General features: G+C 69.0%; 56 protein-coding genes and 1 pseudogene (2 of these 57 cut by a window edge). 22 read left to right on the forward strand and 35 right to left on the reverse strand.

The window, feature by feature from the left end; genetic code table 11:
- Both MFF24_RS06950 and MFF24_RS06955 read left to right on the forward strand, forming a co-directional pair.
- A protein-coding gene (locus MFF24_RS06950; RefSeq protein WP_108938552.1) for a protein phosphatase CheZ crosses the window boundary here: on the forward strand, positions 1–205 show its end. It extends 332 nt beyond the left edge of the window; the window shows 205 of its 537 coding nt (coding positions 333–537); its start codon lies beyond the left edge, outside the window; its stop codon occupies positions 203–205.
- Positions 206–402: 197 nt separating this feature from the next.
- The gene (locus tag MFF24_RS06955; RefSeq protein ID WP_108938551.1) at positions 403–627 is read left to right on the forward strand and encodes a hypothetical protein; all 225 of its coding nucleotides are present in this window, start codon (positions 403–405) and stop codon (positions 625–627) included.
- A gap of 28 nt (positions 628–655) precedes the next feature.
- On the opposite strand, the gene MFF24_RS06960 is transcribed toward MFF24_RS06955, so the two are convergent.
- Positions 656–2,122: an EAL domain-containing protein gene (locus tag MFF24_RS06960; RefSeq protein WP_238223484.1), complete on the reverse strand. Its 1,467-nt coding sequence runs from the start codon at positions 2,120–2,122 to the stop codon at positions 656–658.
- A gap of 286 nt (positions 2,123–2,408) precedes the next feature.
- On the opposite strand from MFF24_RS06960, the gene MFF24_RS06965 reads away from it, so the two are divergent.
- Complete coding sequence (locus MFF24_RS06965) at positions 2,409–2,630, forward strand: heavy-metal-associated domain-containing protein (protein WP_108938549.1); 222 nt, start codon at positions 2,409–2,411, stop codon at positions 2,628–2,630.
- A gap of 213 nt (positions 2,631–2,843) precedes the next feature.
- Positions 2,844–4,517 (forward strand): formate--tetrahydrofolate ligase, encoded by a 1,674-nt coding sequence (locus MFF24_RS06970; protein WP_108938548.1) that lies wholly within the window; start codon positions 2,844–2,846, stop codon positions 4,515–4,517.
- 129 nt (positions 4,518–4,646) lie between these two features.
- Here MFF24_RS06970 and MFF24_RS06975 read toward each other — a convergent pair whose 3' ends face one another.
- Both MFF24_RS06975 and MFF24_RS06980 read right to left on the reverse strand, forming a co-directional pair.
- A complete protein-coding gene (locus MFF24_RS06975) occupies positions 4,647–6,746 on the reverse strand; it encodes a M3 family metallopeptidase (RefSeq protein WP_238223486.1) in 2,100 nt (699 codons plus the stop codon).
- Positions 6,743–6,958: a hypothetical protein gene (locus tag MFF24_RS06980; RefSeq protein WP_238223488.1), complete on the reverse strand. Its 216-nt coding sequence runs from the start codon at positions 6,956–6,958 to the stop codon at positions 6,743–6,745. Before MFF24_RS06980 ends, MFF24_RS06975 begins: the two co-directional genes overlap by 4 nt.
- Here MFF24_RS06980 and MFF24_RS06985 point away from each other — a divergent pair.
- Together MFF24_RS06985 and MFF24_RS06990 are read left to right on the forward strand one after the other, a co-directional pair.
- A complete protein-coding gene (locus MFF24_RS06985) occupies positions 6,945–7,877 on the forward strand; it encodes an extensin-like domain-containing protein (protein WP_238223490.1) in 933 nt (310 codons plus the stop codon). The genes MFF24_RS06980 and MFF24_RS06985 overlap by 14 nt on opposite strands.
- A 105-nt stretch (positions 7,878–7,982) precedes the next feature.
- Positions 7,983–9,053, forward strand: coding sequence for a L,D-transpeptidase family protein (locus MFF24_RS06990; protein WP_238223492.1), 1,071 nt, complete (start codon positions 7,983–7,985; stop codon positions 9,051–9,053).
- A gap of 6 nt (positions 9,054–9,059) precedes the next feature.
- Here the strand turns inward: MFF24_RS06990 and MFF24_RS06995 are convergent, their stop codons facing one another.
- The 3 genes from MFF24_RS06995 to MFF24_RS07005 are packed head-to-tail and all read right to left on the reverse strand — an operon-like array spanning position 9,060 to position 11,841.
- Entirely contained in the window at positions 9,060–9,794 is a 735-nt protein-coding gene (locus MFF24_RS06995) for an ABC transporter permease (protein ID WP_238223494.1), read from the reverse strand.
- Positions 9,791–10,933 carry an ABC transporter permease subunit gene (locus tag MFF24_RS07000; protein WP_238223495.1) on the reverse strand — a complete coding sequence of 381 codons (1,143 nt, stop codon included), beginning with the start codon at positions 10,931–10,933 and terminating at the stop codon, positions 9,791–9,793. The genes MFF24_RS06995 and MFF24_RS07000 overlap by 4 nt, the downstream gene beginning before the upstream one ends.
- Positions 10,930–11,841 (reverse strand): glycine betaine ABC transporter substrate-binding protein, encoded by a 912-nt coding sequence (locus tag MFF24_RS07005; protein WP_238223496.1) that lies wholly within the window; start codon positions 11,839–11,841, stop codon positions 10,930–10,932. The genes MFF24_RS07000 and MFF24_RS07005 overlap by 4 nt, the downstream gene beginning before the upstream one ends.
- Positions 11,842–12,131: 290 nt before the next feature.
- On the opposite strand from MFF24_RS07005, the gene MFF24_RS07010 reads away from it, so the two are divergent.
- The gene (locus MFF24_RS07010; protein ID WP_108938542.1) at positions 12,132–12,521 is read left to right on the forward strand and encodes a response regulator; all 390 of its coding nucleotides are present in this window, start codon (positions 12,132–12,134) and stop codon (positions 12,519–12,521) included.
- 14 nt (positions 12,522–12,535) lie between these two features.
- Here MFF24_RS07010 and MFF24_RS07015 read toward each other — a convergent pair whose 3' ends face one another.
- Together MFF24_RS07015 and rsmI are read right to left on the reverse strand one after the other, a co-directional pair.
- Positions 12,536–12,922, reverse strand: coding sequence for a YraN family protein (locus MFF24_RS07015; RefSeq protein WP_238223498.1), 387 nt, complete (start codon positions 12,920–12,922; stop codon positions 12,536–12,538).
- Positions 12,906–13,856, reverse strand: a complete 951-nt coding sequence (gene rsmI / locus MFF24_RS07020) for a 16S rRNA (cytidine(1402)-2'-O)-methyltransferase (RefSeq protein ID WP_238223500.1) — start codon at positions 13,854–13,856, stop codon at positions 12,906–12,908. Before rsmI ends, MFF24_RS07015 begins: the two co-directional genes overlap by 17 nt.
- A 121-nt stretch (positions 13,857–13,977) precedes the next feature.
- Between rsmI and MFF24_RS07025 the strand changes: the two genes are divergently transcribed.
- Complete coding sequence (locus MFF24_RS07025) at positions 13,978–15,180, forward strand: penicillin-binding protein activator (RefSeq protein ID WP_238223501.1); 1,203 nt, start codon at positions 13,978–13,980, stop codon at positions 15,178–15,180.
- A gap of 5 nt (positions 15,181–15,185) precedes the next feature.
- On the opposite strand, the gene hemW is transcribed toward MFF24_RS07025, so the two are convergent.
- The 4 genes from hemW to MFF24_RS07045 all read right to left on the reverse strand — a co-directional run bounded on the left by hemW (position 15,186) and on the right by MFF24_RS07045 (position 18,336).
- Complete coding sequence (gene hemW, locus MFF24_RS07030; protein ID WP_238223510.1) at positions 15,186–16,364, reverse strand: radical SAM family heme chaperone HemW; 1,179 nt, start codon at positions 16,362–16,364, stop codon at positions 15,186–15,188.
- A gap of 216 nt (positions 16,365–16,580) precedes the next feature.
- Positions 16,581–17,216, reverse strand: coding sequence for an RdgB/HAM1 family non-canonical purine NTP pyrophosphatase (rdgB, locus tag MFF24_RS07035; RefSeq protein WP_238223512.1), 636 nt, complete (start codon positions 17,214–17,216; stop codon positions 16,581–16,583).
- Positions 17,213–17,926, reverse strand: coding sequence for a ribonuclease PH (gene rph, locus MFF24_RS07040; protein ID WP_238223514.1), 714 nt, complete (start codon positions 17,924–17,926; stop codon positions 17,213–17,215). Before rph ends, rdgB begins: the two co-directional genes overlap by 4 nt.
- Before the next feature lie 149 nt (positions 17,927–18,075).
- Positions 18,076–18,336, reverse strand: coding sequence for a hypothetical protein (locus tag MFF24_RS07045; RefSeq protein WP_166058299.1), 261 nt, complete (start codon positions 18,334–18,336; stop codon positions 18,076–18,078).
- A 325-nt stretch (positions 18,337–18,661) separates the two neighbouring features.
- Between MFF24_RS07045 and hrcA the strand changes: the two genes are divergently transcribed.
- Positions 18,662–19,753, forward strand: a complete 1,092-nt coding sequence (hrcA, locus tag MFF24_RS07050) for a heat-inducible transcriptional repressor HrcA (protein WP_108942741.1) — start codon at positions 18,662–18,664, stop codon at positions 19,751–19,753.
- Between the two features lie 108 nt (positions 19,754–19,861).
- Positions 19,862–20,821, forward strand: a pseudogene (locus MFF24_RS07055) (DMT family transporter).
- A gap of 316 nt (positions 20,822–21,137) precedes the next feature.
- Here MFF24_RS07055 and MFF24_RS07060 read toward each other — a convergent pair.
- From MFF24_RS07060 to MFF24_RS07075, 4 genes are read right to left on the reverse strand one after another with little or no spacing between them, the layout of a single operon-like run.
- On the reverse strand, positions 21,138–24,236 hold the full coding sequence (locus MFF24_RS07060; RefSeq protein ID WP_238223521.1) for an efflux RND transporter permease subunit: 3,099 nt from the start codon (positions 24,234–24,236) through the stop codon (positions 21,138–21,140).
- A 49-nt stretch (positions 24,237–24,285) separates the two neighbouring features.
- Entirely contained in the window at positions 24,286–25,527 is a 1,242-nt protein-coding gene (locus tag MFF24_RS07065; protein WP_238223522.1) for an efflux RND transporter periplasmic adaptor subunit, read from the reverse strand.
- A complete protein-coding gene (locus tag MFF24_RS07070; protein WP_166058296.1) occupies positions 25,524–26,159 on the reverse strand; it encodes a TetR/AcrR family transcriptional regulator in 636 nt (211 codons plus the stop codon). Before MFF24_RS07070 ends, MFF24_RS07065 begins: the two co-directional genes overlap by 4 nt.
- Positions 26,156–26,464 carry a hypothetical protein gene (locus MFF24_RS07075; protein WP_133090825.1) on the reverse strand — a complete coding sequence of 103 codons (309 nt, stop codon included), beginning with the start codon at positions 26,462–26,464 and terminating at the stop codon, positions 26,156–26,158. Before MFF24_RS07075 ends, MFF24_RS07070 begins: the two co-directional genes overlap by 4 nt.
- A 317-nt stretch (positions 26,465–26,781) precedes the next feature.
- Between MFF24_RS07075 and MFF24_RS07080 the strand changes: the two genes are divergently transcribed.
- Entirely contained in the window at positions 26,782–27,372 is a 591-nt protein-coding gene (locus MFF24_RS07080) for a YgjV family protein (protein ID WP_238223524.1), read from the forward strand.
- A gap of 36 nt (positions 27,373–27,408) precedes the next feature.
- Here MFF24_RS07080 and MFF24_RS07085 read toward each other — a convergent pair whose 3' ends face one another.
- The 12 genes from MFF24_RS07085 to MFF24_RS07140 all read right to left on the reverse strand — a co-directional run bounded on the left by MFF24_RS07085 (position 27,409) and on the right by MFF24_RS07140 (position 37,695).
- Positions 27,409–28,017: a hypothetical protein gene (locus MFF24_RS07085; RefSeq protein WP_238223527.1), complete on the reverse strand. Its 609-nt coding sequence runs from the start codon at positions 28,015–28,017 to the stop codon at positions 27,409–27,411.
- Between the two features lie 43 nt (positions 28,018–28,060).
- Positions 28,061–28,306 carry a hypothetical protein gene (locus tag MFF24_RS07090; RefSeq protein ID WP_166058292.1) on the reverse strand — a complete coding sequence of 82 codons (246 nt, stop codon included), beginning with the start codon at positions 28,304–28,306 and terminating at the stop codon, positions 28,061–28,063.
- A 94-nt stretch (positions 28,307–28,400) separates the two neighbouring features.
- Positions 28,401–29,438, reverse strand: a complete 1,038-nt coding sequence (locus tag MFF24_RS07095) for a formate dehydrogenase subunit gamma (RefSeq protein ID WP_108938526.1) — start codon at positions 29,436–29,438, stop codon at positions 28,401–28,403.
- Between the two features lie 68 nt (positions 29,439–29,506).
- Entirely contained in the window at positions 29,507–30,103 is a 597-nt protein-coding gene (fdh3B, locus tag MFF24_RS07100; protein WP_108938525.1) for a formate dehydrogenase FDH3 subunit beta, read from the reverse strand.
- Between the two features lie 17 nt (positions 30,104–30,120).
- On the reverse strand, positions 30,121–33,063 hold the full coding sequence (locus tag MFF24_RS07105) for a formate dehydrogenase subunit alpha (RefSeq protein WP_238223529.1): 2,943 nt from the start codon (positions 33,061–33,063) through the stop codon (positions 30,121–30,123).
- A gap of 7 nt (positions 33,064–33,070) precedes the next feature.
- Positions 33,071–33,316 carry a formate dehydrogenase gene (locus MFF24_RS07110; protein ID WP_238223531.1) on the reverse strand — a complete coding sequence of 82 codons (246 nt, stop codon included), beginning with the start codon at positions 33,314–33,316 and terminating at the stop codon, positions 33,071–33,073.
- Positions 33,317–33,393: 77 nt separating this feature from the next.
- Positions 33,394–34,029: a TorD/DmsD family molecular chaperone gene (locus MFF24_RS07115; RefSeq protein ID WP_238223737.1), complete on the reverse strand. Its 636-nt coding sequence runs from the start codon at positions 34,027–34,029 to the stop codon at positions 33,394–33,396.
- A gap of 88 nt (positions 34,030–34,117) precedes the next feature.
- Positions 34,118–34,825 (reverse strand): DUF3306 domain-containing protein, encoded by a 708-nt coding sequence (locus tag MFF24_RS07120; protein WP_238223533.1) that lies wholly within the window; start codon positions 34,823–34,825, stop codon positions 34,118–34,120.
- Positions 34,822–35,352, reverse strand: coding sequence for a DUF3305 domain-containing protein (locus MFF24_RS07125; RefSeq protein WP_166058288.1), 531 nt, complete (start codon positions 35,350–35,352; stop codon positions 34,822–34,824). Before MFF24_RS07125 ends, MFF24_RS07120 begins: the two co-directional genes overlap by 4 nt.
- A gap of 8 nt (positions 35,353–35,360) precedes the next feature.
- A complete protein-coding gene (locus tag MFF24_RS07130) occupies positions 35,361–36,371 on the reverse strand; it encodes a DUF6352 family protein (RefSeq protein ID WP_238223535.1) in 1,011 nt (336 codons plus the stop codon).
- On the reverse strand, positions 36,368–36,934 hold the full coding sequence (locus MFF24_RS07135; RefSeq protein WP_238223537.1) for a DUF6505 family protein: 567 nt from the start codon (positions 36,932–36,934) through the stop codon (positions 36,368–36,370). Before MFF24_RS07135 ends, MFF24_RS07130 begins: the two co-directional genes overlap by 4 nt.
- On the reverse strand, positions 36,931–37,695 hold the full coding sequence (locus tag MFF24_RS07140; protein WP_238223539.1) for a biotin/lipoate--protein ligase family protein: 765 nt from the start codon (positions 37,693–37,695) through the stop codon (positions 36,931–36,933). Before MFF24_RS07140 ends, MFF24_RS07135 begins: the two co-directional genes overlap by 4 nt.
- Positions 37,696–37,864: 169 nt before the next feature.
- Between MFF24_RS07140 and MFF24_RS07145 the strand changes: the two genes are divergently transcribed.
- The 4 genes from MFF24_RS07145 (at position 37,865) to MFF24_RS07160 (ending at position 42,812) form a co-directional block, all read left to right on the forward strand.
- The gene (locus MFF24_RS07145) at positions 37,865–39,862 is read left to right on the forward strand and encodes a 4Fe-4S binding protein (protein WP_238223739.1); all 1,998 of its coding nucleotides are present in this window, start codon (positions 37,865–37,867) and stop codon (positions 39,860–39,862) included.
- A gap of 217 nt (positions 39,863–40,079) precedes the next feature.
- The gene (locus MFF24_RS07150; protein WP_133090835.1) at positions 40,080–41,006 is read left to right on the forward strand and encodes an ABC transporter ATP-binding protein; all 927 of its coding nucleotides are present in this window, start codon (positions 40,080–40,082) and stop codon (positions 41,004–41,006) included.
- On the forward strand, positions 41,003–41,782 hold the full coding sequence (locus MFF24_RS07155) for an ABC transporter permease (protein WP_133090836.1): 780 nt from the start codon (positions 41,003–41,005) through the stop codon (positions 41,780–41,782). Before MFF24_RS07150 ends, MFF24_RS07155 begins: the two co-directional genes overlap by 4 nt.
- A 19-nt stretch (positions 41,783–41,801) precedes the next feature.
- Complete coding sequence (locus MFF24_RS07160) at positions 41,802–42,812, forward strand: hypothetical protein (protein ID WP_238223540.1); 1,011 nt, start codon at positions 41,802–41,804, stop codon at positions 42,810–42,812.
- An 18-nt stretch (positions 42,813–42,830) separates the two neighbouring features.
- Here MFF24_RS07160 and MFF24_RS07165 read toward each other — a convergent pair whose 3' ends face one another.
- Together MFF24_RS07165 and MFF24_RS07170 are read right to left on the reverse strand one after the other, a co-directional pair.
- Positions 42,831–43,295, reverse strand: coding sequence for a hypothetical protein (locus MFF24_RS07165; protein WP_238223541.1), 465 nt, complete (start codon positions 43,293–43,295; stop codon positions 42,831–42,833).
- 224 nt (positions 43,296–43,519) lie between these two features.
- Positions 43,520–44,293: an alpha/beta fold hydrolase gene (locus tag MFF24_RS07170; RefSeq protein WP_238223542.1), complete on the reverse strand. Its 774-nt coding sequence runs from the start codon at positions 44,291–44,293 to the stop codon at positions 43,520–43,522.
- Positions 44,294–44,443: 150 nt separating this feature from the next.
- On the opposite strand from MFF24_RS07170, the gene MFF24_RS07175 reads away from it, so the two are divergent.
- Entirely contained in the window at positions 44,444–45,289 is an 846-nt protein-coding gene (locus tag MFF24_RS07175; RefSeq protein ID WP_238223544.1) for an FkbM family methyltransferase, read from the forward strand.
- Here MFF24_RS07175 and sfsA read toward each other — a convergent pair.
- Positions 45,252–45,992 (reverse strand): DNA/RNA nuclease SfsA, encoded by a 741-nt coding sequence (gene sfsA / locus MFF24_RS07180; RefSeq protein ID WP_238223546.1) that lies wholly within the window; start codon positions 45,990–45,992, stop codon positions 45,252–45,254. The two genes, MFF24_RS07175 and sfsA, sit on opposite strands and share 38 nt — an antisense overlap.
- Before the next feature lie 83 nt (positions 45,993–46,075).
- Here sfsA and MFF24_RS07185 point away from each other — a divergent pair, with 83 nt between their 5' ends.
- On the forward strand, positions 46,076–46,843 hold the full coding sequence (locus tag MFF24_RS07185; protein WP_238223548.1) for a competence/damage-inducible protein A: 768 nt from the start codon (positions 46,076–46,078) through the stop codon (positions 46,841–46,843).
- Between the two features lie 111 nt (positions 46,844–46,954).
- A complete protein-coding gene (locus MFF24_RS07190) occupies positions 46,955–47,824 on the forward strand; it encodes a formate/nitrite transporter family protein (RefSeq protein ID WP_238223550.1) in 870 nt (289 codons plus the stop codon).
- Between the two features lie 168 nt (positions 47,825–47,992).
- Here MFF24_RS07190 and MFF24_RS07195 read toward each other — a convergent pair whose 3' ends face one another.
- From MFF24_RS07195 to apaG, 3 genes are read right to left on the reverse strand one after another with little or no spacing between them, the layout of a single operon-like run.
- Positions 47,993–48,913: a bestrophin family protein gene (locus MFF24_RS07195; RefSeq protein WP_238223552.1), complete on the reverse strand. Its 921-nt coding sequence runs from the start codon at positions 48,911–48,913 to the stop codon at positions 47,993–47,995.
- 10 nt (positions 48,914–48,923) lie between these two features.
- Positions 48,924–50,099, reverse strand: coding sequence for an acetylornithine deacetylase (argE, locus tag MFF24_RS07200; RefSeq protein ID WP_238223553.1), 1,176 nt, complete (start codon positions 50,097–50,099; stop codon positions 48,924–48,926).
- Positions 50,096–50,488: a Co2+/Mg2+ efflux facilitator ApaG/CorD gene (apaG, locus tag MFF24_RS07205; protein WP_108938506.1), complete on the reverse strand. Its 393-nt coding sequence runs from the start codon at positions 50,486–50,488 to the stop codon at positions 50,096–50,098. The genes argE and apaG overlap by 4 nt, the downstream gene beginning before the upstream one ends.
- Before the next feature lie 164 nt (positions 50,489–50,652).
- Between apaG and MFF24_RS07210 the strand changes: the two genes are divergently transcribed.
- The 3 genes from MFF24_RS07210 (at position 50,653) to hemN (ending at position 53,702) form a co-directional block, all read left to right on the forward strand.
- Positions 50,653–51,105, forward strand: a complete 453-nt coding sequence (locus MFF24_RS07210) for a hypothetical protein (RefSeq protein WP_238223554.1) — start codon at positions 50,653–50,655, stop codon at positions 51,103–51,105.
- A complete protein-coding gene (locus tag MFF24_RS07215; RefSeq protein WP_238223555.1) occupies positions 51,102–52,223 on the forward strand; it encodes a 2'-deoxycytidine 5'-triphosphate deaminase in 1,122 nt (373 codons plus the stop codon). The genes MFF24_RS07210 and MFF24_RS07215 overlap by 4 nt, the downstream gene beginning before the upstream one ends.
- Positions 52,224–52,349: 126 nt before the next feature.
- Positions 52,350–53,702: an oxygen-independent coproporphyrinogen III oxidase gene (hemN, locus tag MFF24_RS07220; RefSeq protein ID WP_238223556.1), complete on the forward strand. Its 1,353-nt coding sequence runs from the start codon at positions 52,350–52,352 to the stop codon at positions 53,700–53,702.
- A 230-nt stretch (positions 53,703–53,932) separates the two neighbouring features.
- Here hemN and MFF24_RS07225 read toward each other — a convergent pair whose 3' ends face one another.
- Complete coding sequence (locus MFF24_RS07225) at positions 53,933–54,142, reverse strand: hypothetical protein (RefSeq protein ID WP_108938502.1); 210 nt, start codon at positions 54,140–54,142, stop codon at positions 53,933–53,935.
- 372 nt (positions 54,143–54,514) lie between these two features.
- Between MFF24_RS07225 and MFF24_RS07230 the strand changes: the two genes are divergently transcribed.
- On the forward strand, positions 54,515–54,590 hold the 5' portion of the coding sequence (locus MFF24_RS07230) for a hypothetical protein (RefSeq protein ID WP_238223557.1). Its footprint extends 71 nt past the window's final position; 76 of the gene's 147 nt are visible here — the first part of the coding sequence; the start codon lies at positions 54,515–54,517; its stop codon lies off the right edge, out of view.

Genomic DNA, 54,590 nt, shown 5'->3' on the forward strand with positions numbered 1-54,590 from the left:
GCGCATCGCCAAGGTGGCGGAGGCGATGAGCCAGCTCGAGGGCCGGCTCGCCCGCTTCACCGCCGCCGTGAAGGCGCGCGATGCCGCCGGCATCGACGAGACGGAAGCCGACCGCCGCAAGCGCAATGAATCGCTGCTGCTGAACGGTCCGCAGATGGGTGGTCCGGCAACGGCGCAGGACGCGATCGACGCGCTGTTCGCCTGAACCGGTCCGTCTTTGGGGATAGCGTGGATCGGCGCCTTCCGGCGACGTCTGAATTCGGACGCCCGGCCGGCACCCAAATCAGCTTGCGCTTACGGCCAAGCTGCCTTGATCCGACCATCTCGCCTACGAAAAGCTGTCAAGGTCATCCCCGAAGAAGGACGCGGAATCCGCACTCGGGATTCTGCAGGGGCTGGACCATGGCGAACTTCGATCTGCGGCCGGATCGCGCATCCGGTGACGCCCTCGACCGCGCCCGCGCACAGGGGCAGTTGCATCACTCCATCGCGACGACGCTGCTCGTTATCGCCGCCGCCCGCGCCGAACGCGCGGCGCCGCCGGTCTCCGCCGCGCGCCGGCGCCTCGCTCAGGTCTACGGCGCCACGCGCCTGCGCAAGCGCTTGGAACGCGAGGCGCAGGCCTGACGTCCTCTCCGAGGCCGTGACGCCGCGATCACCCGGCCCGACGCAGGAAGTCCCGGAACGGCCGGCGCTGCGGCGGCGGACTCGGTGGCGGGTCCGGGGAGGGGGGTAGCGGAGGCGGTGCCGCATCGGGCGAGGCCGCGAGCACCTCGGCGCGCACGGCGCGGGGTGCGGCGAAGACGCTGCCCTGCGCCAGCGGCACGTCGAGATCGATGAGGTCCGGCACCTCCGTCTCGGTCTCCACGCCGGTGGCGACGAGGCGGATCCCGACGCGGGACAGGGACGCCACCAGATCCTCCAGCGCGATCTCGGGCATCGCCGCCCGGTCGAGTGGGCGCAGCAGAAGCGCTGCGGCGACCTTGACCTGGGCGATGCCGCGCTCGGCCAGGGCGTTCGGATCGAAGCGCAGATCGATCGGGCGATCCATCACGAAACCGATCCGTCCTCGCAGGCCCGCCAGCAGGGCCGCCTGCTCGGCATCGAGGCTGCGCCAGCTCGCCTGCGGCAGAGCGATGACGACCCGGCCCGCGAGTTCCGGCCCCTCGGCGACGAGGCGGCCGAGGGAGCGCAGGAAGCCCGGCTCGAACAGGGAGTGCGGCGTCAGGCTGTAGCTGACCGAGGCGGGACTGCCGCGTCCCTGGAGGTGGCGCGCAATGGTGGCGACGCGCTGGAGCATACGCCGGTCCAGTGCCGTGGTGCGGCCGTGCCGCTCGAGCACCGGCAGGAAGGTTTCCGGTGCAAAGACGGCGTCGCCGACCTTGAGCCGCGCCAGCGCCTCGTATGCGACGACCTTGCGCTGCGGCAGAGTGACGACCGGCTGCAGGTAGACCTCCAGCCCCTCGCCGTCGAAGGCCTCGATCAGGGGTACCTCGTCCCCGGCCGTCGCAAACGGATCGGAGGGACGCGCCGGGGGAGGGGTCGTCCGGGGGACGAGCCGCATCGGCGGCGCCACCGGTTCGGGGTCGGGCAGGATGGTCGCGGCGGGCGCCGGACGCGGTTGGATCGTCTCCGCAGTGCGGGAAGGCGGCTCGGGCGGCTGCGCCTTCAGGCGAGCGATGTCGCTGTCCTGCGCCGAGACCACCGCCGCGAGTTCCCGAACGATCCCGCTGAGGATGCCGATCTCGGCCGTCACCTCTTCGATGCCGGAGACGAGCCGCGCATCGAGGGCCTTGAGCGCCTCGTCGCTTGCCGGGCCCGAGGGTTCGGGTGCCGACCCGCCCTGCATCCGAGCCTGAACCAGAGCCGCCGCGACGGCTTCGAGCTTCACGAGGCGCTGGGAGAGAATGCCGATCTCCTTCGAGACGACCTCCTGCGCGGTAGAGAGGGCGGAGAGACGCCGCCACAGCAGGGCGCCGCCGACGATGGCGAGGCCGGACACGGCAGCCACCGCCGCGAGCGGCACGAGCAACGCCAGCGGAACGAGGATCAGGACGCCGATGAGGCCGAGGATCCAGGGGGTGCCGCGCGTGCGGATCGTACGGGGTTTCGGTGTTTTCACCGTCGATCGACGCGCTTCTGTCTGGCGGCCACGGCCGGGCTTCTCTTTCACGATGCGGAGCGAAGGCCCGCGGGACGTGTGGCTGAAACGCGCCGGCTGGCGTGAGATGACGCGTCCGGTTCGTCGTAACCCTAATGTCGCCGAGGCCGCTCCTCGCCGCAAGGCGACACGCCGCCTTCTCCCGTCCATTCGGGGTGCCGAAGACTGTCCGCTTGCCGAGCGCGCTCCCGAAGCCACATGTGCGAGGGCCGAGAGGCGGCCCGAGAGCAGGCAGGAGTGGCTGGCGATGGATCAGAGCCCGATCGAGCTGACGATGCGCGTGGACGGCATGACCTGTGAGGGCTGCGCCGAGGCCGTGCGCCGCACCATCCGCCGCCTCGATCCGCAGGCGGAGGTCGCGGTTGATGTCGGCCTCGGCCGGGTAACGGCGACGACCGTCGCGCAAAGCCTCGACGTGGCACAGGCGCTGACCAAGGCGGGCTATACCGCCACCGCGATGACGGGCTGAGGCCGTAGCGAAATTTGCCCGTCCTCTGAAGAAACTTAACGGTCCGGGTCAAAAAAATCCGAGACGCTTTTCTTCGCCGTTTCGCTCACACTGCGGCAATCTATTTATCGTGGCCGTTTCGTCCGCTACCACGGAGACACGTGGGCTGACCGCGCGCCGGGCGGCGGCTCGGCACGCCGCGAGCCCAGGTCACAAGAAAAGACGGTGAGAGAAATGCCCTCAGATATCGAGATCGCCCGCGCGGCGACGCTGAAGCCCATCGCCCAGGTCGCCGAGAAAATCGGCGTGCCGGATGAGGCGCTGCACAATTACGGCAAGCACATTGCCAAGATCGATCACGGTTTCATCAAGTCGCTGGAAGGCCGGCCCGAGGGCAAGCTGGTGCTCGTCACCGCGATCTCGCCGACGCCCGCGGGCGAGGGCAAGACTACGACGACGGTCGGCCTCGGCGACGCGCTCAACCGCATCGGAAAGCGGGCGGTGATGTGTCTGCGCGAGCCCTCGCTCGGCCCCTGCTTCGGCATGAAGGGCGGTGCAGCCGGCGGCGGCAAGGCTCAGGTCGTGCCGATGGAGCAGATCAACCTGCACTTCACCGGCGACTTCCACGCCATCACCTCGGCGCACTCGCTCGCCGCCGCCCTGATCGACAACCACGTCTACTGGGCGAACGAGCTCAACATCGACGTGCGCCGCATCCACTGGCGCCGCGTGGTCGACATGAACGACCGGGCGCTGCGCGCCATCAACCAGTCGCTCGGCGGCGTCGCCAACGGCTTTCCGCGCGAGGATGGGTTCGACATCACCGTGGCCTCCGAGGTCATGGCGGTGTTCTGCCTCGCGCGTGATCTGGCCGATCTCGAGGAGCGCCTCGGTCGCATCGTCATCGCCGAGACCCGCGATCGCAAGCCGGTGACGCTCGCCGACGTGAAGGCCACCGGCGCCATGACCGTGCTCCTCAAGGATGCGCTTCAGCCGAACCTCGTGCAGACGCTCGAGGGCAACCCGGCCCTGATCCATGGCGGTCCGTTCGCCAACATCGCGCATGGCTGCAACTCGGTCATTGCCACCCAGACCGGTCTGCGGCTGGCGGATTACGTCGTGACCGAAGCGGGCTTCGGCGCCGATCTCGGTGCGGAGAAGTTCATCGACATCAAGTGCCGCCAGACCGGCCTCAAGCCCTCGGCGGTGGTGATCGTCGCGACCGTCCGTGCGCTGAAGATGCATGGCGGCGTCAACAAGAAGGATCTCCAGGGTGAGAACCTCGACGCGCTGGAGAAGGGTTTCGCCAACCTCGAACGCCATGTGAAGAACGTGCGCAGTTTCGGCCTGCCGGTGGTGGTCGGCGTGAACCACTTCTTCCAGGACACGGATGCCGAGCACGCTAAGTTGAAGGAACTCTGCCGCGACCGGCTTCAGGTCGAGGCGATCACCTGCAAGCACTGGGCGGAGGGCGGCGCCGGTGCCGAGGCGCTGGCGCAGGCCGTGGTGAAGCTCGCCGAGGGTGAGCAGAAGCCGCTGACCTTCGCCTACGAGACGGAGACGAAGCTTACCGACAAGATCAAGGCGATCGCGACCAAGCTCTACGGAGCGGCCGATATCCAGATCGAGTCGAAGGCGGCGACCAAGCTCGCCGGCTTCGAGAAGGATGGCTACGGCGGGCTGCCGATCTGCATGGCCAAGACGCAGTACTCGTTCTCGACCGACCCTACCCTGATGGGCGCGCCCTCGGGCCACCTCGTCTCGGTGCGCGACGTGCGCCTCTCGGCGGGCGCCGGCTTCGTCGTGGTGATCTGCGGTGAGATCATGACCATGCCCGGCCTGCCCAAGGTGCCGGCGGCGGACAACATCCGTCTGGATGCCAACGGGCAGATCGACGGTCTGTTCTAGGCTGCCGCTGAACCCTCTCCCTTTCGCGGGAGAGGGTGTCCCCGAAGGGGGCGGGGAAGGGGAGCGACCTTTCCCGAAGAACCTCAGCCAACCCCTCCCCCCAGCGGGGGAGGGGTTTTTGCTTGTACGCTACGCCGCCAGTCCGCGCTTCTTCAGCAGCGGCTCGATGCTCGGCAGCCGTCCGCGGAACGCCGTATAGGCCTCTCGCGGATCACGCAGATTGCCGGCGCCGTAGATCGTCCGGCGCAGGCGTTGCGCCGTCTCCGGGTGGAAGATGTCCCCGGCCTCGCGAAACGCGTCGAAGGCGTCGGCGTCCAGCACCTCGGACCAGAGATAGCTGTAATAGCCGGCCGCATAACCGTCGCCGGAGAAGATGTGCGCGAAGTGCGGCGCGCGGTGCCGCGCCGTGATCTCCGCCGGCATGGCGATGCGGCGCAGCGCATCCGTCTCGAAGGCGACGACGTCGAGCCCGTCCTCGCCGGCAGCGGAGAGATGGAGCGTCATGTCGACGATGGCCGAGGCCGCGTACTCGACCGTGGCGAAGCCCTGATTGAAGGTCGCCGCCGCCAGCAGGCGTCCCAGCAGCGCGTCGGGCATCGGCTCGCCGGTCTGTACGTGGCGGGCATGGGCGCGGAGCACCTCCGGCTGCTGCAGCCAGTGCTCGTAGAGCTGCGAGGGCAGTTCCACGAAGTCGCGCGACACCGCGGTGCCGGACAGGAGCGGATAGGTCACGTCCGAGAGAAGGCCGTGCAGGCCGTGGCCGAATTCGTGGAACAGCGTACGGGCATCGTCGAAGGAGAGCAGTGTCGGCTCCCCCCGCGGAGCGCGGGCGAAGTTCATCACGTTGACGATGATCGGCTTGATGTCCCCGTTGAGCCGCTCCTGCGAACGGAAGGCGCTCATCCAGGCGCCCGAGCGCTTCGAGGGCCGGGCGAAGTAATCGCCGAGGAATAGCCCCACCTCCGACCCGTCGGCATCGCGCACGAGCCAAGTGCGCACGTCCGGGTGATAGCGCGGCACGTCGCGCAACTCCTCGAAGCTCAGCCCGAACAGCCGCGAGGCGGTGTCGAAGGCCGCCCGGATCATGCCGTCCAGCGGCAGGTACGGCTTGATCTCGGACTCATCGAGGTCGTGTTCGGCGCGCCGCAGTTTCTCGGAGTAGTGGCGCCAATCATGCGCTTCGAGGGCGAAGTCGTGCCCCTCCGCCCGCACCAGGCCCTGAAGTTCTTCACGCTCGGCCGCCGCCCGTTGCAGCGCCGGCTTCCACACGTTGCGCAGGAGATCCATCGCCGCATCCGGCGAGCCGGCCATGGTGTCGTCGAGCTTGAGATGGGCGAAGCTGTCGAAGCCGAGCAGACGTGCCCGCTCGGCGCGCAGCTGCACAATCTCGGCGATGATGGCGCGGTTGTCGGTCGTGCCGCCGGTCTCGCCGCGCCGGGTCCAGGCCGCGTAGGCGAGCGCGCGCAGATCGCGGCGGGTGGAGAAGACGAGGAACGGCTCGATCAGCGAGCGCGACAGGGTGATCACATGGCTGTGCTGGGAGCTCCGCTCCTTGGCGGCTTCCGCGGCGGCATCGCGCAGGAAGGGCGGGAGGCCGGCAAGGTCATCGGCGCCGTCGAGCGGCAGGAGGAAGTCGCGCTCGTCGGCGAGCACGTTCTGGGCGAACTGCGTGCCGAGTTCGGCCAGCCGGATCGCGATCTCGGCGATGCGAGCCTTCGACTCCGGGGCGAGGCCGGCGCCGGCCCGGCGGAAGCGGCTGAGGTAGCGCTCGAGCACGCGGCGCTCCTCCGCGCCCAGACCCTCGGCATCGGCGTCGATCGCCGAGAGGCGGTCCCAGAGCTGCGGGTTCAGGGTGATGGCGCTCGAATGCCGGGCGAGCTGTGGGGCGACGGCCCGTTCGATCGCCTGCAGCTCCGGGCTGGTGTTGCTGCCCGTGAGATTGAAGAACACGTTGGCCACCCGGTCGAGGGCCGCGCCCGCCCGCTCCATCGCCGCGACGGTGTTGTCGAAGGTCGGCGCCGCCTCGTTTCCGGCGATGGCCGCGATCTCGGCGTCATGCGCCTTCAACGCGCGCGCGAAGGCCGGCACGTAATGCTCGGGCCGGATCGCCTCGAAATCCGGCAGGCCGAAGGGTGTCGCCCATTCCGAGGCGTCGAACGGGTTCGCTGCCGCGGTGGCGCTGCCGGGCTCCTGCCTCTCGGTCAGATCGCGTGCGGTGTCGGCGGTCATGGACAAGAACCTTCGAGAAAACTTCGTGCGGCGATGCGCTGAACATAGGTTTGTGGGCCGACCGGCGCAAAGCCATCGCGGCCGATCCGGGCTTGCGGCAGGATTTCGTCGAGCGTGGCGGCGGTGTCCTTGCCGTGCATGGCCCGGCGGCGGATGAGAGATCGGGATGCGCTGTCGGTCGAGCGGGACATACGCGGCATGAAGTCTTTCACCGTCGCCTGCCTGCTGGCCGCCGGCCTCCTCCTGCCGCCGGGCGCGGCATGGTCCGATCCGGCCAAACCACCGGCGACGGTGCCGCTGCCGCCGCCCCAGCCACCCGCGCGGCCGGAGGGCCTCCTGCCGCCCGAGCCGCAGGTCACGCCGCTGCCGCCCGAGCGCCCGGCCGAACTCGCCACCGGAGCGGGCAAGGAGATCGGCAAAGAAATCGGCAAAGAGACCGAAAAGAAGACGGAGGAGCCGCAACCCGATACGTCCTCGAAGGCCAAGGAGCCTCCGAAGGACGGGGCTGTCGCACTCCCCGCGCCACCGCTACCGCCGGAGCGGCCGCCGGAACTGTCGGGTGAGCAGGCGCTGGCCCTCACGGTGTCGGCACCCGAGGACACCGCCTGCCTGCGTCGGCTGGAGCGGCTCGGCGCCCGTTTCGAGGCTATGGCGCCGCTGAGGAACGGCCAGTGCAGCGCGCCGCGCCCGTTGAACGTCACCGCGCTCGCCGACGGCGTCACACTGGAGCCGGCCGCGTCCCTGACCTGTCGGGCGGCGGAGGCGCTGGCGCGCTGGACGACAGAGGTACAGGTCGCCGCGGAGAAGCAGTTCGGCGATCAACTGAAGAGCCTCGCCCTCGGCGGAACCTATGTCTGTCGCGGGCAGAACCACGACACCGACGCCAAGCTCAGCGAGCACAGCTTCGCCAACGCCATCGACGTGATGGGCTACGGTTTCGCCAAGCGCCCGAGCCTCAAGGTGACGGCGGCGACGGAGGGCACGCCCGAGGCGGCCTTCCTGGCCTCGGTGCGGACGGGCGCCTGCGGCTTCTTCCGCACGGTGCTCGGTCCGGGCAGCGATGCGGCGCATGGCAACCACCTGCATCTCGACCTGCGCGAGCGCAACGCTGGCCACCGGCTTTGCCAGTAGGCAGCGTCCTCGAACGAATTTTCGGACAAGCGCCATTCGCCGCGGGAACGCCGAGGCTTGGCTATCGCTTCCTTCCCGTCATGATTTGAGGAGCGCGGGCAGGCGATGGGACGGGCGTGGATGCGGGGAGCGCTGGCGGCGCTCGGCATGTGGTCGGTAGCCGCGCAGGCCGCCGGAACCGAGGCACCGGACCTGACCCGCGAGGCCATCGAGAACGCGACGTTCCGGGAGCGGCAGGACGGGGCGAAGCCGGACAAGGCCTCTAAATCGGCGAAGAAGCCGAAGGAGGCGGATAAGAAGCCCGACCCGCTTCTGGTGAAGGTGCAGGTGCTGCTCGACCGGGCCCGGTTCTCGCCCGGCGCCATCGACGGACGCGACGGCGAGAATCTGCGCGGCGCGCTCAAGGCCTTCGCGGCGGCGCAAGGGCTGCCCGAAGGCGACCGGCTCACCCGCGAGCTGTTCGAGCGTCTCCAGGCGACGGGCAAGGACCCGGTTGTGACGCAGTACACGATCACGGAGGAGGATGTGAAAGGCCCCTTCGTCGAGCGGATGCCGCCCAAGATGCAGGACCAGGCCGAGGTCGGGCCGATGCGCTACACCAACACCCGCGAGATGCTGGCCGAGCGCTTCCACATGCAGCGCGACCTGCTCTCCGCCCTCAACCCGAACGTGCCCTTCGACAAGGCGGGCGGAACCCTGATCGTCGCGGCGGTTCCGCCGCTCGGGGAGGGCAAGGTCGAGGGGGCGCCGGTGGCGCCCAAGGTCACCCGCATCGAGGTCGACAAGCGCACCAAGCGGGTGCGCGCCTTCGGAGAGGACGGGAAGCTGACGGCGGACTACCCCGCCTCCATCGGCAGTTCGGAGAAGCCGGCGCCGGACGGGTCGGCGAAGGTGAAGGCCGTCGCCTTCGATCCCTGGTACACCTACAATCCGAAATACCGCTTCGAGGGCGTGACGGCCAAGAAGAAGTTCTCGATCCATCCAGGCCCGAACAATCCCGTCGGCGTCGTCTGGATCGACCTCTCGATCCCCTCCTACGGCATCCATGGCACGCCGGACCCGGAGAAGGTCGGCAAGACCGAGTCGCACGGCTGTATCCGCCTGACGAACTGGGATGCACGCGACCTCGCGAGCCACACCGCGAGGGGCGCCAAGGTCGAATTCCTGGACAAGTAGGTTTGCTCAAGCGGCCTTCTGTTGTCGATCCGGTTGGATCCAACCGGCGATCGCGAGCAGCAGCCCGTCGCCGAGGAAGGCCAGGGCTGCGGTCGCGAGCGCACCCTGGAGCATCGCCGCGATGTTCTGGTTCTGGAGTCCGGCGACGATCGGCGTGCCGAGGGTCGAGGCCCCGGCGAGCGCGCCGACCGCGGTGACGGAAACGGCGAGGATCAGGGCCGTGCGCAGGGTCTCCACCAGACCTGGCGCAGCGAGCGGCAACTCGACATCGACGAGGACCTGTACCGGCGTGAGGCCGATGGCCCGCGCCGATTCCCGTGCCTCCCGGGAGACGGAGTCGAGGGCGCCGACCGTGCCACGCAGGGTCGGCATGATCCCGTAGGCGGTGAGCGCCAGCAGGGTGGGCGGTCCGCCGAAGCCGAGAACCGGCAGGGCCAGGGCCACCACGACCACCGGGGGCACCGCCTGGACAAAGGCGGCAAGGGTGTCGATGCTGCCGCGGAAAGCTGCGAACCGCGCCCGCGTGGCGATCAGGCCGAGCCCGACACCGAGAACGGTGACGATAGCGAGGCCGGTCGCGGCGAGCAGGAGGTGGTTCAGAGCGAGCTCCGCCAAGCGCCCGGTCGCAAGCGGTCGGTTCGCTCCTCCGACGCCGACAAGAGCGGCCACGCCCGGGTGGCTTGCGGCGGCGAGCGCGAGGCCGAGAACAAGCGGCCCGAGGCCCGGCGAGACGCGTCTCATCGCGGCCAATGACGGCGCAAGGCCGTCTCCAGGCCGCCGAGGGCCGCCTCCATGGCGAGCGAGAGCGCAATGATGGGGAGAGCGCCCAGCAGAATCAGATCCGGCGCGAACTGGGCCATGCCGTCGAACACGAGGGTGCCGAGGCCGCCCGCTCCGACCAGGGCGCCGAGCGTGGCGAGACCGAGCGCCTGGACCGCAGCGACCCGCAGCCCGCCGACGAGGAGCGGGGCGCCGAGCGGCAGGCGGATGCTCGCCAGGATCTGGTGGCTGGTGAGTCCAAGGGCGTCGGCCGCGGCGAGATGGGCCGGGCTCGCGGCGCGGCGCGCTGCCTGCTGGCCGCGCCAGAGCGGCAGCAGCAGGTAGGCGGCGATGCCGATCAGGGCGGGGAGGCCGCCCAGCGCCGAGACGCCGTAGGTACGCAAGACAGGCACGGCCGCGAGCAGCGCCGAGAGGGCGGCGACCAAGCCGCCGAGCAGGGCCACTGCTGGCACGACCTGGACGCCGCTGACGGCGAGTTCGACCGTTCCGCGCCCGCGCCGCCAGAGCGCGAGCCCGACGGTGAGGCCGGCCGCGAGCCCCAGCGCGCCCAGAGTGAGGACGAGGTGATCGCGCAGGGCCACGCCCAGCGTATCGGATCGCGCGCGCAGCTCGACGGCGAGCGAGAGCGCGTCGAGACGGTCCGTCATCCAGAGACAGGCCAGCAATCCCGCCGCACCGGCGGACGCCGTGAGGCCCGCGCCCGGCAGGCGCGCGCGCCGCGCGGCGAGGGTGAGCGCTGCGACCAGTACGACCATTCCGGCCCAGGCACCGGAGGCGAGCCGTGCCCGCGTTGCGAGGGACTTGCCGGCGGTCAACTCGGCGGCGCCGGCGCCGAGCCCGGCCATCAACAGCGCGAGGGCGCCGAGGCAGGCGAGTCCGGCTAGGCCAGCAGTGACCTTGCCGCGGCCCGTGGCGAGTAGACCGGGCCCGAGGGCGGCGAGTGCCAGACATGGCCAGAGCCAGGCGCCGAGAGCGTCGGCGGCCGCGACGGGACTCCCCGATACGAGCCGGTTCGGCGCGAGATGCAGCAAGGGCAGCAGCATCAACGCGGCCGGAAGCAGGGCTGCGGCAACGAGAGCGGCAAGCAGGCGGGGGATCACGGGTGGCTCGCCTCTCCGGCCAGCCACTCGCCCGACACCGCGGCAGCGGTGCGCCCTTCCACGGTGATCGCCGCGTTGAGCCGCCGCAGGGTGTCGGCGTCGAGGCGGGCGAAGACGTGATCGAGGGCGCTTCGGATTTCCGGGTGGCGTTCGAGCGTCGCGGCGCGGATCACCGGCGCCGGCTCGTAGACGATCTGCGCGCCCTTCGGATCGCTCATCACGGCGAGGTCGAGAGCCGCGAGTGCGCCGTCCGTACCATAGACCATGCCGGCATTGACCCCGCTGATGCCCTCGGCCGCGGCACGCGCCGTCACTGCCGTGTCGCCGCTGGGCAGACTGATGATGCGCGAGAGCGGCAAGGTGAAGCCGTAGGCGGCCTCGAAGGAGGGAAGGGCCGCGGGGCTTTCCACGAACTCGGTCGAAGCGGCGAGCCGGATCAGGTCAGCCCGCACGGCGCCCGCGAAGTCCAGCATGGTTGCGAGTCCGCGCTCGCGGGCCAAGCGGCCTTGTACCGCGACCAGCCACGTGTTGTTGGCCGGTGCCCGACGGAGCCATACGAGGCCCCGCGCGGCGTCGAGCCGCAGGGCGAGATCATAGGCGCTCTCCGACGACTTCCAGCCGGGATCGGTCTCGGTGCCCGTGAAGAAGGCGACGTTACCGGTATATTCGGGATAGAGATCGATCTCACCGGCGAGCAGTGCGGAGCGGACGATCAGCGTTGGGCCGAGCCCGAGGCGGCGCTCGACGGTGAAGCCCAACCGTTCCAGAACGGCGGAAATCAGGTTTCCGAGAAGGGCCCCTTCCGTGTCGCTCTTCGAGCCGATCACGATGGGGCGAGCGGGTTCGGCAGAACGGAACGTCGGGAGCATGGCCCCGGCCATCGCCGCGAGGATGCCGCGCCGACTCACGGTTGAACAGGCCTCGAGCCGGCTAACCGTTGTCGCTTCGCTACGACAATGCGTCAGAAATGTTTCACCGAATAACATCGCGGGCAACAGCATAGCACGGGCGAGGCTTTCCGGCGCTTGACACGCTCAGCTTTACGGGCGACGGCTCGGGGTACCGGGCAGCGTTTTCCGGGTGGGGCACTCGCTTTCGAAGTGTAACGAGGGCCTCCTCCGGAGCATTCAGAGCGCAGCCGGTCCGCCACAGACAGCGTTCCGGATCGGGAACGGATCGATAGGGAAGACGACCCGGCGTGAGTGTGGATTCGAACGAGGATCGTCTGTCCGGCGCGCGGGTGCTCGTCGTTGAGGACGAGGCGGCGATCTCGATGCTTCTCGAGGATATGCTGCTCGATTTCGGCTGCGAGATCGTCGGGCCGGCGGCCCGGCTCGCAACGGCCTTGGAGATGGCCCGCAACGAGAGCTTCACCGTCGCCATCCTCGACGTGAACGTGGCGGGTGAACCGATCTACCCGGTGGCCGAACTCATCGCAGAGCGCAACCTGCCCATCGTGTTCTCGACCGGTTACGGTGGAGCCGGCATCCGCGAGCCGTTCCGCGACCGGCCGGTGGTGCAGAAGCCGTTCAGTCAAGCCGATCTCAAGCGAACCCTCGCCGCGGCCATCGCCGGCGCCGAGGGCTGACGCGGCCTTACGCTTCACAAGCCTTCGATCTCGAACGCGTTCGGCAGGTGGCGCGGCCAGCGACGCGGTGCCACGAACACCGCATCCGCCCGCAGGGTCGTGTCCGCCGGCAACGGATGACGCCCGAGCCAAGCCCGCGCTGCCCGCGACAGGCGCGCCCGCTTGCGGGCGTCGATGGAGATGGCCGCGGCATCGAGCGTCGTGCGGGCCTTCACCTCGACGAAGGCCACCGTCCGTCCGCGTCGCACGATCAGGTCGATTTCCCCGCCTGAAGCTGCGAAGCGGCGGGCGAGCGGCCGGTAGCCCTTGAGCAGCAAGGCCAGCAGGGCCCAGGTCTCGGCGGAGAGACCGCGGCCATAGGTGGCGCGACGGCGCGCCTCCCGATCAGGCGGGGGTCTCATCGTCCGCCCGGCGGGCAAGCGCCAGGGCGCGGGCGTAGACGACGCGCTTGGGCTGGCCGGTCTCGTCGGAGACGAGCGCCGCCGCATCCTTGATCGAGTGGCGGGCAAGCGCCGCCTCGATCCGCGCATCGAGCCCGGTGTCGGTCTCCCGCGCCGCGGCGTCCTCGGGCGCGGCGCCGATCACCACCACGACCTCTCCCTTGGGCGGTCCTTCCTCGGCGAAGGTCGCGGCCAGACCGCCGAGGCTGTCGCGGCGGATTGTCTCGTAGAGCTTGGTCAATTCGCGCGCCACCGCTGCCGGCCGCTCGGACCCGAGGGTGGCGGCAGCGTCCGCCAGCATCTCGGGCAGGCGGTGCGGCGACTCGAACACCACCAGCGTGCCGGGGATGGCAGCGAGCGCCTCCAGCCGGTTGCGCCGGGCGCCCGACTTCTGCGGCAGGAACCCCTCGAAAAAGAACCGGTCGGTCGGCAGGCCGGCAGCGACGATGGCGGTCATGACCGCTGAAGGGCCGGGAATCGGCGTCACCGGGATGCCGGCGGCAATCGCCGCCTGAACCAGCTTGAAGCCGGGATCCGAGACCAGCGGCGTGCCGGCATCGGAGACCAGCGCCAGGGTCTCGCCGGTCTTGAGGCGCATCACCATCCGCTCGCGCACCGCCTCGTTCGAGTGCTCGTGATAGGACACGAGCGGCGTCGTGATCCCGTAATGCATCAGCAGGGTGCGGGTGACGCGGGTATCCTCGGCCAGCACCGCGTCGGCGGCGGCGAGGGTCGCCAGTGCGCGGAACGAGACGTCGCGCAGGTTGCCGATGGGCGTGGCCACCACGTAGAGCCCCGGCGACAGGGACTCCGCCTCGGCGGCGAGACCGAAGGCGGTGAAGGTGGCGGGGCCGCGGGGCTTTCCCTCGGGGCGCTTGTCGAGTCGCTGTGTCATCGCCGCGACAATGCCACGGCCGCGGGCCTTTGGAGACCGGGGAAAGGCGGGGCCTCACATTTACTTTTCACCGGCCCCTCCGCATCGTGACCCTGGATTGCGCTCGGGCAGGGGGATCGCGATGGCGCGACGCGGCGGACGGTGGGCGGTTCGCGCGGGAGCCGCGCTGCTCGGCCTCGGGCTCACCCTCGCGGGCTGCATCGGCGTTCCGGACGCGCCGCGGCCCGCCGCACAGGTGCCGGCGGGCGAAGCCAGCCCGGCGGCGACAGCCAGCAACGTCATCGGCACAGGCTCGGTGAAGGTCGCGCTGATTGTTCCGCTGAGTGGGCAAGGGGCGGCGGTCGGCACCGCCCTGCGCAACGCTGCAGAACTCGCCTACGAGGATTTCCAGAAGCCTAACCTTCAGATCCTCGTGAAGGACGACCGCGGCACGCCGGATGGCGCGCGCGAAGCCGCGCAGGCCGCCTTCGCCGAGGGCACCGAGATGGTGCTGGGCCCGCTCTTTGCCGGCAGCGTCCAGGCGGCGGGGAGCACGGCGCGCGCGGCGGGCAAGCCGGTCATCGCCTTCTCGACCGATGCGGCGGTGGCGGCTCGCGGCGTCTACCTCATCAGCTTCCTGCCGCAATCGGAGGTGGATCGCATCGTCGACGAGGCGATCGCGGGCGGGCGCCGCTCCTTCGCTGCCCTGATCCCTGAGACGACCTACGGCAACGCCGTCGAGGCGCAGTTTCGCGAGGCGGTCGCGCGGCGGAATGCGCGGCTCGTTGGCATCGAGCGCTATCCCGCCGGCAATCCCGGCGCCGCGGTGGAGCGGCTCCGCCGGGTGATCGCCGGCGGCGGCGCCCAGGCCGACGCGCTGTTCGTGCCCGACACCGCGGAAGGATTGCTGACCGTGGCGCCGGCACTCACGAAGGTCGGATTCTCACCGGCCCGCGTGCGCCCGTTGGGCCTCGCCCTGTGGAACGACCCGCGCGTCACCGCGCAGCCGGCCTTCCAGGGTGCCCGCTTCGCCGCGCCCGACATGGCGGGTTTTTCCAATTTCGCGCAGCGCTATCAGGCGCGGTTCGGAGCGGCACCGCCGCGCACCGCCTCGCTCGGCTACGATGCCGTCTCGCTCACCGTCGCGCTGGTGCGCCAATACGGCTCGCAGCGATTCGCCGATGCGACGCTGACCAATCCGGCGGGCTTCTCCGGCCTCGACGGCACCTTCCGCTTCTCGTCCGAGGGCGTCAGCGAGCGAACGCTGGCAGTCTACGAGATCCGCGACAATGCGGCGATCTTGGTGAGCCCGGCGCCGAAGGTGCTGGGGCCGTCTGGGATCTGACCAACTCAGCCCGCCAGTTCCGCCACCACCGCGTTGAGCACCGGCGCGCCGCGGGCGGTCACGGCGATGCGGCCGTCGGCGCGTCGCGCGACGAGGCCGTCCTCCACCAGCGCGTCGAGGCGCCCGGCATCGAGCGCCCGGCCCTTCAGCGCCGCGTAGCGGGCGGGGTCGATCCCTTCCGCGAGGCGCAATCCCATCATCAGGAACTCGTCGCCCTGATCCTCGGCGGACAGCGCCTCCGTCTCGACGATGCCGTGGCCCTCGCGCTCGACGCGGGCGAGCCAGCCTTCCGGCGCCTTCTCTGTCAACGTGCCGGTGCGGCCCTGCGGCAGGACGAGGCGGCCGTGGGCGCCGGGGCCGATCCCGGCATATTCGCCGTAGCGCCAGTAGAGCAGGTTGTGGCTTGATTGCGCGCCGGGGCGGGCGTGGTTCGAGATCTCGTAGGCGGGCAGACCTGCGGCCTCGCAGATCTCCTGCGTCACGTCGTAGAGGGCGCGCGAGCTGTCGTCGTCGGGCGGCACGAGGCGGCCGGCCTGGGCGAGGCCGAAGAACGGCGTGCCGGGCTCGATCGTGAGCTGGTAGAGCGAGAGGTGCTCGGCGGCGTGATCGATGGCCCGCCGCAACTCGGCAGCCCAGGCGTCCGGCCTCTGGTCGGGCCGCGCGTAGATCAGGTCGAAGGAGAAGCGCTCGAAATGCGCCGCCGCGGTGCGGACTGCCGCCATCGCCTCCGCCACGCTGTGCAGTCGCCCGAGCCGCTTGAGATCGCTGTCATCGAGCGCCTGGACGCCGAGCGAGACGCGGTTGACGCCGGCCGACCGGTAGCCGCGAAAGCGTGTCGCCTCGACGCTGGTGGGGTTGGCCTCCAGCGTCACCTCGGTATCAGGCGCGATCGCCCAGGCGCCTGCCACCGCGTCGAGCAGGCCGGCCACCGTTTCCGGCGCCATGAGCGACGGGGTGCCGCCGCCGAGAAAGATGCTGGTGACGGTTCGCCCCGGCGTCAGCGCGGCGGCGTGGGCGATCTCGCGGCGGAAGGCGGCGAGGTAGCGCGGCTGATCCACGCCGGCATGGCGGACATGGCTGTTGAAGTCGCAATAGGGGCACTTCGCGGCGCAGAACGGCCAGTGCAGGTAGATCCCGAACCCCGCGTCGCGGGTCGGATGGTCGGGCGGGGTCGCGGGGGGCATTGGCCTGTCTTGTGTGATCGAGCCGCTCCGGCGGTGCAGCCGTCCGATCCGCTGCCCTCACCCTGAGGTGCGGAGGGGAAGCGAAGCCTCGAAAGATCCTTCGAGGCCGCTCCGCGGCACCTCAGGATGAGGGTGCGGGTGGGATCAAGGCCGTGCGACCGGCGCGCTCTTCTTCCTGTCCGCCGGATGTAAGCACGCCGGACCGCGCGCGAAAGCTCACTCCGGTCGGCGCAGGCACGCCTTCGCGAGCATGACGAACGCCCGCGCGCGGTGCGACAGCGCGTGGCCGCTCTGCCAATCGACGCCGTGCTTCTCCTCGGACGAGATCTCGCCGAAGGTGCGATCCATGCCCTCCGGGCGGAACATCGGATCGTAGCCGAAGCCGAGCGCGCCGCGCGGCGCGACGAGGTCGCCGAAGACGCGGCCCTCGAACAGCTCGGTATGCCCGTCCGGCCAGGCGAGGACGAGGGCCGAGACGAAGTGGGCACGCCGGTCGGTCGCGGCGCGCTGGTCGAGTTCGTCGGCGATCCGCGCCATGGCGCCCGAGAAATCCTTGTTCGGCCCGGCCCAGCGGGCGGAGAACAGGCCCGGCGCGCCATCGAGGGCGTTGACGCAGAGCCCGGAATCGTCGGCGAAGGCCGGTAGCCCTGAGGCATTGGCGGCGGCGTGCGCCTTGATCGCCGCGTTCTCGGCGAACATCGTTCCGGTCTCGTCGGGCTCGGGCAGCCCAAGTTCGCCGGCCGATACGGCTTCGACGCCGAACGGCGCCAGCAGCTCGCGCATCTCCACGAGCTTGCCGGCATTGTGGGTCGCGATGACGACCTTGCCGGAGAGGATGCGATGCGCGCTCACGCGATGGCTTTCCGCTGTAGCTCGACGAGTTGCGCCACGCCGCCCTTGGCGAGCCGCAGCAATTCGAGGAACTGCTCGTCGGTGAAGGGCTCCATCTCGGCGGTGCCCTGCACCTCGACGATGCCGCCCTTGCCGGTGACGACGAAGTTCGCGTCCGTCTCGGCGGCCGAATCCTCGACATAGTCGAGGTCGAGCACCGGCTGGCCCTTGTAGATACCGCAGGAGACCGCCGCGACGTGGTCCTTCAGGGGATCGACCGAGATGATCGAGCGGGCGCGCATCCAGGCCAGGCAATCGTGCAGCGCCACCCAGGCGCCGGTGATCGAGGCGGTGCGGGTGCCGCCATCGGCCTGGATCACGTCGCAATCGACCGTGATCTGGCGCTCGCCAAGCGCGGGCAGGTTGGTGACGGCCCTGAGCGAGCGGCCGATCAGCCGCTGGATCTCCTGGGTCCGGCCCGACGGCTTGCCCGAATTGACCTCGCGGCGGGTGCGCTCATGGGTGGCGCGGGGCAGCATGGCATATTCCGCCGTGACCCATCCCTTGCCGGAGCCGCGCAACCACGGCGGGCCGCGCTCTTCCAGGGAGGCTGTGCAGAGCACACGGGTGTTGCCGAAGGTGACGAGGCAGGAGCCTTCCGCGTAGCGGGCGACCGCCCGCTCCAGCGTGACGTCGCGCATCGCGTCCGCCGCGCGCTTCGAGGGACGCATCCGTACAGCTCCGTGTCGAAATTCGAAGCCCGGCCTCTTAGGCGCTGCCGGCCCTCGCGGCAACCGCCCAATCCACCCGTTCCATTCCGAAGCGAGAAGGGCTGCCGTCTCGCGACGGCAGCCCCCTCATGCTCAGTCCTGCCGGCCGATCACCAGCGGCGGTGATGGTGGTGGCGGCGGTGATGATGATGGCGCGGGTGGTGGAAGCGGTGGTGGCGGTGCATGTGCCGGCGGTGGTGGTAATGCCGGCGGTAGTGGCGGTGCGGGCGGTACTGCACCGTTTCGATGGCATCCCCTGCGGTCGCCGCCGCCTCGGTCTGAATCGGGAGCGGAGCGGCCTGTGCGGCGCGGGGCGCCGAGGCGAGCCCGAGGCCGGTCACCGCAATCGCCAGGGCGGCAGCCTTGACCATGGTCTTTCGTGCGCCTGTAAGCACTGTCGGGAGCTCCATTTCCGCTTGAATGACGGGTAGGCGGGTTCGCGCTGGAAAGCGCGGCCCTATCCGTCAAACGACCTGAGAGCACCGAATGATCCCTCATGCGGTCACGTTTGCCGACTATGAGTGCCTCACGAAACTCCCGGACACTGACCGTTCTCGCTCTGGCGAGGACAGCGCAGCGGGAGTTTTGTGAGAGACACTCAGTGCGTTCGGCATCGCCCTGCCGTCGTGTCGCGAAGCGCGAGGATTGATCGGGGGCCTGCAAGCGCCCACAATCATTCGTCAGGTTTTTTTGTCCTTGGTCGAAACCGTTCAGCCGATCGTGCAGCCGCAACCCCAAGCGCTCTCCGCCCTCAACGAGCGCGCCCGAGAAATCTTCCGGCAGATCGTCGAGAGTTACGTGACCACCGGCGAGCCGGTGGGATCGCGCAACCTCGCGCGTATCCTGCCAATGAGCCTGTCCCCGGCCTCGATCCGCAATGTCATGGCGGATCTGGAGCATTCCGGGCTCATCTTCGCGCCCCACACCTCCGCCGGCCGCCTGCCGACGGAGCTCGGCCTGCGCTTCTTCGTCGATGCGATGATGGAGATCGGCGATGTCGATCTGGCCGAGAAGGCGCGGATCGAGGCGCAGATGCAGGCGGCGGCTTCGCGCCACACGTTCGATTCGGCGCTTGCCGAGGCGTCCTCGCTCCTGTCGGGGATCTCGCGGGGCGCGGGCGTGGTGCTGACCACCAAGGTCGATGCCGGGCTCAAGCATGTCGAGTTCGTCCGCCTCGACGCCGACCGGGCGCTGGTGGTGCTGGTCTCGATCGACGGGACCGTGGAGAACCGGCTGGTCGATCTGCCGCCTGGCCTCCCGGCCGGCGCGCTGCAAGAGGCGTCGAACTTCCTCAATGCCCGTCTGCGCGGCCGCACCCTCGACGCCCTGCGCGCCGACATCGAGGCCGGCCGCACGGCGATGAAGCGGGAACTCGACGCGCTGACCGAGCGGCTGGTCGATGCCGGGCTCGCGACGACGGTCGGCCCGTCCGAGGCGCGCCAACTCATCGTGCGGGGCCAAGCCAACCTTCTGGATGATCTGCGCGCGGCCGAGGATCTCGAACGCATCCGCCTCCTGTTCAACGACCTGGAGACGCAGAAGGACGTGATCGAGCTGCTCGCGCGGGCCGAGCAGGGCGACGGCGTACGCATCTTCATCGGCTCGGAGAACAAGCTGTTCTCGCTCTCCGGCTCCTCGATGATCGCCGCGCCCTTCCGCGACGGCGCCCAGAAGATCGTCGGCGTCGTCGGCGTGATCGGCCCGACGCGGCTCAACTATTCCCGTATCGTGCCGATGGTGGACTACACCGCCCGCGTGGTCTCCGGCCTGCTCGACCGGTCGCGATGAGGCTCGCGGCCCATCGGCCGAAGAATGGGAATCAAGAGCAGGAAACGGGAAGCGGCTCATCCGGGGGACGCCGTAGGCAGGGCGTGACTACACCAGCCGGAGTCCTCGATGTCGCTCGCCGTCAACCGTCCGATGTCCGCCGCTCAATGGGCCATGCTGCTTGCCCTATCCGTGCTCTGGGGTGGATCGTTCTTCTTCACCGGCGTGGCTCTCTCCGCCCTGCCGCCGCTGACACTCGTCGTCTTGCGCGTCGGGATCGCGGCGCTGATCCTCAACCTCGTCCTGCCGCTGGCCGGCCTCGATCGACCGCGCGGTCGCGCGGTCTGGGGTGCGTTCGTTAGCATGGGTCTGCTCAACAACGTCGTGCCGTTCCTACTCATGGTGTGGGGTCAGACGTAGATTGCCTCCGGCCTAGCGGCGATTCTCAACGCGACGAGCCCGCTCTTCACCGTCCTCGTCGCCCACTGGTTCACGACCGATGAGCGCATGACCGTCAGCAAGTTCGCAGGCGTGCTGATCGGTTTCGCCGGTGTCGTCGTGATGGCCGGATCCTCCGCTTTCTCCGAGACGGAGAGGCACCTCGCGGCACAGATCGCGGTGCTCGCCGCGGCTCTGTCCTATGCCTTCGCCGCGGTGTTCGGACGACGCTTCCGCCGTCTCGGGGTGCCGCCGCTCACGACCGCCGCAGGACAGGTCACGGCGTCCACGCTCCTGCTTCTGCCCGTCGCGCTGGTGGTGGATCGGCCGTGGACGCTGGCGATGCCGGGCGCGTCGGTCTGGGCGGCCGTGCTCGGGATCGCGATCCTGTCGACCGCTTTGGCCTACCTTCTGTACTTCCGCCTTCTGGCGAGCGCCGGAGCCACCAATCTCCTGCTCGTCACCTTCCTGATTCCGGTTTCCGCCATCCTGCTCGGCGCATTCGTTCTCGGTGAGCGCCTGGACATGCGCCACTATGCCGGGATGGCCCTCATCGCCTGCGGCCTCGCGGCGATCGACGGACGCCTCCTTCGGCGAGCTTGGGGTCCACGCATCGACGCTCCTGAGATCTATCAGGGCCGAGACATCTGATGTGACCTCGGCTTGATCGCATCCGTTCTTTCGCCGTCATCGCGAGGCGAAGCCGAAGCGATCCAGCGCGCGCCCTATCCGGAGATGTCGTGCCCTGGATCGCGTCGCATCCGCTCGCGATGACGGGGTGAGACAATTCCCGAATTGACCAATCGGAGACGGTTTGAGGACGCGCGACCGGGGCATCGTCCAAAGACGACCGGCCGGCTCGTGCGAGGGGGCGATGCACGGGCCGGCCGGTGTATCGCGCGCTCAGGCGAGCGGCGCGATGGCGAGGCGCCTTACGATCGGGCGCGATGACGATCGGGCCGCCGCGCTAATGGTGCGTCGCGGCAACCGGGACGGGGCCGTCTTCCGGCTCGTCGCGGGGGCCGACGAAGCGGCCGAGCCCGCGCCCGATCCGATTGCCGAGGCTGTCCATCAGCAGGAACACGGCCGGCACGAAGACCAGGGACAGCAGCGTCGAGACGATGAGGCCGGCGATCACCGCCACGGCCATCGGCGCGCGGAACTCGCCGCCGATGCCGAGCGCCAGCGCCGATGGCACCATGCCGGCGGCCATGGCGATGGTGGTCATCACGATGGGCCGCGCCCGCTTGCGCCCGGCATCGACGATGGCGGTGACGCGATCGACGCCGCGGGCCATCTCCTCGACGGCGAAGTCCACGAGCATGATCGCGTTCTTCGTCACCAGACCCATCAGCATCAGGATGCCGATGACGACGGGCATCGAGATCGGCATCTGGCAGATCAAGAGGCCGAGGATGGCGCCGCCGATGGAGAGCGGCAGCGAGAACAGGATGGTGAGCGGCTGTAGGAACGAGCCGAACAGCAGCACCAGCACGGCGTAGACCATCATGATGCCGGCGCCCATCGCCAGGAGGAAGCCGGAGAACACCTCCTGCATGATCTCGGCATCGCCGGTCTGCTTGATGGTGACGCCCGGCGGCAGGTTCCTCGCCGTCGGCGTAGCGAGCGCCTGCTCGATCAGCGAGCCGAGCGCGTCGGAGCCTTCCATATTGGCCTCGACCGCCACGCGCACGGCGCGGTCGTAGCGCTCGATCGCGCCGGGGCCCTGGTCCAGTTCGATGTCGGCCACCGCCGCGAGCGGCACCGCCGTGCCGTTCTTGGCCGGCACCTTGAGGTTCTCGAGCCGCGCCACCGCACCGCGGGCGCTCTCCGGGAGCTGGACCCGGATCGGCACCTGACGGTCCTTGGCGTTGAACTTGGCGAGGTTGATGCCGATGTCGCCGATGGTGCCGACGCGCACGGTCTCGGCGATGACGTCGGTCGAGACGCCGAGATCGGCCGCCGCCCCCTCTTTCGGGCGGATGCGCACCTCGGTGCGGTCCAGGGGCGCCGTCGACATCACCGAGACGAGGTGCGGAATCGCCGCCATGTCACGCTGGAGCCGGGCGGCGACATCCGTCACCACGTCGACGTCGGGACCGCTGACGACGAGGGCAAGGTCACGCTGGCCGCTGTCGCGCAGGGTCCAGGAGCGGATGTCGGGCTCCTGCGCCAGCAGGCCGGCGATCTCGGACTCGATGGTCCATTGCCGCTTCACGCGCTCGCTCTTCGGGCTCAGGTTCACGATGAGGGTCGCGAGCCGCGTCTCCTTCTTGCCGCCGGCCTGCCGCCCACCATCGACGAAGACCGAGGTGACCTCGGGCAGGGCGCGGATGCGCTCAACCACGCGGTCGGCCACCGCGATGGTGTCGGGGAGGCGGGCGCCCGGCGCCAGCTCGACCATGAACAGGGTGCGGGCATTGTCCTGCTTCGGGATGAAGCCCGAGGGCAGGAGCTTGGTCGAGACGATCGAGCCGGCAAACAGCGCCAGCCCCGCCATCAGGGTGATCCACTTGTGGCGCACCGACCAGCCGACGAGGCGGGTATAGGCGCGCATCACCGGGCCCTCGCGCTCCTCTGCATGGCCGTGGTCGCGCAGGAAGTAGGCGGCGAGCAGCGGCGTGATGAGGCGGGCCACCAGCAGCGACATGAACACCGACACCGCGATGGTCAGGCCGAACTGGATGAAGTAGCGCCCGGCGATGCCGCCCATGAACGAGACCGGGGCGAACACCGCGATCAGGGTCGCGGTGATGGCGATGACCGCGAGCCCGATCTCGTCGGCGCCCTCGATCGAGGCGCGATAGGGCGATTTGCCCATCCGCATATGGCGCACGACGTTCTCGATCTCGACGATGGCGTCGTCGACGAGGATGCCGGTCACCAGCGTGATCGCGAGCAGGCTGATGCCGTTGAGGGTGAAGCCCATCGCGTCCATCGCCCAGAAGGTCGGGAGGACGGAGAGCGGCAGCGCCACCGCCGCGATCAGCGTGGCGCGCCAGTCGCGAAGGAAGAAGAACACGACGATAACGGCGAGCGCAGCGCCCTCCATCAGCGTGTGCATCGCCGAGGCGTAGCTGCCCCGCGTCGCCGCGACCGAGGAATCGATCTCCTGGAACTGGATGTCGGGGTAGCCCTGGGCGAACTCGGCGATCTTCTTCTCGACGCCAGCCGCGACCTCGGCATCGCTCGCGCCAGAGCCACGGGAGACCGAGAAGGCGACGACCGACTCCCCGTTGAAGCGGGCGAAGGTGCGCGGCTCCTCGGTCGAATCCTCGACCGTGGCGAGGTCGTCGAGGCGCACCTTGCGCCCGCCCGGCAGGACGATGGAGGTGGCCTTCAGGTCGCGGATGGTGCGCGAGGCGGCGAGCGTCCGGATCGACTGCTCGCGTCCGCCGACCTCGCCGCGCCCGCCGGCCAGATCGGCGGAGGTGACGCGCACTTGGCGGTTGACGTCGGCCGCGGTGATGCCGAGCGCCAGCAGCCGGTCGGGCAGGGGCGTGATGCGGATCTCGCGGGCCACACCGCCGACGCGCTCAACGCCGCCGACGCCCTTCACGCCCTGGAGAGTGCGGGCGACCTTGTCCTCGACGAACCACGAGAGGTCGGCCGGCGTCATCGCCGGCGATTTCACACCGTAGATCAGGATCGGCAGGCCGGTGATCTCGACGCGCTGAATGACCGGCTCGTCAATGGTGCGGGGCAGGTTGATGCGGATCTTCGAGATCGCATCCTTGACGTCGTTGACGGCACGGTCGGTGTTCACCTCGAGCCGGAACTCGACGGTGGTCACGGAGGAGCCCTCCGTGATCGCCGAGGTGATGTGCTTGACGCCGCGCACGCCCGCGATCGAGTCCTCGACCCATTTCGTCACCTGGGTCTGAAGCTCGGACGGTGCGGCACCGCTCTGCGTGATCGCCACCGAGACGATCGGCACGTCCACATTCGGCATGCGGGTGACCGCGAGCCCCTGGAAGCTGACGAGGCCGAGCACCATCAGCACGAGGAACAGGACGAGGGGCGCGATCGGATTGCGGATCGCCCAGGCGGAGATGTTCAGGCGCATCGGGGCAACCCGTCAGAAGGATGATCTATGGAGCTGAGGCGGAACGGCCTCAGCGCGAACCGGCATCGGCGGTCGCCCGCGGCGAGGGCGCGGTGGAGACAGCGGCCGGGGTCTGGCCCTGCCGGGCGAGGGGGACCGGACGGACGCGGTCGCCGTCGCGCAGGAAGCTGCCTGCGCGGGCGACGACCCGCTCACCATCGGTGAGGCCCGAGCGGATCTCGATGTCGTCCTCGTCCGACAGGCCGGTGCGGACCTCGCGGGACTCGACCCTGTCGTCGGCGACGACGAGGACGGAGCTGCGCTTGCTGCCGCCGTAGAGAATGGAAGCCTGGGGCACCGTGACGCCGCGGGTGCGGGCGAGTTCGACCGCGCCGCGGGCGAAGGTGCCGATGCGCAGGCGCGGATCGGGATCGAGGCGCACGCGGACCTTGCCGAGACGGCTGGCCTTCTCGACTTCCGGGTAGACCGCGCGCACGCTGCCCGAGACGCGCTCGCCGTCACCGATCTCGATGAAGGCGGGGGCGCCCTCGCGCAGCAGCGGCAGCTTGGTCTCGATGACCTCGGCCTCCAGCTCGATCTCGCCGCGGGCGATCAGCCGGAACAGCGGTTCGGCCGACGAAGAGGTCGCCATGCCGACACGTGCCGTGCGCCGGCTGACGATGCCGGCTTCCGGTGCGCGGATCTCGGTGCGGGCGAGCCGCAACTCGAGTTCGTCGCGCACGGCCTTGGCCTGCGCCAATTCGGCCTTGGCCATCGCCAGACCGTTGCGGGCGAAGGCGAGCTTGCCTTCCGCCTGTCGAAGGGCGGCGGTGCGGCCTTCCATGATCACGGCGGTAGTGTTTCCGGTCTGGATCAGTTGCTTGGCGCGATCATAGGCGAGGCGTGCTTCGAGTTCGGCAGCCTCCGCCTGCTCGATGCTGCTCTGCGCCTGCGGCACGGCGGCCGACACCTTGTCGATCAGGGCGTTCTGCTGCGCGAGTTGGCGGTCGATCAGATCGCGGTTGAGACGGGCGAGCACCTGCCCCTTCTCGACGCGCATGCCCTCCTCTGTCAGCAGCTCGACAAGGCGGTACCCGTCGATCTCAGGCGTCACCAAGATCTCATCGCGCGGCACCAGCGTGCCGGTGACGACCACGCTCTCGACGATCTCGCGCCGCTCGGCCTCGACGACGCTGACGACGGGCGCCGGTGCAGCCTGTGCGGGCGGTGGTGCGGTCTCGGCCCGCGCCGGAACCAACGCCGAGGCGGCGAGCAGGAGGGCGGGAAGGGCGAGGTGCCGGACGGATCTCATCGACCGGTCTCCGGATCGAGGCGGGATAGGGGAAGCGCTCCGGCCAAGCCGGCATCGATCGCGGCCTCGAGCTGGGCCACGGCCGGGCCGGCGTCGTACGCGGCGTTCAGCGCGCGGCTGACGATGATGCCCTGCATCAACGGGGCGACGGCCTCGTACAGGGCGGTCGGGTCGCAATCGGGCGAGGTCTTGATCGCGTCGAACATCTCGATGAGCCAGGTGCGGCCTTCTTCATCCCCACGCTCGACCATCGTCCCGATGGCGGGGTTGCGGGTCGATTCTGCCCAGACATCGAGGCGTAGGATCGCCGCCTCGCGGGTGATGTCGAGGAAGAAGCGGGCGAGCACGCCCATCAGCGCGGCGCGCTTGTCGCCCGACCGCTCCATCGCCTCGACGAGGGCGGCGCCGCGCTCGCGGTCGCGCTCGGCCAGTCCGAGGACGACCGCCTCCTTGGAATCGAAGTAGCGGTAGATGTTGCCCGGGCTCATCGAAGCCTCGCGGGCGAGATCCTGCATCGTGGTGCGGTGGAACCCGTTGCGGACGAAGCAGGCCTCGGCCGCGTCGAGGATATGCTCGCGCCGGGCCGCCTGACCGTTGCGGGCGTCGATGACGGCGCCGGCCGCTGCACTCATGATGAGGTTCCTACGGTGCCGAGGGAAGCGGTGCGGTCCGCATCGACGCTCAGCCGGACGGCGGCGCAGGCTCGCGGCTGAAGGTCGAGATCGGCGCAAAGCCGCGCCTGCCAGCCGTCCGGCCCGGCACCGGTCCAGCCGATCAGCGCGAACCAGCCGAAGGCCACGACGGCGCAGACGAGCAGATTGGCGGGCGTGCAGACCGCCCGGAGGAGCCGCAGCGGGCTAAAGCCTTCCTGCGATACGGCGAGATCGCCACCGAGCCCGTGAGGGAAAGACGCCCGATCTCCGAAAACCATGCCCATGGCCCGACTCCAACGCTGCCCGGAGTTGATAGTGAACGTTCATTCTCATGTCAATGAACGTTCATTCTCATCGCGGGCTGCAGAGGGTGATGCTTTAGAGGTGAGGCAGCAGGGCAACGCTGGGGAACGGGCTCGGTCCCGTTAACGATCCGGTTACCATGCACGAATAGCGCATTGGCCAAGACCGGTGCCATCTTGCGCTCAGTCGGAACTGCTTTCGCCAAGCTCTCACCGAGCCGCGAAGCAAAAAGCAAGAACAAGCCTCAACGGAACGAACGTCGAAACGAGAAACGGACGCGTCGTTCGAGACCCCCATCATGTCCCCCGCAGATTTCGCACCCCTCGCGTGGAATGCCGCGCGTGAACACCTCGACCTGTTTGGAAGCCTGGGGCTCTGCCTCGGCTTCGCCGGCGGAATGATGCCGCGGCGAAGTTTGATCCTGCTCACCTCGGCGGCCTGCTCGGCCTGCTTCGCGCTGCATTTCCTGCAACTCGGCGCGCAGACCGGCACGGCGATGTGCCTGGTTTCGGTGATGCAGAGCGTGGTGGCGGCCCGGTGGATCGGCCCGGACTTCCGTGCGCCCTGGGTCGCGCCGCTATTCGTCGCGAGCAGCCTCGTCGCGCTCTGCCTGACGCTCGCTACCTGGAACGGCTGGCCCTCGGCCTGCGCCGGTCTCGGATCGCTGCTCGCGACGACGGCGCGGCTTCAGGGCGATGCGCAGACCATGCGGCGCGTCTTCCTCGGCGCGTCCTCGTGCTGGGTGCTCCACAACCTGCTGGTCGGCTCGGTTTTCGGCCTGACCTGTGATTTGCTGACGATCGCGGCTCTGGTAATTGCGCTGGTCCGCGGCGCGGCCGAGCCGGCCGTTGCCGCAAGACCGGCGGCACCGCTTCCGGGCGCCGCTTGAGGGCGGGGAGCCGGAAGGCTCCGCCGCCTATCCGCGTTACTGCTGGAAGAACCTCAAATCGAGCGCCGAGAGCGCGAGCAGCGGCGGCGGCATGACGACGCCGGCGGTTCGCATCGAACGGGCAGCCTCCCGGCAGGCGGCGAGGTCGTTGGCGCCGGCCGCGGCCTCGATCTTCTCGATGGTCGCCGGGTCGGGCTTCGGAGCCGGAGCGGGCGTTGCCGGGGGAGGGGGACTCTTCGCCTCGGCATTGGCCTTGGCATGCGGATTCACGGCAGGATTACCGGAGGCATTGGCCGACGGATTGTTGGTCTGCTTGCCCGGCGCGGGACCATTGCCGGTCTCGCTGACGGCGCCGCTGAGACCCGAGGTCTTCTGCGGCTCACCGCCATCCGAAGGCTTGCCGCCCTCGGTCTTACCGGAGGGGTTCGAGACCGCAGTGGCCTGTTGCGGCGGCGTCGTGGCCGCCTTGTTGGCCGGCTCCGGCTGCTTCACGAAGGCGACCAGTTCCTGGCACAGATTGGCCGGCTTGCCCGATGCAACTGGGGGAGCGGCCGGGGCCGCGTCCTGCGCCGCGGCGGCGCCGACAAGGAGCGCGGACGCCGCGAGTCCACTGACCAGATGGCATGTGAGGGACGAGGGCTTCATCGGGTCACTCCGTCGATTATCCGCTCTTCGTGTCGGTTTACGCTCAGGAGCGCTTCGGATGCGAGGCTGTTCCCTCGGCCTTGCCGTGCGGCTCCGCCTCGGCGCCGTACTCGTCCGGTGCCGGATCGCCGTTCCAGCGCGGACCGACGAGGTTGGTGCCCGGCTCAGAGACGCGGGCGCCCGACGTCGCGAAGGCCTGATAGGCGAACTTCTGATTGCTGGTGAGCGCGAACATCGCCAGCACTCCGAGGGCGATGGCAGCGATGATGGCGGCGATGAAGGCTTTCATGGTCGTGTCTTCCGTTGAGGCCCCCGGGCCTCGGCCAGCGCAGGTAGTCTTGCCAAGAGACGGTGACCGGCCCGCGCGGCCGGTCTCCCTCTGCTTACTCGGCCGGTGCCGGATGGCCCTTGAGCTGCGGGCCGCTGCCGGTGCGCGCCTGCTCCTGCTCGACCCAGAGGTCGTGGTGCGCGCGCGCCCAGGCCAGATCGACCTTGCCGCTGCCCATGGCGTCGTAAGCGCCCTCCATGCCGAGGGTCCCGATATAGATGTGGGCGAGGATGCCGGCGATGAAGACGATGCCGATCACGGAGTGGATCACCTGCATCACCTGCATTCCGTTGATGTCGGTGAGCGCGAAGGGGAACAGCATCATCAGGCCGGTGACGGCCATCGCCGCGCCGAAGCCGGCGACCATCCAGAACACGCCCTTCTGGCCGGCGTTGAAGCGGCCGGCATGGGGGTGGCCCTTGCCGATGAGGCCGCCGCCGGCCTTGATCCAGGCCAAGTCGACCTTGCTCGGGATGTTATCCTTGATCCAGAGCACGAACATGAAGGCCACGCCGAGCATGAACGGCCACGCGAGATAGACGTGGCTGTACTTCGCCCATTGCGCGATGGCACCGAACGCCTCCGGGCCGATCAGCGGCATCAGCAGACGCTTGCCGAAGATGTAGTTCAGGCCCGACAGCGACAGGATGATGAAGCACACCGCCGTCATCCAGTGGGTGAAGCGCTCGAAGGCGTTAAAGCGCAGGATCTTCTTTCCCGATTCCTGGCTGTGCTCCATCATGATCCGACCCCGGAACAGGAAGAACACGCCGAGGGCGGCCACCATGCCGAGGATGGCGATGGCGCCGATCCAGGGGAGCCAGCGCTCGCGGAAGTTCTGGTACTCGCGGCCCTGCGGCTGGATCAGGTTGGCCGACTTGCCGTCGGGGATCGAGACACGGCCGCTGATCTTAGATTCCTGCTTGAAGAGGAACTCCTCGTTGACGGAGTCCGCGGTCGGCCGAGCCCCCATCGGGTTCTGACCGTCGGCTTGAATCGGGTTCTGCGCCTGGGCCGGGCTGAAGGCACCGGGCACCGCGAGGAGCATCACCGCCAGGAGAAGGGTGCTGAGGAAGGTCGTCGCCCGCCGCATCGGCGTTCCTTTCGAAGGGTCGTCACAGCTCGCGGGTGCGGGCCCGGGGGCCCGCACCCGACACCGGATCAGATCGCGACGGTCTCGCGGTAGGCCGTCTTCCAGCCCCAGGCGCCAGAGCCGTAGCCGCGCTTGATCACCCGCTGCTTGTAGATCTCGGCGATCATCTCGCCGTCGCCCGCGAGCAGCGCCTTGGTCGAGCACATCTCGGCGCAAAGCGGCAGCTTGCCCTCGGCCAAACGGTTCGAGCCGTACTTCTCGTACTCGGCGGTCGAGAAGTCGGCCTCGGGACCGCCCGAGCAGTAGGTGCACTTGTCCATCTTGCCGCGCGACCCGAAATTCCCGACGCGCGGATATTGCGGCGCGCCGAACGGGCAGGCGTAGAAGCAGTAGCCGCAGCCGATGCAGATGTCCTTGGAGTGCAGCACCACGGCATCCGCCGTGGTGTAGAAGCAGTTCACCGGGCACACCGCCGCGCAGGGCGCGTCGGTGCAGTGCATGCAGGCCATCGAGACCGAGCGCTCGCCGGGCTTGCCGTCGTTGAGGGTGACGACGCGGCGCCGATTGATGCCCCACGGCACCTCGTGCTCGTTCTTGCAGGCGGTGACGCAGGCGTTGCACTCGATGCAGCGATCCGCGTCGCAGAGGAACTTCATCCGGGCCATGGTTCGGGTCGCTCCTCTCAGGCCGCTGCGATCTGGCACAGGGTGCACTTCGTTTCCTGCATGCCCGTCACAGGATCGAAGCCGTAGGTGGTCACGGTGTTCACGCTCTCGCCGAGCACCACCGGGTCGGTGCCCTTCGGGTAGTAGTCGCGCATGTCCTTGCCCTGGTACCAACCCGAGAAGTGGAAGGGCATGAACGCCACACCCTTGCCGACACGATCAGTCACGAGTGCCTTCACCTTGGTCTTGGCGCTGTTCTCAGGACCCGACACCCAGACCCACTGACCGTCCTTGATGCCGCGTTCGGCGGCGTCGCCGGTGTTGATCTCGACGAACATGTCCTGCTGCAGTTCGGCGAGCCACGGGTTCGACCGGGTCTCCTCACCGCCGCCCTCGTACTCGACGAGCCGGCCCGAGGTGAGGATGATCGGGAAGTCCTTTGCCACGCCGCGATCCACCACCGACTTCTGCACCGAGAAGCCGATGTTGGGCATGCGCAGCTGCCGCTCGTCGGGCCGCGTCGGGTACTTCGCCACGAGGTCGGGACGGGGCGAGTAGACCGGCTCGCGATGGACCGGCACCGGGTCCGGAAGGTTCCAGGCATTCGCCCGGGCCTTGCCGTTGCCGAAGGGCGAGACGCCGTGTTCGAGGCAGACGCGCTGGATGCCGCCCGAGAGGTCGGTCGCCCAGCTCACCGTATCCGGCTTCTCGCCGCCGATCTTGAGAATCGTGGCGAGTTCCTCCGGCGTCAGGTCCTTGTCCCAGCCGAGCTTCTTGAACACCCCGAAGGTGAATTCAGGATAGCCGTCGGTCAGGTCCGAGCCCTTCGAGAAGGAGTTCTCGGCGAGCAACGTCTGGCCGTTGCGCTCGGTACCGAACCGCGCACGGAAGCCGCCGCCGCCGTCCTTCACGTGAAGATTGGTGTTGTAGAGGATGGCCGAGCCGGGATGGCGGATCTCGGGCTTGCCCCAGCACGGCCAGGGCAGTCCGTAATAGTCGCCGCCGACCTCAGGGTCGTCCTTGGGCGCGCGCAGCGTGATGAGGTCGAACTTGTGCTGATTGCGCATATGCGCCTTCAGCCGCTCCGGCGATTGGCCGCAATAGCCCGTCGACCAGCCCCCGCGGTTGATCTCGCGGAGGATGTCCTCGGCATCGGGAATCCCGTTCTCGACCTTGATGTTCTTGCAGAGCTTGTCGGCGAAGCCGAGCTTTTCCGCGAGCCGGTAGAGGACTTCATAGTCGTTCTTCGACTCGAAGGCGGGCTTCACGATCTGCTCGCCCCACTGGATCGAGCGGTTCGAGGCGGTACGCGAGCCGTCCATCTCCAGCGAGGTGCAGATCGGCAGGAGGTAGGTATTTTCCTGCCGGGCATCGAGCGCGGCGAAGGTGGTCGGGTGCGGATCGGCGACGACTAGCAACTCGAGCTTGTTCATGCCCTCGATCGCCTCGGGCATGCGGGTCACGGTGTTGCCGCCGTGGCCGAACACCATGAACGCCTTGACCGGGCTGCGCTGGTCGATCTGCTCCGGGGGCAGGTTCACGGCATCGAACCAGCGGGTCGAGGTGATGCCCGGTGCCTCCATGTTCTCCTTGCGGGTGCGGGCCTTGCGGCCGCCCTTCGCCGGAACCTCATCGAAGCGCGACTGCAGCCACTCGTACTCGACCTCCCAGACGCGGGCCCAATGGCGCCAGCCGCCCTCGACGAGGCCGTAATAGAGCGGCAGCGACGTCACATCGAGGCCGAGATCGGTGGCGCCCTGCACGTTGGTGTGGCCGCGGAAGATGTTGGCGCCGGTGCCGGGCTTGCCGACGTTGCCGGTCGCCAGGCACAGGATGCACAGCGCGCGCACGTTGGCCGTGCCGACCGTGTGCTGGGTCGTGCCCATGCACCAGATCAAGGTGGCGGGCTTCTCCTTGGCGAACTTCTCCGCCACGCGACGAAGCTGCTCGCCGGGCACGCCGGAGACGCGCTCGACCTCGTCGGGCGTCCACTTGGCGACTTCCTTGCGCACGTCGTCCATCGCGTAGACGCGCTGGGCAATGAACTCCTTATCCTCCCAGCCATTCTGGAAGATGTGCCAGAGGATGCCCCACACCACCGGAATATCGGTGCCGGAGCGGATGCGCACGTACTCGGTGGCGTGCGCGGCGGTGCGGGTGAAGCGCGGATCGATGACGATCATGTTCGCGCGGTTGATCTCCTTGCCCGACAGCACGTGCTGCAGCGAGACCGGGTGCGCTTCGGCGGGGTTGCCGCCGAGAATGATCATCGTCTTGGCGTTGCGGATGTCGTTGTAGGAATTGGTCTGGGCGCCGTAGCCCCAGGTGTTGGCCACGCCCGCCACCGTGGTCGAGTGGCAGATGCGCGCCTGATGGTCGATCGAGTTCGTACCCCACAGGGCCGCGAACTTGCGCATCAGGTAGGAGGCTTCGTTGGTGAACTTGGCCGAACCGAGCCAGTAGACCGAATCCGCGCCGTTCTTCTCGCGGATCTGGATCAGCTTGTCGCCGATCTCCTGATAGGCCTGATCCCACGAGATCCGCTTCCACTGCCCGCCTTCGAGCTTCATCGGGTACTTGAGGCGGCGGTCGGAGGAGACGAGTTCGCGGATCGCCGCGCCCTTGGCGCAGTGGGTACCGCGGTTGATCGGGCTCGCCCAGGACGGCTCCTGGCCGACCCAGACGCCGTTGACGACCTCGGCCGTCACCGTGCAGCCCACCGAGCAATGGGTGCAGACGTTCTTCTTGATGACGGTGTCCGGCCCGACCGCCGAAGAACCGGCGGCCTGCGCCTTGCGCACCGAGCCGAGCTGGATCGTGCCGGCAGCGGCGAGCGCGCCGGCGGTCAGCCCCGACTTGCGGAGGAAGGCGCGACGGTCGAGCACGCCCGACGCGAGGCCGGCGGCGACGGCCTGGTGCTTGGTGCGAGCAGCCTCGCCGCTCTTGCGCTTGATCAGCATGGCAGCCTCACTTGGGACCGGTGGAAGCCGGATCCATGTTCTTCTTGAGGGTCTCGTAGCCGTTGGTGCGGTAGAACGCCTTCACGTGGTCGCTCTCCCGGTACCGGGCCTTGGTCTCGTCGTTGCCGGGATCGTAGGCTTGCGCGTCGGTCGCCCCCATCGGTGAGGCGACCGCAGCGGCGGCGGCCACTGTGCTGCCGCCGAGCGCCCGAAAGAACTGGCGACGACCGAGCGTCTTCGGATCCTGTCGCATCACCCTCGTCTCCTCCGGCGGATGCCTGTTCTCTTGGCAACGCGCCTCAATCTCGGTTGTCACGATCGCGAAGCCCTTCAGCCTTCCATGGCGAAGGCTTCCGCCTCGATCTCGATGAAGGCGCGGCCGAGCCCCCCGACCGCGCGGTAGAACTGCCCTGCCTTCGCGTTCTCCAGATCGGTGAAGAAGCGCTCGGCCCAGGGTTCGATGTGGCGGGCGAAGAAGCGGGCCTGCATGCCGGGCTCCGCGTCGAACCGGCCCGCCGCCAGCCCGGCCATCACTTCGAGGAGGATCGCGAGATGATCCTCCGGCTCGCACATGGCCTCGCTCCGCTCGATGCCGAGCGCGGCGAAATCCTCACGCACGCGGGCGAGCGGACGCTCGTTGAGGAAGCCGGTGAGGTAGTAGGAGGCGTAGGGCAGAAGCTCGCCGCGACCAACGCCGATGAACAGCGCGAAATACTCGCGCTCGACCGCGTCCGATCCGGTCTCGGCCGCCGCGCGGCGCAGCGCAGCGACCTGCCGACCGAGAACGCCGTCACCGTCCTTCAACGCGGCGAGCGCGGCGAGCAGCGACGCGTCCGGCGCACGCCCGAGCAGGGCGGCCAGCAGATCGTATTGCTGCGCGCGCAGGAGATCGATGTCGTCCGGCCGGCCGCCGACCCCAGACACCTCATCTCCCGGAAGTGCCACCACCGACGCAACCGAACCCATCATGTCCCTCGGACCCATCAGAAGGGCCGCCTTGTTTGGATCGATAATAAAAAGCGTTTTGATCTGCCGCAATCGAAATGCGCGTGAATTACGAGGGCATCGCGCCTCCATGGCGCCGCAGGCGGGGCCGCTGAGGCGTTGGTTGTACCGCTTCGAGGCGATTGTCCGGCACACTGACGTTCAGAGGCTGCGAATCGACGGCGGGCGGCGACGCCTCCTCGGCCTGCGTGATCGCTGCGAGTTCCGAAGTATCCGCGCCAACCGGAGCCGCAGGATCTTCCTCGGATGCCGTCGCGGCCTCATCCGTCGCGGCTTCCGGTTCCTCCACCTCCTTGGTGGGAATGCCGTCGATGACGCGCTTCAGCATCGCCTTCACGTCGTCGGTCGGCAGAAGCGGACCCATGCCCGGCACGCCGCCCGGCGTGTTCCAATCGTAGGCGTATTCCCTTGCCTCGCTGACGAAATCCCGGATCGCCGGGTCGAGCGACCACATCCGCCGAAGGGCCGCGTTGCGCAGGGCCGTCGGAACACCGGCCTGGAGAAAGGCGGTGAGGTCGGTCTCCGGCGTCAGGTCGTCGAGCGAGGGGAGGCTTGCCAGGAGATCGTCGGGCGCGCTCGCGGGCTCGCTGCCGGCGTCGGCTTCGGCCACCATCGGGGGCGCGGTCTCGTCCGACAGCGCGGCAGCAAGAGCCTCGCCGGTCGCGGCCGTATCCGCCGCGACCGGCAGTTCCGATAGCTCGGCGGCGCGCACGGCCTCCTTGCGACGGGCCCAGCGGGAGAGGAAGGTCCCGCTCATTCCGGCTTCCCCTGTGTGCCGGGCACGCGGCGGGCCAGGGCCTCGGGATCGGCGCGGTCGCGCTTGCGCTTCTCGAACTTCCGCTCGATGTGGAACGCCTCGAAGAAGGCGAGGAGCTTCGCCTGCACTTCGGGCGGCATCGGTACCGCCTCGACGATCTCGCCGATTCCCTCGGCCATCGACTCGCCCTCGTAGGGGTCGGCGGTGACGCTTGCGACCTCGTAGGTGTCGTCCGCCGTGGCATGCAGCGTGACCCAAAGGGAGGGACGACCGGAGACGAGGTTGTCGCGGTAATGCGCCGTCTCGGCGATGTGCAGGGAGACTTCGTGGGCGCCGGCGTAGAAGGTCGCCTCGTCCTCGGTTTCCGAGAGCTTGGTCCAGGGCGCAGCCTGGGGCGCGGCCGGCAGGGCCGCGACCGGCAGCCAGGCATGGCTCGCCCACGGTCCCTTCAGGCGACGGCGCGCCACGATGATGCCGACCTCGAAGCGGTCGTCCGGCAGGCTCTGTCTTGTGGTGTCCGGTGTCATGGTGAGCCTCACGCGGCGGCCCGGTCGGAGGCCAGAGGCAATCCGACGATAAGGTTCTGGGGCTTGAGCTGCACGGTCTTGTCGGGGGACATGGCAAGCAGGAGGTAGACCGGCCGCTCGCCGACCCGTGGATCGACCTGGGCCGGATCGGCGAAGGTGAGGCTGAAGACGGCAATCACCCGCTCGCGGGTGGCCTCGTCCAGCGCCTCGCCGCGCCACAGCGCGTTGCCGACCCGCGTGCCCTCGGCGTCGAGGCCGACGAACCAGCGCCAGTCGGGATCCTCCAACTGGGCCAGCGGCGCGACCGCAACCTCGGCGTTGAGCAGGTGGCGCACGAAGGCCTCGATCGCCCGCGCCAGTCCCTCCCGGCTCGGGGCGCTGGAGCCGAGATTGAGCGCCATGGTGAAGGCGTCCGACCGGCTCCAATAGGTCCAGGCATTCTCCTCGTTGAGCACGTCGAGTTCGCTCGCCGCCTCCTTGCCGAGCATCGACACGAGCGGCGAGAGCGGCGCACCCCCCTCTCGCGCCTCGATCACCTCGGCATCGGCGAGCAGCACCGCGCCCTCGTGCAGGCTCACCCGCTGCGGGCGGAAGAACAGCTCGGCGGCGCGCAGCACGAACGGGTCCTCACAGCCATCGAGCGCGTTGCGCAGGATCAGGTGGACGAGCTGGGTCAGGAACAGACCCGGCACGCCCTGCAAGCCGCCGCGCACCAGCGCGAGATAGGCCGCCTCGACCGAACGGGCCGTGAGAAGCCGCTCGCGGAAGGCGAGCATCACCTCCCAGTTCTCCCGCGCATCCGCGTCCGCGATGTCCTTTATCTCATTGCCCGCGACGGTCCGGCGCGGATCGGCGAGCAGGCTCGCATGCAGGGCCCGCTCCGCCGCGCAGGCCTCCTCCGGCGGCACCAGTTCAGGGCGCGCCAGATAGGCGAGGATCAGCTCGTCGGTGACGGCGAGCCCGCCGCCCTCGGTGCGTTGCGTCAGGTGGTGGCCGCTCGATACCCAGAACTCGGTCATGCTCTCTCAGCCCCCGCGAAGGCGCCGTTCAGAAGTCCGACGAGGTCGGCCTGTTCCTCAGGTCCGTCCTCGTCGGTTTCGACGAAGTGGAAAGCGCGCCCGTGTAGCGGGTCGGCGCCGGCGGCGCGCTGGTGGAGGGTGCGGAACTCCTCCCGGATCTCGCCGTCGCGCTCGCTGCGATGCATGGCGACGACGCTGCCGACGGGCAGGTTGCAGAGGGAGGCCGCGACCTCGATTTCCTCGCGCGCGGCGGCACGGGCGGCCTCGCGATCCGGCGCGCCGAAGCGCTCGTGGATGTGGCGGGCCAGCACCTCGACCGCGGCCTCGCGCTCCGCCTCGCTCGCTTCGCTGACGACGACCAGGGTGGAGAAACCGAGGGAGTCGATGCCGATAAAGCCGGAGCGGAACGCCGCCCGCTCCTTGCCGGCCAGGGTGGCAAGGTCGGTATCGAAGAACAGGAACGAGCCGGTCACCGCCCACTCGCCGGGCTCTGCGGCGCGGGCGAAGACGAAGGTGTCGGAGGGGTCGAGCCGCAGGGTGCGCGGCAGCCTGCCCGCACTCACAGCCGCACCGTGCCGGTGGCCGGATCGTGCCAGGACGGCGTGACCAGAGTCGGCAGCAGCGGCAGGGTCTCGACGCGGTCGTCGGCGTGGACGAGCCGGGCATCCCCGCCCGGTTCGATCGTCGCCCGCGCTCCCGGCGGCAGCGCGAGGCGGGCGAGGTAGCGCCCGGTCGAGCGTGCGGCCCCGTCCTCGCTCCAGATTTCGAACGCCTTGGTGAGGTGGCGGGCAAAGCTCTCCACGAGCGGCTCGCGCAGATCCTGGGCAAAACCCTCTTCCTCGAGCGAGGTGGAGTCGGGCGTGAGGCCAGGATCGCCCGCATCCCGCTTCGAGGCGATCAGCATCGCCGAGAACACGAGCCAATCCGGCGTATCGGCCTCGCCGCAACCCTCCGGCCAGCGCAGGGCCCCGCCGCCGAGGCGGGCGCCGTTAAAGGTCAGGGTGTCGGGCCACAGGAACGTCACCGGGATCTCCGGCGGCCCGAAGGTGCCGACCGCGTCGGCCAGAGCCTGCATGCCGACGAAGAAGGCCCGCCGAGCCGTGGCAAGCGGCTCGTTCGGTGCCAGCACCACGGCGAGCGCGATCACGTCGTCGCGCTCCTCCATGAGGAGGGTGCCGGCGTCCGCCGCGCCCGTGTCTGCCAGTCGGCAGGCCTGTTCGGCCGCGCCGGGCGAGCCGGCCGCGACGAGCCCGGTGAAGGCCGGCGGCAGAACGAGGGGAGCGGGGCGCAAGCCCGCCGATCCGGTGTCGAGCTGGATGGTCATGAGCCGTGTCGGGCGCGGGCGCCTGCGCCCGCATGTCCGTTCGTCGTTTTAGAATGATGCGAGTATATGGAAGCCGGGCCCCCGCGCGAAGGGCCCTCCCGCTCTCCCAATCGTCTCAGGTTCAATCGTGTCCGATCGTCTCGTGTTCGCCTGTTCCTGCGAGAAGACGATGCCGCTCGATGTCGCGGCCCTCGAAAAGGGCTGCGGCGGCCGGGTGCGCACCGCCGACCAGCTCTGCGGCCGCGAACTCGATCGCTACCGCGAAGCCCTCGCGACCGGTGTGCCGATCACTGTCTCCTGCACGCTGCAGGCGCCGCTCTTCGAGGAGGTCGCGGCCGAGCTGGAGGCGGAGGAGCGCGTCACCTTCGCCAAGATCCGCGAGACGGCCGGCTGGTCGTCGCAGGCCGACAAGTCAGGGCCGAAGATGGCCGCACTGCTCGCTGCCGCGGCCGAGGCGGTCCCCGTGGCCGGCACGGTGCCGCTGGAGAGCCGGGGCGTCGCCCTGATCTACGGGCGCGACGAGGCCGCGATCGAGGCCGGGCGGCGTCTGGCCGAGCATCTCGACGTCACCGTGCTGCTGAGCCGCCCGGGCGAGGTCGCGCCGCTCCACCGCAACGAGTTCCCGGTGATCCGCGGCACGGTGCGCGGCGCCACCGGTCACCTCGGCGCGTTCGAGCTTCGCATCGACGACTATGCCCTGCCGGCGCCATCGTCGCGCACGCATCTCGTGTTCGGCGCGGGGCGTGACGGGGCGGTCTCGTCCTGCGACCTGATCCTCGATCTGACCGGCGGCACGCCGCTCTTCCCCGCGCACGAGCTGCGCAGCGGTTATCTGCGCGCCGACCCGCGCGATCCGGCGGCGGTCGAGCGCGCGGTAATGACGGCCTCCCACCTCGTGGGCGAGTTCGACAAAACGCGCTTCATCGATTTCCGCAGCGAACTCTGCGCCCATTCCCGCTCACGCATCACCGGCTGCACCCGCTGCCTCGATGTCTGCCCGACCGGGGCGATCACGCCGGCCGGCGACACGGTGGCGATCGATCCCTACGTCTGCGCCGGCTGCGGAAGCTGCGCCGCGGTCTGTCCCACGGGCGCGGCGAACTACGCCCTGCCGCCCGCCGACGCGCTGATGCGCCGCCTGCGTTCTCTGATGCGCGCCTACCGGGCGGCGGGCGGCGCGGATGCGGTGGTGCTGTTCCACGACGGCGACCACGGCGAACCGCTGATCGACGCGCTGGGCCGCTACGGCGAGGGTCTGCCGGCGCATGTCCTGCCGGTGCGGGTCAACGAGGTGACGCAGTTCGGCCCCGAAGTTTTGGCCGCGCTATTTGCTTACGGCGCGGCCGGAGCGCGGGTGCTCGTGCGCGAACGCCCGAAGCACGACGTCGACAGCTTGCACCGCACCGTGGCGCTCAGCCGGACGCTCGCCGAGGCCCTCGGCTACGGCGCCGGCACGGAGGCGCCGACGGTGGCCCTGATCGAGACCGACGACCCCGACGCGCTCGGCGCGGCGCTCCGGTCGGCGACGCCCGGACGCGCCGCGACGGCGCCGGCCGGCTTCGTGCCCGTCGGCGGCAAGCGCGAGATGCTGCGCCTCGCCTTCCGCGAGATGCACGCCGCTTCGCCCACGCCGGTGGCCGCCGTGCCTCTGGCCGCCGGGGCGCCGTTCGGTGGACTGAACTTCCGCACTGAGGATTGCACCCTCTGCCTCTCCTGCGTCGGCGCCTGCCCGACCCACGCCCTGTCCGACAGCGCCGAGCGGCCGCTGCTCGCCTTCGAGGAGAGCCTGTGCGTGCAGTGCGGCCTGTGCGCGGCGACCTGCCCGGAGGACGTCATCAGCCTGAAGCCGCAGATCGATTTCGAGGCCTGGAGCCAGCCGCGCCGGATCGTGAAGGAGGAGGAGCCGTTCTGCTGCATCACCTGCACCAAGCCGTTCGGCACCCGCTCCACCATCGAGCGGGTAATCGGCAAGCTGCAGGAGCGGCATTGGATGTTCTCCGGCGAGGCCGGTGAGCAGCGCATCCGCTCGCTGATGATGTGTGATGATTGCCGCGTCGAGGCGGCACTCAACCAGGGTTTCGATCCGCACGCCGCCCCCCCGGCCAAGCCGCGCACCACCGAGGATTACCTGCGCGAGCGGGAGGCGGCGCAACGGCTGCAGAGCTGACCACAAAAAACGACCCGCCGTCTCGTTGAGGGCAGGTCGGGTCAGGGGTCGTTTGTCGCAGGAGAACAGTTCGACAAACCCCGGAGCGGTGCCCGGTTCCGCGAGGTGTGCCGGAACACCGGGGAGAATCGCTGGAAAATGTAACTGGCGGCCGCCAGCTTCACCGCATCGGTCGCCGTGGTATAGGGCGGCCCCCATCCGCCATTCCCGAGCCCCGATGTCACCGATCGTCTCGATCGCGAACCTGTCGAAGGTCTACGCGTCGGGGTTGCACGCTCTGCGCGACGTCAACCTCGATATCGCCAAGGGTGAGATCTTCGCGTTGCTGGGGCCGAACGGTGCCGGCAAGTCGACCCTCATCAACATCGTCTGTGGCATCGTCACGCCGGGTAGCGGCCAGATCCGCGTCGGCGGCCACGACATCCTCAGCGACTACCGTGCCGCGCGCCGGATGATCGGTCTCGTGCCGCAGGAACTCACCACCGACGCCTTCGAGAAGGTGTGGGACACGGTGAGCTTCAGCCGCGGCCTGTTCGGGCTCGCCAGGGACCCAGCCCATATCGAGCGGGTTCTGAGGGACCTCTCCCTCTACGACAAGCGCGAGAGCCGCATCATGCAGCTCTCCGGAGGCATGAAGCGTCGGGTGTTGATCGCCAAGGCGCTCGCCCACGAGCCGCAGGTGCTGTTCCTCGACGAGCCGACCGCGGGCGTCGATGTCGAACTGCGCCAGGACATGTGGCGCCTCGTGCGCCGCCTGCGCGAGCAGGGCGTCACGGTGATCCTCACCACCCACTATATCGAGGAAGCCGAGGAGATGGCCGACCGGGTGGGCGTGATCCGCAAGGGCGAGATCATCCTCGTCGAGGACAAGGTCGAGCTGATGCGCAAGCTCGGCAAGAAGCAGCTCATCCTGCACCTGCGCGAGCCGGTCGCGGCGTTGCCGGAGAACCTCGCGCGTCACGATCTCCACCTCGGCGAGGGCGGGCGCACGCTCGTCTACACCTACGACACGCGGCGCGAGCGCACCGGCATCACCGGCCTGCTCGGCGAGCTGGCCGATGCCGGCATCGCCTTCACCGATCTCGATACCAGCCAGAGTTCGCTCGAAGACATCTTCGTCGATCTCGTCCGCGAGCGCGCATGAAGGCCGTGTCCATGCTGAACGTCCCGGCGATCCGTGCCATCTACCGCTTCGAGATGGCCCGGTTCTGGCGCACGGCCCTGCAGAGCATCGTCGCGCCGGTGATCTCCACCTCGCTCTACTTCGTGGTGTTCGGCGCCGCGATCGGCTCGCGCATGCAGACGGTGGACGGCGTGCCCTACGGCGCCTTCATCGTGCCGGGGCTGATGATGCTCTCGCTGCTGACGCAGAGTGTGTCGAATGCCTCGTTCGGCATCTACTTCCCACGCTTCGCCGGCACGATCTACGAGATCCTGTCGGCGCCGATCTCGCCCTTGGAGGTCGTGCTCGGCTTTGTCGGCGCGGCGGCGACGAAGGCGATCGTCATCGGCCTCACCATTCTCGCCACCGCCGCCCTGTTCGTGCCGTTGCACATCGAGCACCCGTTCTGGATGGTGTTCTTCCTGCTTTTGACGGCGATCACCTTCAGCCTGTTCGGCTTCGTCATCGGGCTGTGGGCGGACGGGTTCGAGAAGCTGCAACTGGTGCCGCTTCTCATCGTCACGCCGCTGACATTCCTCGGTGGGAGCTTCTACTCCATCGACATGCTGCCGCCGTTCTGGCGGGCGGTGAGCCTGTTCAACCCGGTCGTCTACCTCGTCAGCGGCTTCCGCTGGGCCTTCTTCGGCAAGGGCGATGTGGCGGTCGGGATCAGCATCGCCGCGACTCTAGCCTTCCTCGTGCTGTGCCTCGGGCTCGTGACATACATCTTCCGCACGGGATACCGGCTGAAGAGCTGACCGCATTTCAGGAGGGCAGATGGCGCGGGATCCCTACATCGTCAGGCCCGAGACTCTACCGTCCGCCGTCCCGCCGGGACACGAGCCGCCCCGGCTGCTCCTCGACTTCGCCGATTGGCTCGAGGGGCGGCCCTGGGGCAGCCTCGGCTGCTTCCGCCTGCAGGGGACGCTGAGCGACGAGGCCCCGATCGTCGACGGCAGCGCCCTGCGCCGGGAATTCTCGCTCTTCCTCTACCTGCCCGACGGTTCACTTGTCGGCTTCTGGCACCCGGACGGCGTGCCGACGCCGTCGAGCCCGGTCGTCGGTCTGGGCTCGGAGGGCGACGCGGCCGTGCTCGCGAGCTCACTCGAAGGCTTCCTGGCCAAGCTCGCCCGCGACGCGTTCTCGGATTCCGCCTGGAGCGATCTCGCCGCCGCCGAGGAAGACGAGGAAGACGACGAGGAGGAAGACGAAGGCAACCCGACGCGAGCGGCGGATGACGATGCGCGCGACGCTCTCGCGGAATGGCTCGCGGGCCGGGTCGGGTCCGAGCGCCTGGACGCGCTGGCCGGCGAGGTCTGCGATTCGACGGCGTTCGCTGCCAGGATGGATGCCTGGATGCACGAGCGTGAGGCCTACTGGGCCGAGCATTCGATCCTGACCGAGATCGGGCGCGCCTTGGCCGCCCACCGCCCGCCCGGCAAGACGCCCTGGGACAGGACGCAGCTCAGGGCCGCCATCGTCGGGACGCTGTGCGAGGTGCAGGTCTACCGCGCCGGGCCGCAGCCGGTTCCGGAGATTGCCGAGGTGGAGCCGCTGCTGCGTGCCCTGCGGGACGAGCAGCACCGAACCGATCCCGATCTCGGCCTCTGGTTCGAGGCGCATCTGGCGCTGGATGCCAAGGGCTGCATCCTGCCGCGCTTCGACTACCAGACCCGCCCGATCCTCGGCGGCGCCCCGGCACCCGTCGAGCAGGCAAGGTCGGACCTCTCGCGGGCACCGCGGCCGGCGCGATGGGTGCCGGACTGGCTCGCCGATTCACGTGCGTGAGCCCTCCCGCCGCTCGGTTCAGAGTGGCCGCACGGCATCGAGCGTCAATTGCCGCGCCGCCGCCCCGCATCCGAGCACGCGAAGCGCGACCGGTCGGCCGACCGTCAGGATCGTTTCGAGGGCGTGCTTGACGGAAGAGCTGGTGGCCGCATCGAGGTTGCGGTAGCCGTCCTCGATGTTGATGAAAGTCCGCTGGCCGGATTTCTCCTCGACGACGACGGCCTGGAGATAGAGGCCGTCGCGGCCGAACTCCCGCTTCACGACACGGCCTGTCATCTTGGCCGGGAGGCAGCCTTCGTCCGTGGACAGGTTGCTCAGGCCGACGACCTTGCCCGCGGCATGGCTGAGTTTGGGTGCTGCCAGGGCGACGCCTCCAAGCACAAGCAGCAGGATCGCGACGGCGATCAGGACGGTAGCGAAGGCATCCGCCACGACCGAGCGGAGAACGCCGTCTGCGGCGCTGTGTGACGTTTGACCCGGCATGGCACAATCCCGAAGCGTGCCAGCACCTTATGAGCGAGGCGAAGGTCGGGGCAGTCCGCCAAACGATCTACCACCGATAGGTCATATGGATCGACGAGTGATGAGGCCATGGCCGTCGCGCGAAGCTGCTTGAGCGGAGCGAAAGCCTGAGTCCGCGCAGGCGCGTACCGGCGACCGAGGCCAGCAGAAACCCAGATCATCGCCCGCAGGCGATGATCCGGCGGCTACGGCCGCTGTGCGAGGAACTCCAGCACGCCCGTGCGATGCAGCCGGTCGCCGACGGCCGTCGAATGGTCGCGGTTCGGCAGTTCCAGTGCGCGGGCGTTCGGCATCAGCTTCGCCAGTTCCGGCCCGGAGCCTGCCACGGTGTCGAGGGTGCCGACCGTGACCAGGGTCGGGGTGTCGATCGCCGAGAGTTCGGCCCGCGAAAGGGTCTGGCGCGAGCAGCGGATGCAGGCGGCAAGCGCCCGCAGGTCGCTCTTGGTCTGCTCCGCGAACGTGCGGAAGGTCGCCGCGGTCGGGTTCGGCGCCGGCGTGCCGGGGGGCGCTTCCAGCGCCTCGGCGATGCCCTGCGGCAGCCCGTGCCCGTCCACCAGATGGAAGCCCATGCCGCCGAGCAGCAGCGAGCGGACCTCGCCGGGATAATCGAGCGCCATGTGCGCGCCGATGCGCGCGCCCATGGAATAGCCCATCACGTCCGCCCGCTCGATGCCGAGATGGCGTAGCAGCCGCACCGCGTCGCCCGCCATCTGGTCGGAGGTATAGGCGGTGGGTTCGTAGAGCTTCTCGCTTTGGCCGTGGCCGCGGTTGTCGTGGGCCACGACCCGGTAGCCCGCTTCGGTGAGATACCGGACCCAGAGCGTGTTGACCCAGTTCACCGCATGATTCGAGGCGAATCCGTGAATCAGCAGGATCGGGTCGCCGCCGCCGGGCGCCCCGTCCTTGGCCGGCACGTCGATATAGGCGATCTGCACGCCGTCGGAATCGAAGCTCTGCATCGGCGTGTCTTCGGGCGCCGCGGCGCCGATGTCAAAGGCCGCGCGAAGACTTCATGCGACATCCCGCAGAATTTGGCGCCGTGCCTCTCAGTCTCACCCGACACCGCCCGACTTGCTGCGGCCACAACGGGCTGGCATCACCTCGGCACGATGACCGATTCCTCGCCCTACGGCACCTACGCCCCCACCGGCCTCGTCGCGCGGATCGCGGAGCGCACCCAGCGGCTCCCCGAGCAGTCCTGGCGCGCCCGCCGCCTGGCGATGTTCCTGCGGCGCCTCGCGATCTCGATGCTGCGCGGGCGCCCGCTCGACGTCGAGCGCTACGGTGCGCGGATGCGGCTGCACCCCTACAACAACAACTGCGAGAAGAAGGTGCTCTTCACCCCGCAGTTCTTCGACCCGCAGGAGCGCGCGCTGCTGAAGCAGCGCCTGAGCGACGATGCGGTGTTCCTCGACATCGGCGCCAATATCGGCGCCTACGCGCTGTTCGTGGCAGCCTTCACGGGGCCGCGTGCCCGCATCCTCGCGGTGGAGCCGCAGCCCGACGTGTTCGACCGGCTGACCTTCAACATCGGCCAGAACCCGTTCGGTACGGTCAAGGCCATCGCCTGCGCGGTCGCAGACAAGGGCGGCGAGCTGACCCTGTTCATCGATCCGCGCAACCGCGGCGAATCGAGCGTGAAGATCGTCGGCACCCACAAGAACGCGACCGTGCGCGTGCCGGCTGTCACGCTGGTGGATCTCTGCCGCTCGGAGCGGATCGAGCGCATCGACGCGATCAAGCTCGATGTCGAGGGCGCTGAGGATCTGATCCTGGAGCCGTTCCTGCGCGACGCACCGGACTCGCTGCTCCCGTCGCTGCTCGTCATCGAGAACGGCGCCGACCAGTGGCAGATCGACCTGCCGAGCCTGCTCCACAAATACGGCTACCGCCAGATCGCCCGCACGCGGCTGAACCTCATGTTCGAGCGGGCGGATTCTTCACGCCCGGCGTGAGGATCGGTACGGGCGCATCGATCGCGACCCCGTCGGGCCCGACCGCGCAGGTATAGGCGTAGGCCTCGACGCCCGCCGCCAGTGCCGCTCGAAGCGCGCGGTCGAAGGCTGGATCGATGTCGCGGGCGACGTCGAAGGCGTCTGCTCGCATCTGGATCACCACGATCAGCATCGCACGGCCGCCGGCGGCAACGACGCCGGCCAATTCCTCCATGTGGCGAGCCGAGCGGGCGGCCTTGCAGTCGGGAAACTCGGCGAGCCCCGCCCGCCGCATCAGGTGGCAGTTCTTCACCTCGACATGGCAGGGCGGCAGGCCGCCGCCACTCGCCAGGAAATCAACGCGGCTCGCCTTGCCGTAGGCGACCTCCGGCCGGAGTGTCTCGTAACCCGCCAGCGGCGCGAGCTTCCCCTCGCGAAACGCCTCCGCGACGAGGGCGTTCGGCCGGGCCGTGTTGATGCCGACCCATTGCGGGCCGCCGGGCAGCTCTGCCTCCACCAACTCCCACGAGAAGCCGAGCTTTCGCGAAGGATTGGTCGAGGGCGAGAGCAGCACGCGGAACCCTTCCGCGTTGAGCCCGAGCATCGCGCCGGGATTGGCACAATGCGCCGTCACCTGCGTGCCGTCGGCGAGCGTCACGTCGGCGAGGAAGCGCTTGTAGCGCCGCACCAGGCGCCCTTCGATCAGGGGAGTGGGGAAACGCATCGTAGCCGGGAAAAGCGGGTGGGGTTTTCGCTTTCGCGCATCCGCGCCCTAGCTTCCACCCGTTTCCCCGCCCCCGAGGCTCCATGTCCCAGAGTTCCGACCCCCAGACTTCACGCGCACAAGGTTCCGAGGTGACGGCCGCCGTCCTCATCATCGGCGACGAGATTCTCTCGGGACGCACCAAGGACAAGAACATCGGCACCATCGCCGACATGCTGACCGAGATCGGCGTGGACCTGCGCGAGGTGCGCATCGTGCCGGACGTGCAGGCGGAGATCGTGGCCGCGGTGAACGCCTTGCGGGCGCGCTACACCTATCTCTTTACTTCGGGCGGCATCGGCCCGACCCACGACGACATCACCGCCGACAGCGTGGCGGCGGCTTTCGGCGTCGGCATCGATATCGATCCGCGCGCCCGCGCCATGTTGCTGGAGCGGCACCGGCCCGAGGATCTCAACGAGGCCCGCCTGCGCATGGCCCGCATCCCCGACGGGGCCGACCTGATCGCCAACCCGGTCACGAAGGCACCGGGCTTTCGCATCGGCAACGTCTTCGTCATGGCCGGCGTGCCGCAGATCATGGCGGCGATGCTCGACGAGATCCGCCCGACGCTGACGGGCAACGCGCCGGTCATCTCCGAGACGATCGAGGCAGGCGCGATCCCCGAGGGCAACTTCGCCGGCGGCCTTTCTGAGATCGCTGCAGCGCATGGAAGCCTATCGATCGGTTCCTATCCCTCAATGACGCCGGACGGCTTTCGCAACCGCATCGTCGTGCGCGGTCGCGACGCTGACGCGGTCGCGGCGGCGCGGGCGGCGATCGAGAAATTGTTGGAGGAGCTCCGGGTCTAGGCATTTCCTTGCCGGTATCGCCATATATCTTCTGAAATAAATTTCCCTACGCCGGGAGCGGGCAAGCGCTGCCGTACGTTGGCCTTCGACGAGACGACCGCCGAGGGCTGCATGTCCTACGATCCCCGCAGACCCGGAGAAGACAAGTCGCAGAGGGCCCAGACCCGAGAGAGGGACGACGCCCAAGTCGAGAAGGCCCATCGCCCGGACGCGCTGATCCTGCACGAGATCATTCGGCGCGAGGGCGAGGAGGAGATGCGGCGCACCGCGCTGGCGCTCTCGCTCTCGGGGTTCTCTGCCGGGCTCACTATGGGATTTTCGCTGATCGTCCCCGGCGTCCTGAAGGGGCATCTGCCGCACGAGCCCTGGGCCGACCTCATCGTGAGCATGGGCTACTCGATTGGCTTCCTCATCGTCGTGCTCGGGCGCCAGCAGCTCTTCACCGAGAACACCGTCACGCCGATTTTGCCGCTTCTCACCGAACGCACCTCCGGCGCCTTCCTACGGGTGGTTCGGCTGTGGAGCATCGTGCTCGTAGCCAACATCGTCGCGACCATCGTCATCGCCTCGGTGCTGGCCCACACCGATGCGTTCAAGCCGGAGGTGCGTGAGGCCTTCGCCGAGATCAGTCGCCACACCATCGAGGACCCGTTCTGGACCACGGTGATCAAGGCGGTGTTCGCGGGCTGGCTGATCGCGCTGATGGTGTGGATCCTGCCGGCCACGGGCTCGGCGGCGCCCTTCATCATCATCCTGATGACGTGGCTCGTGTCGATGTGCGGGCTTGCCCACATCGTCGCCGGATCGGTCGATGCCTATTATCTCGTCGCCACCGGCGAGATCGATCTTGCCAAGTACGTCACCGGCTTCTTCGTGCCGACCCTGCTCGGCAACGTGGTCGGTGGCGTGACGCTGGTCTCGGTGCTCAATTTCGGACAGGTCGCGCCCGATATGGAGGGGCAGGATCGCGTCGGCGTCTGAGGGCCTGTTGTCCGTCTCAGGGCGATCCTCGCCAAGCCGCGGAGCCGATCTCCAGCCCGTGAGACCTGGGGAAACGCGATGAGGGTCCGATCCAGGCGATCAACCGGCAGTAACCACCGTTTCCACCAGGCGCGGACCTTCACTGGGGCGGCCGATCGCAGCGCGTCCCTACCGCAGCATGAACCGGTCGGCCTTCGGTGGTTCGCGTCCGGTCTCGCCGAGCGCGTCGAGGATTGCCGCGTCGGCGGCATGTAGCAGGGCGTCGAGCGGCAGGTCGTTGGCGTCGGTGCCGAACGGCTCCTCCAACTCGTCGCCGAGCGCGTCGAGGCCGAAGAAGGCGTAGGCCACGAGTGCGGCGATGATCGGCGTCGACCAGCCGAGCGAGCCGGCGAGCCCGAACGGAAGCAGCAGGCAGTAGAGCCAGGCGGTGCGGTAGAGCAGCAGCGTGTAGGCGAAGGGCAGCGGCGTGCCGTGGATGCGCTCGCAGGTGGCCTGGATCGCGGACAGGTTGACGATCTTGTGCTCGAGGCTGGCGAACAGGATGTCGCTCAAGGCACCGGCCTTCGTCGCCTCGGCGAGATCCCGCGTCAAACCGGCGAGCGCCGCATCGGCCCCGCTCGGCCGCCGTTCGAGCCCGGCGAGATCCTCCGGCGGCAGCCACGGCGCGAGCGCCTGTGCCTCGTCGAGGCCGCGTAGGCGGGCGTGGAGCGCGTGGGCGAAGCCGGCCGCCCGCCGTAAGGAACGGCGGCGCAGGGCCTCGTGTTCGAGCTCCGGCAGCAGGGCTGGCAGGAGCCGCGCGAGGCCGCGCATCTCGACGATCAGGCCGCCCCATGCCCGACGGGCCTCCCACCAGCGGTCGTAGCAGGCGCCGTTGCGGAAGCTCAGGAAGATCGAGAGCGCGAGGCCGACAAGGGTGAAGGGGCCGATGCCCGCGGTGACGGGAAACCATTCGGCGTGCCGCTGCTCGATCGCGACCACGAGGAAGGAGAGCGCGGCGATCACGATCACCTGCGGCGCGACCTTGGGCAGGATCGAGCCGCGCAGGGCGAACAGGATCGTCAGCAGGCCGGGGCGGGGACGGACGATCATGACGACGGCGTCAGCGGGCGCAGGTCTCGACCAACCGGCGCATGAAGGCCTCGCCGCGGGCGAGTTCGTCCAGGGTGATGAACTCGTCCGGCTGGTGCGCCTGATCGATCGAGCCGGGGCCGCACACCACCGTCGGGAGACCCGCGCGCTGGAAGCGCCCGGCCTCGGTGGCGTAGGGCACGGTGATCGTGGCATTGCGGCCGGCCAGCCGCAGGGTCAGCTGCTCGGCCTCCGAACCCGGATCGGGCGCGAGCCCCGGCACCGACACCTCCTCCACCGTCTCGATCTGCCCGTAATCGCCGTAGCGGTTGAGACGTTCCCGCGCGACCCGCTCGCAGGCTGCGGCGAACAGGGTGGGGATCTCGGCCATGTCGAGATCGGGCAGACCGCGGAACTCCCACAGGAAAGTGCAGAGCTTCGGCAGGATGTTGCGCGCGGTTCCGCCCTCGATCACGCCGACATGGACCGTGGTGTTCGGCGGGTCGAACCGGCCGGAGGCGTCTCCGCGGACGACCATGGCGTCGGCGATGCGGTTCAACTCGGCAATCAGGTCGGCAGCGGCCATCACCGCGTTGGCGCCGAGCCCCGGCTTGGCCGAATGCGCGGCGTGGCCGTGCACGGTGGTGTTGTAGGTCACAACGCTTTTATGCGCGTCGGCGACCTGCATCCCGGTCGGCTCGCCGACGATCACCGCACCCGGCCGGGGCAGGTCGGCGCCGAAGCGGGCGATGGTGTCGGTCACCCCCAGGCAGGTGGTCTCCTCGTCGTAGGAGAGCAGGATGTGAATCGGCCGTGTCAGCTCGGCTTCCAACGCCGCGGGCACCAGGGCTAGCGCCAGAGCGTCGAACCCCTTCATATCGACGGCGCCCCGGCCGTAGGCGCGGCCTTCGGCGACGCGCAAGGCGAATGGATCGGAGGTCCAGGTCTGTCCCGTCACCGGAACCACGTCGGTATGGCCGGAGAGCACGATGCCGCCGTCCCGCATCGGTCCGAGGGTGGCGAACAGGGCGGCCTTGTCGCCGGTCGCGTTCGGCACCCGGACATGGGGCACGCCCCAGCCGTCGAGATACCCGGCCACGAAATCGATCAGCGCGAGGTTCGATTTCGAACTCTCGGTGTCGAACGCGACGAGCCGCTCCAGAAGCTCCAGCGGCGAGAATCGGGTGCCGCGTGACGGCGCCGTCAATGGACGACGCGGCGCATGTGCGGCGAGTCCAGCGAGAAGGCCGGGATCTCCGCCTCGAAGCTCTCGCCGCCCATCGTCGACATCGTGTAGCTGCCGGCCATCAGGCCGTCAGGCGTGGTGAGCGGGCAGCCGCTGGTGTAGCTGAACGACTCGCCCGGCTCGAGTACCGGCTGCTTGCCGACGACGCCCGCCCCGCGCACCTCCTGACAGGCGCCGCGCCCGTCGATGATCCGCCAATGGCGCGAGCGGAGCTGGACCTGCTCGCTGCCATTGTTCACGATCTCGACCGTGTAGGCGAAGAAGTAGCGGCTCTCTCCCGGCGAGGACTCCTCCTCGACGAAGCGGGGCTCCACCGTCACCGTGATGCCGCGCGTCTCGGCCTTGTACATCGGGTGAAAGCATCTCCGTGGACGGCGCGCAGGCCGGATCGCGACATCTGCGACGCGCCGTGGTACGTGGCGCCAGAAACCTCGTCAATCACGGTATCCTACGGTGGGCGGAGGCCGGAGACCACGTGCCGAACGCGTCGCACCGAGGAGAATTCGAGGGAGCCGTGGCACGCGCGCGGGCTGATCGCCCGGCGAGCGCGGTGGGACCGGCACTCGGCACCGTTCTGACCCTCGCGCTCGCCCTCGTCTTCGCGTGGTGGGACCCGGCGCAGAACCGGTGGCCGGCGCTCGCGCTGGTGGTGGCGCTCGGCCTCGACGCTGCGGCGCGGATCGTGGCCCGGCTGGTTCGTCAGCGCACGGGCGTCGAGACCGAGTTCCGCGGCCTGCGCTTGCCGATGCTCGTGCTCGGCAACGCGATGGGGATCGGCGCTGCGGTGGTGGCCGTCGCGGCGGGGTTGCGCCCCGACCTGTTCCCGCTGCTCGCGAGCGCGCTGGCCGGCCTCGTCGCGATGGGGGCCTGCGCCCGGCTGGCGCTGGCGCGGATGGTGGTCGCGATCGAGGCGGCGGAGAAAGCGGCCGCCGAGGCCAAAAAAAGAGGCGAGGGGACGGGACGATGAGCGGAGACGTGCCGGCAGCATCCGGCATCCTGCCGGCGCAGGCCATCACGGCGCTGACGGAGGCCGGGGCGATCCGCCCGGCGACCGCCTACGCCGCCGACCAGATCCAGCCCGCGAGCCTCGACCTGCGGCTCGGCACGCGCGCCTACCGGGTGCGCACGAGCTTCCTGCCCGGCGGCGGGCGCACGGTGACGGCCTGCGTCGAGGCCTTCGCGCTGCACGAGATCGACCTGACCCAGGGCGCCGTGCTGGAGACGGGCTGCGTCTACATTGCCGAACTGCAGGAAGCGCTGGCGCTGCCTCGCGACCTCAGCGCCAGCGCCAACCCGAAGAGCTCGACCGGGCGCATCGACGTGTTCACCCGCGTCATCACCGATCGCGCCAGCGCCTTTGACCAGATCGAGGCGGGCTATGCCGGCCAACTCTACGCCGAGATTTCGCCGCGCACCTTCCCCGTTCGGGTTCGGACCGGCTCGCGCCTGTCGCAGATCCGCTTTCGCCAGGGTGACCCGCGCCTGCGGGAGGCCGAACTCGCCGCACTCCACGCCAGCGACCCGCTAATCGATGCGGCGACGCCCTCGCTCCAGGGCGGCGTGCCGGTCTCCGTTGATCTCTCGGGTTTCGCCGGGCTGATCGGCTACCGGGCCAAGCGCCATACCGGCCTGATCGACCTGGACCGCCCACGCGGCCATCGCACCCGCGACTTCTGGGAGCCGCTGCCGGCCGATGGCAGCCGCACGCTGATCCTCGATCCCGGCCAGTTCTACATTCTGGCGTCAAAAGAGGCGGTGCGGGTGCCGGCCGATCACGCGGCGGAGATGGTGCCGTTCGATCCCCTCGTCGGCGAGTTTCGCGTCCACTATGCCGGCTTCTTCGATCCCGGCTTCGGCCTGAGCGAGGCCGGCGGCGCCGGTGCCCGCGCCGTCTTGGAGGTGCGCTCCCGTGACGTGCCGTTCCTTCTGGAGGACGGTCAGATCGTCGGGCGCCTCGTCTACGAGCGCATGCTGGAGCGGCCCGCGACCCTCTACGGCGCAGGGTCCGGCTCGAATTATCAGGCGCAAGGGCTCAAGCTCTCGAAGCATTTCGCCAACGAGCCCGAACCGCTGCCGGCGGTCTGAGCCTGCTCCGGCGACGGCTCTGCCCGCGGGATTGAGCCACATCAAAGCCGATGGGGGGGCCACCCCTTAGCCCTGCGCCCGAGATGGGGCGGGACAGGCCGCCGCTGTGAACCGGGAGCGGCGCGGATGCGGGAGGAGTTGAAGGCACTCTACGGAGACGAGCGGCTTCCCCGCTACACGAGCTATCCGGCCAGCCCGCATTTCACCGAGGCGGTCGACGCGGCAACCTATGCCGAGTGGCTGCGAGCTCTCCCGGCGGATGCGACAGCCTCCCTCTATCTGCACGTGCCGTTCTGCCGCTCGATGTGCTGGTATTGCGGGTGCCATACGCACATCACCCGGCACGACGCACCGATTGCCGGTTATCTCGCGACGCTCCGGCGCGAGGTGGACTTGGTGGCAGGGCATCTCCACCATCGGCCGCTGGTGCGTCACCTCCATTTCGGCGGCGGCACACCCACTCTCATCGCGCCCGATGCGTTCCGCGCACTCGTCGCGTTTCTCCGTGATCGGTTCCCCTTCGCCGCCGATGCGGAGATCGCCGTCGAGATCGATCCGCGCACGCTCGCGCCCGCAATGACGCGCGCGCTCGGTGCGGCCGGCGTCACGCGGGCGAGCCTCGGCGTTCAGAGCTTCGACCCTGTGGTGCAGGAGGCCATCGGCCGCCGCCAGGACTTCTCCGTGACGGAAGCTGCCGTCACCGGGCTGAGAGCGGCCTGGATCCGCGGGATCAATCTCGACCTGATCTACGGCCTGCCGCATCAGAGCGTCGAATCCTGCATCGAGACGGTGCGTCAATGCCTGGCACTCCGGCCCGACCGTCTCGCGGTGTTCGGCTATGCCCACGTGCCCGGCTTCAAGAAGCATCAGCGCCGGATCGACGAAGCGATGCTGCCGAATGGGGCAGCCCGGCGGGCGCAGGCGGACGCGATCGCCGAGACGCTGACGCGGGCCGGCTACCGGAGGATCGGCCTCGATCACTATGCCCGTCCGGATGACCCTTTGACGATCGCCTGCGTCGAGGGCGAACTGCGCCGCAATTTCCAGGGCTACACCACGGATGCCAGCGACGCCCTGATCGGCTTCGGCGCTTCGGCGATCGGGCGGCTGCCCCAGGGCCACGTGCAGAACGACACGGTGCTTCGCAGCTACGCCGAACGCATCGACCGGGGCGACCTCGCCACGCTCAAGGGCTACGCGCTGACGCGGGACGACCGGCTAAGGGCGACGCTGATCGAGCGGATTATGTGCGATTTCGCCGTTGATGTCGGGCAGGTCTGCCGATCCCATGGCCAAGACCCCGACGTCCTGCTCGCCTCCCTTCCCCGGTTGCGCATTCTCGCGGATCACGGTGTGGTCAGGCTCGATGGCCACACGCTGAGCATTCCGGAGGATGCCAAGCCCTTCGTCCGCAATGTTGCGGCGCTCTTCGACGCGCATCTCGGGACATCCGCCGCCTTGCACAGCCGGGCCGCGTGATCAAGCCGATGGAGACGCCGGCCTGACCTGCCCGGAGATGTCGTGCCCTGAAACGCCTCACTGTCGCTCGCGAGGACGGGAGGAGGCGAGACCCGGGGGGATCAAACCGAAACGGCAGGCCTTCCGAGCTTCACGTTGCGGCCTTGTCCGGCCAGCCAAGCCCCTCAGCCCAGAGGAAGCGCTTCAGAGAAGGAACATAACGCTGGTTCATCGGACGCGGCGATTGTGCCTCAGCGACCCGACCGTCTGATGAACTGTGATTTCCCGGCCGCCTGTCCCGTCTCGGAGATCAGCACATCCAACGACCGACGGACGATCTCGATCGGCTCCACGCCCTTCTCGATCGCCTCACGCTCGACCTCGGCCCGTTCCGTCGGCCCCAAGCCTTCGAAGATCGCGCGGGCGACAGCCGGTGATGCGTCCTTGTGGAGCTCGCTCATCCAAGCCTCAAATTGGGAATCGGGATGCAAGGGAAGGCGCGATCAATCTCAACCCACCACGCCGCAAGCAAGCACCTTGTCGGTGCCGCGTTGATCGATTTGTGATGAAGAGAATAGGTGGCGGAGACGGAGGGACTATGTGTCCAAAATCCGCCTAAGTCATTGACCCGTTGAGCTTTCCTCCCTGGACCTCGGGATCAAGTGTGCCATGCCCCGGTGACACCCCTTAACCATTGCAGCACCGCACACGACGGTCAACGCTGAGGCGCCCGAGGTTGTGGATGGGTGGCATTCAGCTCTGCCGGTTCACTCGCGGACACGGCTCCCGAACGGAGGCTTTCGCGCAAGAGGGCCGACACCAAAGGTGACCCCATGGCCGCCTTTACCGAAAAGATGCAGTCCGGTTGGGCTTCGGCCCGTTACAATGAGGGGCCCGAGATAAGGGCAG

Source organism: Methylorubrum aminovorans (assembly GCF_022179725.1).
Classification (GTDB): domain Bacteria; phylum Pseudomonadota; class Alphaproteobacteria; order Rhizobiales; family Beijerinckiaceae; genus Methylobacterium; species Methylobacterium aminovorans.

Coding starts and splice junctions, on each gene's coding strand:
- MFF24_RS07145 (WP_238223739.1), top strand. CDS start 37,865: ATGCCGCTCGATGTCGCGGCCCTCGAAAAGGGCTGCGGCGGCCGGGTG.
- MFF24_RS07215 (WP_238223555.1), top strand. CDS start 51,102: ATGAGCGGAGACGTGCCGGCAGCATCCGGCATCCTGCCGGCGCAGGCC.
- MFF24_RS07070 (WP_166058296.1), bottom strand. CDS start 26,159: ATGAGTGCAGCGGCCGGCGCCGTCATCGACGCCCGCAACGGTCAGGCG.
- MFF24_RS07075 (WP_133090825.1), bottom strand. CDS start 26,464: ATGGGCATGGTTTTCGGAGATCGGGCGTCTTTCCCTCACGGGCTCGGT.
- MFF24_RS07065 (WP_238223522.1), bottom strand. CDS start 25,527: ATGAGATCCGTCCGGCACCTCGCCCTTCCCGCCCTCCTGCTCGCCGCC.
- MFF24_RS07045 (WP_166058299.1), bottom strand. CDS start 18,336: ATGGTCAAGGCTGCCGCCCTGGCGATTGCGGTGACCGGCCTCGGGCTC.
- MFF24_RS07195 (WP_238223552.1), bottom strand. CDS start 48,913: ATGATCGTCCGTCCCCGCCCCGGCCTGCTGACGATCCTGTTCGCCCTG.
- MFF24_RS07150 (WP_133090835.1), top strand. CDS start 40,080: ATGTCACCGATCGTCTCGATCGCGAACCTGTCGAAGGTCTACGCGTCG.
- MFF24_RS07125 (WP_166058288.1), bottom strand. CDS start 35,352: ATGACACCGGACACCACAAGACAGAGCCTGCCGGACGACCGCTTCGAG.
- MFF24_RS07025 (WP_238223501.1), top strand. CDS start 13,978: ATGGCGCGACGCGGCGGACGGTGGGCGGTTCGCGCGGGAGCCGCGCTG.
- MFF24_RS07225 (WP_108938502.1), bottom strand. CDS start 54,142: ATGAGCGAGCTCCACAAGGACGCATCACCGGCTGTCGCCCGCGCGATC.
- MFF24_RS07120 (WP_238223533.1), bottom strand. CDS start 34,825: ATGAGCGGGACCTTCCTCTCCCGCTGGGCCCGTCGCAAGGAGGCCGTG.
- MFF24_RS07015 (WP_238223498.1), bottom strand. CDS start 12,922: ATGAGACCCCCGCCTGATCGGGAGGCGCGCCGTCGCGCCACCTATGGC.
- MFF24_RS07175 (WP_238223544.1), top strand. CDS start 44,444: ATGACCGATTCCTCGCCCTACGGCACCTACGCCCCCACCGGCCTCGTC.
- MFF24_RS07190 (WP_238223550.1), top strand. CDS start 46,955: ATGTCCTACGATCCCCGCAGACCCGGAGAAGACAAGTCGCAGAGGGCC.
- MFF24_RS06990 (WP_238223492.1), top strand. CDS start 7,983: ATGGGACGGGCGTGGATGCGGGGAGCGCTGGCGGCGCTCGGCATGTGG.
- MFF24_RS07155 (WP_133090836.1), top strand. CDS start 41,003: ATGAAGGCCGTGTCCATGCTGAACGTCCCGGCGATCCGTGCCATCTAC.
- MFF24_RS07130 (WP_238223535.1), bottom strand. CDS start 36,371: ATGACCGAGTTCTGGGTATCGAGCGGCCACCACCTGACGCAACGCACC.
- MFF24_RS06970 (WP_108938548.1), top strand. CDS start 2,844: ATGCCCTCAGATATCGAGATCGCCCGCGCGGCGACGCTGAAGCCCATC.
- MFF24_RS06985 (WP_238223490.1), top strand. CDS start 6,945: ATGAAGTCTTTCACCGTCGCCTGCCTGCTGGCCGCCGGCCTCCTCCTG.
- sfsA (WP_238223546.1), bottom strand. CDS start 45,992: ATGCGTTTCCCCACTCCCCTGATCGAAGGGCGCCTGGTGCGGCGCTAC.
- apaG (WP_108938506.1), bottom strand. CDS start 50,488: ATGTACAAGGCCGAGACGCGCGGCATCACGGTGACGGTGGAGCCCCGC.
- rsmI (WP_238223500.1), bottom strand. CDS start 13,856: ATGACACAGCGACTCGACAAGCGCCCCGAGGGAAAGCCCCGCGGCCCC.
- MFF24_RS07060 (WP_238223521.1), bottom strand. CDS start 24,236: ATGCGCCTGAACATCTCCGCCTGGGCGATCCGCAATCCGATCGCGCCC.
- MFF24_RS07095 (WP_108938526.1), bottom strand. CDS start 29,438: ATGCGGCGGGCGACGACCTTCCTCAGCACCCTTCTCCTGGCGGTGATG.
- MFF24_RS07105 (WP_238223529.1), bottom strand. CDS start 33,063: ATGCTGATCAAGCGCAAGAGCGGCGAGGCTGCTCGCACCAAGCACCAG.
- MFF24_RS07085 (WP_238223527.1), bottom strand. CDS start 28,017: ATGAAGCCCTCGTCCCTCACATGCCATCTGGTCAGTGGACTCGCGGCG.
- rph (WP_238223514.1), bottom strand. CDS start 17,926: ATGCGTCCCTCGAAGCGCGCGGCGGACGCGATGCGCGACGTCACGCTG.
- MFF24_RS06965 (WP_108938549.1), top strand. CDS start 2,409: ATGGATCAGAGCCCGATCGAGCTGACGATGCGCGTGGACGGCATGACC.
- MFF24_RS07115 (WP_238223737.1), bottom strand. CDS start 34,029: ATGGGTTCGGTTGCGTCGGTGGTGGCACTTCCGGGAGATGAGGTGTCT.
- MFF24_RS07170 (WP_238223542.1), bottom strand. CDS start 44,293: ATGCAGAGCTTCGATTCCGACGGCGTGCAGATCGCCTATATCGACGTG.
- MFF24_RS07160 (WP_238223540.1), top strand. CDS start 41,802: ATGGCGCGGGATCCCTACATCGTCAGGCCCGAGACTCTACCGTCCGCC.
- fdh3B (WP_108938525.1), bottom strand. CDS start 30,103: ATGGCCCGGATGAAGTTCCTCTGCGACGCGGATCGCTGCATCGAGTGC.
- MFF24_RS07165 (WP_238223541.1), bottom strand. CDS start 43,295: ATGCCGGGTCAAACGTCACACAGCGCCGCAGACGGCGTTCTCCGCTCG.
- MFF24_RS06975 (WP_238223486.1), bottom strand. CDS start 6,746: ATGACCGCCGACACCGCACGCGATCTGACCGAGAGGCAGGAGCCCGGC.
- hemN (WP_238223556.1), top strand. CDS start 52,350: ATGCGGGAGGAGTTGAAGGCACTCTACGGAGACGAGCGGCTTCCCCGC.
- MFF24_RS07090 (WP_166058292.1), bottom strand. CDS start 28,306: ATGAAAGCCTTCATCGCCGCCATCATCGCTGCCATCGCCCTCGGAGTG.
- MFF24_RS07140 (WP_238223539.1), bottom strand. CDS start 37,695: ATGACCATCCAGCTCGACACCGGATCGGCGGGCTTGCGCCCCGCTCCC.
- MFF24_RS06995 (WP_238223494.1), bottom strand. CDS start 9,794: ATGAGACGCGTCTCGCCGGGCCTCGGGCCGCTTGTTCTCGGCCTCGCG.
- hemW (WP_238223510.1), bottom strand. CDS start 16,364: ATGCCCCCCGCGACCCCGCCCGACCATCCGACCCGCGACGCGGGGTTC.
- MFF24_RS07185 (WP_238223548.1), top strand. CDS start 46,076: ATGTCCCAGAGTTCCGACCCCCAGACTTCACGCGCACAAGGTTCCGAG.
- MFF24_RS06955 (WP_108938551.1), top strand. CDS start 403: ATGGCGAACTTCGATCTGCGGCCGGATCGCGCATCCGGTGACGCCCTC.
- MFF24_RS07110 (WP_238223531.1), bottom strand. CDS start 33,316: ATGCGACAGGATCCGAAGACGCTCGGTCGTCGCCAGTTCTTTCGGGCG.
- MFF24_RS07080 (WP_238223524.1), top strand. CDS start 26,782: ATGTCCCCCGCAGATTTCGCACCCCTCGCGTGGAATGCCGCGCGTGAA.